The organism is Chryseobacterium sp. C-71, from assembly GCF_020911865.1.
In the GTDB taxonomy this organism is placed as follows: Bacteria; Bacteroidota; Bacteroidia; order Flavobacteriales; family Weeksellaceae; genus Chryseobacterium.
This window is the reverse complement of sequence record NZ_CP087131.1, coordinates 3,056,587-3,114,257: the sequence shown is the minus strand read 5'-3', so window position 1 is coordinate 3,114,257 and position 57,671 is coordinate 3,056,587. Positions and strand designations below refer to the sequence as shown.

At 34.6% G+C, this 57,671-nt stretch carries 64 protein-coding genes and 1 tRNA gene (2 of these 65 only partly in view); 15 read left to right on the top strand and 50 right to left on the bottom strand.

Going from position 1 to position 57,671, the window contains the following annotated elements:
* The 5 genes from sprA to LNP04_RS14365 all read right to left on the bottom strand — a co-directional run.
* A protein-coding gene (gene sprA / locus LNP04_RS14385) for a cell surface protein SprA (protein ID WP_229983617.1) crosses the window boundary here: on the bottom strand, positions 1-2,887 show its 5' portion. Its footprint begins 4,148 nt before the window's first position; the window shows 2,887 of its 7,035 coding nt (coding positions 1-2,887); its start codon is at positions 2,885-2,887; its stop codon lies beyond the left edge, outside the window.
* Positions 2,888-2,944: 57 nt separating this feature from the next.
* Positions 2,945-3,529 (bottom strand): Holliday junction branch migration protein RuvA, encoded by a 585-nt coding sequence (ruvA, locus tag LNP04_RS14380; RefSeq protein ID WP_229986308.1) that lies wholly within the window; start codon positions 3,527-3,529, stop codon positions 2,945-2,947.
* A 172-nt stretch (positions 3,530-3,701) separates the two neighbouring features.
* Positions 3,702-5,990: an NADP-dependent malic enzyme gene (locus LNP04_RS14375; RefSeq protein ID WP_229983616.1), complete on the bottom strand. Its 2,289-nt coding sequence runs from the start codon at positions 5,988-5,990 to the stop codon at positions 3,702-3,704.
* 16 nt (positions 5,991-6,006) lie between these two features.
* Complete coding sequence (locus LNP04_RS14370; protein WP_229983615.1) at positions 6,007-6,858, bottom strand: BadF/BadG/BcrA/BcrD ATPase family protein; 852 nt, start codon at positions 6,856-6,858, stop codon at positions 6,007-6,009.
* An 86-nt stretch (positions 6,859-6,944) separates the two neighbouring features.
* A complete protein-coding gene (locus tag LNP04_RS14365; protein WP_229983614.1) occupies positions 6,945-7,208 on the bottom strand; it encodes a hypothetical protein in 264 nt (87 codons plus the stop codon).
* Positions 7,209-7,440: 232 nt separating this feature from the next.
* Between LNP04_RS14365 and LNP04_RS14360 the strand changes: the two genes are divergently transcribed.
* The 4 genes from LNP04_RS14360 (at position 7,441) to LNP04_RS14345 (ending at position 11,168) form a co-directional block, all read left to right on the top strand.
* Positions 7,441-7,899 (top strand): GtrA family protein, encoded by a 459-nt coding sequence (locus tag LNP04_RS14360; protein ID WP_229983613.1) that lies wholly within the window; start codon positions 7,441-7,443, stop codon positions 7,897-7,899.
* Between the two features lie 3 nt (positions 7,900-7,902).
* The gene (locus tag LNP04_RS14355) at positions 7,903-8,628 is read left to right on the top strand and encodes a 1-acyl-sn-glycerol-3-phosphate acyltransferase (RefSeq protein WP_229983612.1); all 726 of its coding nucleotides are present in this window, start codon (positions 7,903-7,905) and stop codon (positions 8,626-8,628) included.
* 49 nt (positions 8,629-8,677) lie between these two features.
* Entirely contained in the window at positions 8,678-10,123 is a 1,446-nt protein-coding gene (locus LNP04_RS14350) for a sugar MFS transporter (RefSeq protein ID WP_229983611.1), read from the top strand.
* A 91-nt stretch (positions 10,124-10,214) separates the two neighbouring features.
* Positions 10,215-11,168 (top strand): DUF3810 domain-containing protein, encoded by a 954-nt coding sequence (locus LNP04_RS14345; RefSeq protein WP_229986307.1) that lies wholly within the window; start codon positions 10,215-10,217, stop codon positions 11,166-11,168.
* Between the two features lie 681 nt (positions 11,169-11,849).
* Here LNP04_RS14345 and LNP04_RS14340 read toward each other — a convergent pair.
* The 7 genes from LNP04_RS14340 to greA form a co-directional block, all read right to left on the bottom strand.
* Positions 11,850-11,923 (bottom strand) — tRNA-Met (locus tag LNP04_RS14340).
* Between the two features lie 44 nt (positions 11,924-11,967).
* Positions 11,968-13,251 (bottom strand): TlpA disulfide reductase family protein, encoded by a 1,284-nt coding sequence (locus tag LNP04_RS14335; RefSeq protein ID WP_229983610.1) that lies wholly within the window; start codon positions 13,249-13,251, stop codon positions 11,968-11,970.
* Between the two features lie 147 nt (positions 13,252-13,398).
* Positions 13,399-13,611, bottom strand: coding sequence for a signal peptidase (locus LNP04_RS14330; RefSeq protein WP_229983609.1), 213 nt, complete (start codon positions 13,609-13,611; stop codon positions 13,399-13,401).
* Between the two features lie 8 nt (positions 13,612-13,619).
* Positions 13,620-15,644: a T9SS type A sorting domain-containing protein gene (locus LNP04_RS14325; RefSeq protein ID WP_229983608.1), complete on the bottom strand. Its 2,025-nt coding sequence runs from the start codon at positions 15,642-15,644 to the stop codon at positions 13,620-13,622.
* A 74-nt stretch (positions 15,645-15,718) separates the two neighbouring features.
* A complete protein-coding gene (gene clpX / locus LNP04_RS14320) occupies positions 15,719-16,906 on the bottom strand; it encodes an ATP-dependent Clp protease ATP-binding subunit ClpX (RefSeq protein WP_229983607.1) in 1,188 nt (395 codons plus the stop codon).
* Between the two features lie 61 nt (positions 16,907-16,967).
* Positions 16,968-17,357: an HIT family protein gene (locus LNP04_RS14315; protein ID WP_229983606.1), complete on the bottom strand. Its 390-nt coding sequence runs from the start codon at positions 17,355-17,357 to the stop codon at positions 16,968-16,970.
* Positions 17,358-17,396: 39 nt separating this feature from the next.
* The gene (greA, locus tag LNP04_RS14310; RefSeq protein ID WP_229983605.1) at positions 17,397-17,867 is read right to left on the bottom strand and encodes a transcription elongation factor GreA; all 471 of its coding nucleotides are present in this window, start codon (positions 17,865-17,867) and stop codon (positions 17,397-17,399) included.
* A gap of 109 nt (positions 17,868-17,976) precedes the next feature.
* Between greA and LNP04_RS14305 the strand changes: the two genes are divergently transcribed.
* The 3 genes from LNP04_RS14305 to LNP04_RS14295 all read left to right on the top strand — a co-directional run bounded on the left by LNP04_RS14305 (position 17,977) and on the right by LNP04_RS14295 (position 20,032).
* Positions 17,977-18,435: a hypothetical protein gene (locus LNP04_RS14305; protein WP_229983604.1), complete on the top strand. Its 459-nt coding sequence runs from the start codon at positions 17,977-17,979 to the stop codon at positions 18,433-18,435.
* Positions 18,436-18,885: a D-aminoacyl-tRNA deacylase gene (gene dtd, locus LNP04_RS14300; protein WP_229983603.1), complete on the top strand. Its 450-nt coding sequence runs from the start codon at positions 18,436-18,438 to the stop codon at positions 18,883-18,885.
* A 226-nt stretch (positions 18,886-19,111) separates the two neighbouring features.
* Complete coding sequence (locus LNP04_RS14295) at positions 19,112-20,032, top strand: hypothetical protein (RefSeq protein ID WP_229983602.1); 921 nt, start codon at positions 19,112-19,114, stop codon at positions 20,030-20,032.
* 84 nt (positions 20,033-20,116) lie between these two features.
* On the opposite strand, the gene LNP04_RS14290 is transcribed toward LNP04_RS14295, so the two are convergent.
* From LNP04_RS14290 to LNP04_RS14240, 11 genes are all read right to left on the bottom strand, one after another.
* Positions 20,117-20,632 carry a hypothetical protein gene (locus LNP04_RS14290; protein WP_229983601.1) on the bottom strand — a complete coding sequence of 172 codons (516 nt, stop codon included), beginning with the start codon at positions 20,630-20,632 and terminating at the stop codon, positions 20,117-20,119.
* A 118-nt stretch (positions 20,633-20,750) separates the two neighbouring features.
* The gene (locus LNP04_RS14285; RefSeq protein ID WP_229983600.1) at positions 20,751-21,275 is read right to left on the bottom strand and encodes a hypothetical protein; all 525 of its coding nucleotides are present in this window, start codon (positions 21,273-21,275) and stop codon (positions 20,751-20,753) included.
* A 46-nt stretch (positions 21,276-21,321) separates the two neighbouring features.
* Complete coding sequence (locus LNP04_RS14280; protein WP_229983599.1) at positions 21,322-22,695, bottom strand: DUF4173 domain-containing protein; 1,374 nt, start codon at positions 22,693-22,695, stop codon at positions 21,322-21,324.
* A 42-nt stretch (positions 22,696-22,737) separates the two neighbouring features.
* The gene (locus tag LNP04_RS14275) at positions 22,738-23,223 is read right to left on the bottom strand and encodes a ubiquinone biosynthesis protein COQ4 (protein WP_229983598.1); all 486 of its coding nucleotides are present in this window, start codon (positions 23,221-23,223) and stop codon (positions 22,738-22,740) included.
* 10 nt (positions 23,224-23,233) lie between these two features.
* Positions 23,234-23,620, bottom strand: a complete 387-nt coding sequence (locus LNP04_RS14270; RefSeq protein WP_229983597.1) for a hypothetical protein — start codon at positions 23,618-23,620, stop codon at positions 23,234-23,236.
* Between the two features lie 11 nt (positions 23,621-23,631).
* Positions 23,632-23,931 carry a hypothetical protein gene (locus LNP04_RS14265; RefSeq protein WP_229983596.1) on the bottom strand — a complete coding sequence of 100 codons (300 nt, stop codon included), beginning with the start codon at positions 23,929-23,931 and terminating at the stop codon, positions 23,632-23,634.
* Positions 23,932-24,218: 287 nt separating this feature from the next.
* A complete protein-coding gene (locus LNP04_RS14260) occupies positions 24,219-25,067 on the bottom strand; it encodes a metallophosphoesterase (RefSeq protein WP_229983595.1) in 849 nt (282 codons plus the stop codon).
* 130 nt (positions 25,068-25,197) lie between these two features.
* Complete coding sequence (locus LNP04_RS14255) at positions 25,198-25,488, bottom strand: hypothetical protein (protein ID WP_229983594.1); 291 nt, start codon at positions 25,486-25,488, stop codon at positions 25,198-25,200.
* Between the two features lie 65 nt (positions 25,489-25,553).
* Positions 25,554-25,844, bottom strand: coding sequence for a transcriptional regulator (locus LNP04_RS14250; RefSeq protein ID WP_229983593.1), 291 nt, complete (start codon positions 25,842-25,844; stop codon positions 25,554-25,556).
* A gap of 4 nt (positions 25,845-25,848) precedes the next feature.
* Complete coding sequence (locus LNP04_RS14245) at positions 25,849-26,187, bottom strand: hypothetical protein (protein WP_229983592.1); 339 nt, start codon at positions 26,185-26,187, stop codon at positions 25,849-25,851.
* 7 nt (positions 26,188-26,194) lie between these two features.
* The gene (locus LNP04_RS14240) at positions 26,195-26,812 is read right to left on the bottom strand and encodes a hypothetical protein (protein WP_229983591.1); all 618 of its coding nucleotides are present in this window, start codon (positions 26,810-26,812) and stop codon (positions 26,195-26,197) included.
* 101 nt (positions 26,813-26,913) lie between these two features.
* Between LNP04_RS14240 and LNP04_RS14235 the strand changes: the two genes are divergently transcribed.
* A complete protein-coding gene (locus tag LNP04_RS14235) occupies positions 26,914-28,515 on the top strand; it encodes a class I SAM-dependent methyltransferase (protein ID WP_229983590.1) in 1,602 nt (533 codons plus the stop codon).
* A 146-nt stretch (positions 28,516-28,661) separates the two neighbouring features.
* Here the strand turns inward: LNP04_RS14235 and LNP04_RS14230 are convergent, their stop codons facing one another.
* Positions 28,662-29,393 carry a hypothetical protein gene (locus tag LNP04_RS14230; RefSeq protein ID WP_229983589.1) on the bottom strand — a complete coding sequence of 244 codons (732 nt, stop codon included), beginning with the start codon at positions 29,391-29,393 and terminating at the stop codon, positions 28,662-28,664.
* Positions 29,394-29,529: 136 nt separating this feature from the next.
* The gene (locus LNP04_RS14225) at positions 29,530-30,294 is read right to left on the bottom strand and encodes an enoyl-CoA hydratase/isomerase family protein (RefSeq protein WP_229983588.1); all 765 of its coding nucleotides are present in this window, start codon (positions 30,292-30,294) and stop codon (positions 29,530-29,532) included.
* Positions 30,295-30,517: 223 nt separating this feature from the next.
* Between LNP04_RS14225 and LNP04_RS14220 the strand changes: the two genes are divergently transcribed.
* The 7 genes from LNP04_RS14220 (at position 30,518) to LNP04_RS14190 (ending at position 35,579) form a co-directional block, all read left to right on the top strand.
* Complete coding sequence (locus LNP04_RS14220) at positions 30,518-31,246, top strand: hypothetical protein (protein WP_229983587.1); 729 nt, start codon at positions 30,518-30,520, stop codon at positions 31,244-31,246.
* A 20-nt stretch (positions 31,247-31,266) separates the two neighbouring features.
* Positions 31,267-31,902 (top strand): hypothetical protein, encoded by a 636-nt coding sequence (locus tag LNP04_RS14215; protein ID WP_229983586.1) that lies wholly within the window; start codon positions 31,267-31,269, stop codon positions 31,900-31,902.
* A gap of 75 nt (positions 31,903-31,977) precedes the next feature.
* Positions 31,978-32,703: a sensor histidine kinase gene (locus LNP04_RS14210; RefSeq protein ID WP_229983585.1), complete on the top strand. Its 726-nt coding sequence runs from the start codon at positions 31,978-31,980 to the stop codon at positions 32,701-32,703.
* The gene (locus tag LNP04_RS14205) at positions 32,693-33,367 is read left to right on the top strand and encodes a response regulator transcription factor (protein ID WP_229983584.1); all 675 of its coding nucleotides are present in this window, start codon (positions 32,693-32,695) and stop codon (positions 33,365-33,367) included. Before LNP04_RS14210 ends, LNP04_RS14205 begins: the two co-directional genes overlap by 11 nt.
* Before the next feature lie 238 nt (positions 33,368-33,605).
* Positions 33,606-34,136 carry a phage tail protein gene (locus LNP04_RS14200; RefSeq protein WP_229983583.1) on the top strand — a complete coding sequence of 177 codons (531 nt, stop codon included), beginning with the start codon at positions 33,606-33,608 and terminating at the stop codon, positions 34,134-34,136.
* A 44-nt stretch (positions 34,137-34,180) separates the two neighbouring features.
* Positions 34,181-34,726: a phage tail protein gene (locus LNP04_RS14195; RefSeq protein ID WP_229983582.1), complete on the top strand. Its 546-nt coding sequence runs from the start codon at positions 34,181-34,183 to the stop codon at positions 34,724-34,726.
* A 25-nt stretch (positions 34,727-34,751) separates the two neighbouring features.
* A complete protein-coding gene (locus LNP04_RS14190) occupies positions 34,752-35,579 on the top strand; it encodes a T9SS type A sorting domain-containing protein (RefSeq protein ID WP_229983581.1) in 828 nt (275 codons plus the stop codon).
* Positions 35,580-35,706: 127 nt separating this feature from the next.
* On the opposite strand, the gene LNP04_RS14185 is transcribed toward LNP04_RS14190, so the two are convergent.
* The 25 genes from LNP04_RS14185 to LNP04_RS14065 form a co-directional block, all read right to left on the bottom strand.
* Positions 35,707-36,471, bottom strand: a complete 765-nt coding sequence (locus tag LNP04_RS14185) for a methyltransferase domain-containing protein (protein WP_229983580.1) — start codon at positions 36,469-36,471, stop codon at positions 35,707-35,709.
* A gap of 106 nt (positions 36,472-36,577) precedes the next feature.
* A complete protein-coding gene (locus tag LNP04_RS14180; protein WP_229983579.1) occupies positions 36,578-37,282 on the bottom strand; it encodes an SMUG2 DNA glycosylase family protein in 705 nt (234 codons plus the stop codon).
* A gap of 1 nt (position 37,283) precedes the next feature.
* Positions 37,284-38,018, bottom strand: a complete 735-nt coding sequence (locus LNP04_RS14175; RefSeq protein ID WP_229983578.1) for a DUF4241 domain-containing protein — start codon at positions 38,016-38,018, stop codon at positions 37,284-37,286.
* 52 nt (positions 38,019-38,070) lie between these two features.
* Positions 38,071-38,598, bottom strand: coding sequence for an SMI1/KNR4 family protein (locus LNP04_RS14170; protein ID WP_229983577.1), 528 nt, complete (start codon positions 38,596-38,598; stop codon positions 38,071-38,073).
* 176 nt (positions 38,599-38,774) lie between these two features.
* The gene (locus tag LNP04_RS14165; RefSeq protein ID WP_229983576.1) at positions 38,775-39,482 is read right to left on the bottom strand and encodes an XAC2610-related protein; all 708 of its coding nucleotides are present in this window, start codon (positions 39,480-39,482) and stop codon (positions 38,775-38,777) included.
* Between the two features lie 70 nt (positions 39,483-39,552).
* Positions 39,553-42,048, bottom strand: coding sequence for a phenylacetic acid degradation bifunctional protein PaaZ (paaZ, locus tag LNP04_RS14160; RefSeq protein ID WP_229983575.1), 2,496 nt, complete (start codon positions 42,046-42,048; stop codon positions 39,553-39,555).
* Between the two features lie 79 nt (positions 42,049-42,127).
* Positions 42,128-42,955, bottom strand: a complete 828-nt coding sequence (locus tag LNP04_RS14155; RefSeq protein ID WP_229983574.1) for an alpha/beta hydrolase — start codon at positions 42,953-42,955, stop codon at positions 42,128-42,130.
* Between the two features lie 28 nt (positions 42,956-42,983).
* Complete coding sequence (locus LNP04_RS14150; protein ID WP_229983573.1) at positions 42,984-43,811, bottom strand: alpha/beta hydrolase; 828 nt, start codon at positions 43,809-43,811, stop codon at positions 42,984-42,986.
* Between the two features lie 99 nt (positions 43,812-43,910).
* Positions 43,911-44,489 carry a transposase gene (locus LNP04_RS14145; RefSeq protein WP_229983572.1) on the bottom strand — a complete coding sequence of 193 codons (579 nt, stop codon included), beginning with the start codon at positions 44,487-44,489 and terminating at the stop codon, positions 43,911-43,913.
* 88 nt (positions 44,490-44,577) lie between these two features.
* Entirely contained in the window at positions 44,578-45,171 is a 594-nt protein-coding gene (locus tag LNP04_RS14140; protein WP_229983571.1) for a transferase hexapeptide repeat family protein, read from the bottom strand.
* Between the two features lie 214 nt (positions 45,172-45,385).
* Positions 45,386-46,594: a 3-oxoadipyl-CoA thiolase gene (gene pcaF, locus LNP04_RS14135; protein ID WP_229983570.1), complete on the bottom strand. Its 1,209-nt coding sequence runs from the start codon at positions 46,592-46,594 to the stop codon at positions 45,386-45,388.
* 102 nt (positions 46,595-46,696) lie between these two features.
* On the bottom strand, positions 46,697-47,425 hold the full coding sequence (locus tag LNP04_RS14130; protein ID WP_229983569.1) for a DUF6624 domain-containing protein: 729 nt from the start codon (positions 47,423-47,425) through the stop codon (positions 46,697-46,699).
* A 10-nt stretch (positions 47,426-47,435) separates the two neighbouring features.
* On the bottom strand, positions 47,436-47,849 hold the full coding sequence (locus LNP04_RS14125; protein ID WP_229983568.1) for a PaaI family thioesterase: 414 nt from the start codon (positions 47,847-47,849) through the stop codon (positions 47,436-47,438).
* A 9-nt stretch (positions 47,850-47,858) separates the two neighbouring features.
* Positions 47,859-48,275, bottom strand: a complete 417-nt coding sequence (locus LNP04_RS14120; protein ID WP_229983567.1) for a hypothetical protein — start codon at positions 48,273-48,275, stop codon at positions 47,859-47,861.
* Entirely contained in the window at positions 48,276-49,409 is a 1,134-nt protein-coding gene (locus tag LNP04_RS14115; protein WP_229983566.1) for a 3-hydroxyacyl-CoA dehydrogenase NAD-binding domain-containing protein, read from the bottom strand.
* Positions 49,410-49,449: 40 nt separating this feature from the next.
* Positions 49,450-49,803 carry a four helix bundle protein gene (locus LNP04_RS14110; protein ID WP_229983565.1) on the bottom strand — a complete coding sequence of 118 codons (354 nt, stop codon included), beginning with the start codon at positions 49,801-49,803 and terminating at the stop codon, positions 49,450-49,452.
* Between the two features lie 66 nt (positions 49,804-49,869).
* Positions 49,870-50,670, bottom strand: a complete 801-nt coding sequence (locus LNP04_RS14105; RefSeq protein ID WP_229983564.1) for an enoyl-CoA hydratase/isomerase family protein — start codon at positions 50,668-50,670, stop codon at positions 49,870-49,872.
* A 94-nt stretch (positions 50,671-50,764) separates the two neighbouring features.
* Positions 50,765-51,229: a 1,2-phenylacetyl-CoA epoxidase subunit PaaD gene (gene paaD / locus LNP04_RS14100; protein WP_034679200.1), complete on the bottom strand. Its 465-nt coding sequence runs from the start codon at positions 51,227-51,229 to the stop codon at positions 50,765-50,767.
* Between the two features lie 97 nt (positions 51,230-51,326).
* Positions 51,327-52,076 carry a 1,2-phenylacetyl-CoA epoxidase subunit PaaC gene (gene paaC, locus LNP04_RS14095; protein WP_229983563.1) on the bottom strand — a complete coding sequence of 250 codons (750 nt, stop codon included), beginning with the start codon at positions 52,074-52,076 and terminating at the stop codon, positions 51,327-51,329.
* 134 nt (positions 52,077-52,210) lie between these two features.
* A complete protein-coding gene (gene paaB / locus LNP04_RS14090) occupies positions 52,211-52,492 on the bottom strand; it encodes a 1,2-phenylacetyl-CoA epoxidase subunit PaaB (RefSeq protein ID WP_034679196.1) in 282 nt (93 codons plus the stop codon).
* A gap of 192 nt (positions 52,493-52,684) precedes the next feature.
* Positions 52,685-53,623: a 1,2-phenylacetyl-CoA epoxidase subunit PaaA gene (gene paaA / locus LNP04_RS14085; RefSeq protein WP_229983562.1), complete on the bottom strand. Its 939-nt coding sequence runs from the start codon at positions 53,621-53,623 to the stop codon at positions 52,685-52,687.
* 120 nt (positions 53,624-53,743) lie between these two features.
* Positions 53,744-54,829 carry a 2Fe-2S iron-sulfur cluster-binding protein gene (locus LNP04_RS14080; RefSeq protein ID WP_229983561.1) on the bottom strand — a complete coding sequence of 362 codons (1,086 nt, stop codon included), beginning with the start codon at positions 54,827-54,829 and terminating at the stop codon, positions 53,744-53,746.
* Positions 54,826-56,145 (bottom strand): phenylacetate--CoA ligase family protein, encoded by a 1,320-nt coding sequence (locus LNP04_RS14075; RefSeq protein WP_229983560.1) that lies wholly within the window; start codon positions 56,143-56,145, stop codon positions 54,826-54,828. Before LNP04_RS14075 ends, LNP04_RS14080 begins: the two co-directional genes overlap by 4 nt.
* A 367-nt stretch (positions 56,146-56,512) precedes the next feature.
* On the bottom strand, positions 56,513-57,088 hold the full coding sequence (locus tag LNP04_RS14070; RefSeq protein ID WP_229983559.1) for a TetR/AcrR family transcriptional regulator: 576 nt from the start codon (positions 57,086-57,088) through the stop codon (positions 56,513-56,515).
* Between the two features lie 81 nt (positions 57,089-57,169).
* A protein-coding gene (locus LNP04_RS14065) for a hypothetical protein (protein ID WP_229983558.1) crosses the window boundary here: on the bottom strand, positions 57,170-57,671 show its final stretch. The gene runs 638 nt beyond the window's last position; only the last 502 of its 1,140 coding nucleotides appear in the window; its start codon lies off the right edge, out of view; it ends in the stop codon at positions 57,170-57,172.

The following is a 57,671-nucleotide window of genomic DNA, read 5'->3' as shown; positions in this document are numbered from 1 at the left end:
CTAAATTATTTCCGTCTGCATAAGGATCCATCATCCAGAATTCTACATATTCGATGTTTGAATTCACGAAGTTGGAAACCTGAATAGGTCTCATAATCCCTGCCCATCTTTGCTGCACAGTTTCCGAATTTGGATTGACATTATAAGGACCTTTTTCTGCAGGATAATATGAAATATCAAAAGTATTGGTAAACGTCTGCTCGCCCGCTACAAAATCTCTATTGTTAAAGATTTCTGAAAACTGCACCCTTCGTGAAGCGTGATTGGAAACCGACTGTGCCGTAATTCCTACCGGAGCTCTGCCTCCAACTCCCCAGAATCTCGGGTCAATATTATACCAAGATAGCAAACCTCTACCATAGCCATTGGTAACATTATCATTGGCTCCAGCTCCACTGAAAATCGGATAATTTTGATTTTTCTCAGGTTTTGAAGCCAAACTCCACGCTGCAGGTTCTTTTAATGAAATTTTTGAAGTTGTCTGTTCAAAATCATCAATATATGACTGATCGTTTGTTCCTTTATTGATTCCCGGAAGTAAATAGGCACCTTCCATTTTGAAGTTCAAATTAGACGGAGCTTCTGTGTTGATTCCAGGAATTTTATCTGTTAATCTTGTCAGGAAAGGAAGCTGATTATTGTACATCATGTTGATGCCCGCCATCGTATTGTTCACGGCTTCCTGACCGTAGTTTACTTTTTGAGTAAGCGGAGATTCAGAATAATTAACAACCGTTCCACCGAAGATAAAGTTTTCGCTGACTCTTCTTTCTAAATTTACCCCTAAAAATCTTTTTCTCTGAGTGTTGAAAGTCAATTGGTTTTCTAATGAAATATTGATTGCCTGACCAGACTGTTTTACGTTTTCGTTGATGATGGTTACTGTCCCAAGCATATAATCAACGGTAAAGTCAACACCCTCTGTCAGCTGTACCCCGTTTGCCGCAACTTTTACAGAACCCTGAGGCACGTTTACTGCGCCCAAAGAAATACCTTGTCCCTGAGCACCTTTGTAACGACCTTCCATCGTGTATCGCTGAGCAAGGTTGCTGGCAGTGGCAACTTGTTTTTGTTGATTATATAAATCACTAAACACATATTGCGGATTATTCCCCACAAGACCTGCCATATAACTTCCGAAAGGCTCTACTTTCGTATAAATAAGTTTTCCTAATTCCGGACGGATGGTGATTCCGTTGACAAAGTCAAAAACTCCATCACCGAGAACTCCATTACTATTCTGTAAATCGCCGTTGACATTCAGTCGATCCCAATTTAATAATTTCAATAAATTGGTATCCTGTACTGATGTATTTGGAAGATAATTTACTTTACCTCCGGTTTGTGCATCTCTGTAGTAAATATTTAAAATGAAACCATCCTGATCAACCTGACCTGCGTCCAACGCATAAATATTCTTCATCATCAATTTCCACATTGGTGATGTTGTTTTTACAGTGGTATTCGGTTTCAAAACTTTAGTTACCAAAACCGGACTTTCCTCAGAAAATTCTCCGACTTTATACACCTGGTTGGTTCCGTTTACGGTGTAAGAATAAGAAACTGCCAAAAGCTGATTATCATTCAGTCTTTGATTTAATGAAATATACCCTAACTGCGGATGAAAGGTAAATTCTGTACTCGTTAATCTTCTTGCTTTTCTGTTAAATATAAATTGTTCGCCATCTCCGTAAGCCTCAGTTCCACCTGTTGAATTGGGAAGAACCTGTCCGGCAATTGTATTGTAAGCAGAATTGGCATCACGCAAACCTGCTCCTAAACCGGTAACGGCAGAATAAATTCCGTTTTGAGAGTTATCCGGCAAGCCAGAAGCTCCGTCTCCCAAATCTCGGATTCCGACGATACTTTTCTGATAGGCTAAATTGGAGTTTGCTTGGTCTAAAACCCAGACTTCCATTCTACTGATGCTGATTCTTGAGTTGATCTGCGGATAATTCAGTAATGCATTGTCATAATTATTAAGGAAATAATGTCCGATGAAGTAATGCTGATTATCTTCGTAATCAATAGCATTTACTTTAAAGGTATTCATCACGCCACCGCCCTGTACGACAATGTTTCTAGCTTCACCCTGTTGTTGTGAAAGCACCACTGTTCCGTAAGTTTTTCCTAATTGAAATTCAGTTTTCACCCCGAAAAGTGATTCTGAACCACGAATTAAGCTTGTAGAAAGTGGCATATTAACGTTACCAAATTCAACTCTTTTGATGATTTTGTCTTCACCTCCTGCGCTCGGTTTGTTGACCTCTCCCAAACCTTTTGTCTGAAGATCTTTCCAACTTCCTTTTGCCTGCCAAACCAAATTCATTCGGTTCTCAAAAGCAAAACCGCTTTGTGTATCGTAATTGGCTTTTAGCTGAAGGTTTTCACCCACTTTCCCAATTAAACCCAACTGAATTCTTTGGTCAATATCAAAGGTAAAACTGGTTCTGTTTTGAGGTAAAATTAAAGGGTTATCTATTTTTTGATACAAACCTGCAAAGTCGAAAGAGGCATATCCTGAAGGAATAATTTCAATTTTATTACTCCCGAAAATGGCTTCAAAAAGCCTGTTATTGATTGTCAAAGAAGGAATCAAACCTTTTCTCTGAGCCTCGGAAGTATCTTTCCTGAAAAGCAGACTGTATCGTTCAGATTTATCTTTATAATAAGCTCTTGCCTGCTGAGCCTCCATAAATTCTTTGTAATCTTCCGGTGACATTGCAGTGGGTTGCCCCGTAATGGTATTTCCGATTTTAGGATATACATAGTACATCCCGGTTTTGATATCGTAGTAGCCTTCGTAATAGGTAGGATCACTTACTTTGTAATCTCTTTTTATCGAAAATGCTTCCGGATTTACCTGCCCAAATAGATTTATTGACAAGAATAAAAATGACAGGAACGAATATATCTTGAGAAACTTATTATTTTCCACCAAAAGTTAAATATTTTTTAAAATTTGTTTTACCAATTCTTCAACAGAAATCTCCGGATCCTGCTTGATGATACGATCAGCAATCTTCTCACTCATCCTCTTAGAAATCCCTAAAACTTCTAATGCAGATAACGCCTCATCCTTACTTTTATTATTTGCCAACACAGAATTATTTTCTTCTACACTGCCGAATTTCTGGACTTTATCTTTCAAATCTACAATGATTCTTTCCGCTGTTTTTGTCCCCAAACCTTTCGCTTTCTGAATAACGGCACTATTTTTGGAAAGTATAGCTGTAGCAATCTCAGAAAGGCTTAAAGTTGACAGTAAAATCAATGCTGATACAGCACCAACTCCGTTAACACTTATTAAGAGATTAAACATTTCTTTTTCAGAACGAGTCTTAAAACCGAAAAGTAAATGTGCGTCTTCGCGTATAATCTGTTGGATAAAAAGCATGGTTTCCTGATTCAAAGTCAGGGTTTGTGAAGTCATCAGACTGATACCAACATAGTACCCAACGCCATTGACATTGATTACGGTGTAAGTTGGTGTAAGCTCCTGAACAATTCCTTGTAAAGAAAATATCATCATTATTTTTTATAACTTCCAAATATAGTAATTTAAACTAAGTAATAAATTCATTTAACATAAGAATGATATTTAACTTTTATTGTCATTGCAAAGACAATGATTTAACTAAAAAAAACAAAAACTCCAAAATGAATTGGAGTTTCTCTATGTGTAAATAATTGATGATTTTCTACTTCTTGGCTTCTCTTCTCTGCGCATCCAAAACTGCAACCGTTGCCAAATTCACAATCTCGTCAACACTAGAACGCATCTGTAAAACGTGAACAGGCTGTTTCAGTCCCATCAAAATCGGTCCGATTACCTGCGCAACCTTCATTCCTCTGATGATTTTGTAAGATAGATTGGCTGATTCCAAATTTGGGAAAATGAATGTGTTTGCAGGAGTTGTTCCTAATTTTGAGAATGGGTAATCGCTCAAATGATCTGCATTCATTGCAAAATCAGGTTGAATTTCTCCATCAACAATCATTTTCGGGAATTTCTCGTGAAGAATTGTTACTGCTTTTGCAACCTTCTTCGAAGTCTCAGAAATCGCTGAGAAATTTTCAAAACCTAGCATCGCAATTCTTGGTTCGATCGCAAAAGATTTCACCGTATGTTCTGCCATTTTAGCAATATTCACCAAATCTTCAGCAGTAGGATTTTGATTGATCGAAGTATCTGCGAAGAAAATCGGTTTCTTTTCAGACAGAATCATCATCATTGCCGCCACTTTTTCAACTCCTTTTTCTTTTTCGATAACCTCTAAAACAGGTCTTAAAGTCGAAACATAATTTTTAGAAAAACCTACAATCAATCCGTCTGTATCCCCATGCTTCAGCATCAAAGGCCCGAAGTAGTCTCTCTGGCGAACATATCTTTTTGCCTTGTACTCGTTCATCCCTTTTCTCTGACGAAGTTTCCAAAGTGTTTCTCTGTATTTTTTTCTGTTTTCTTTCTGATCGTCATCACTTGGGTCGATAATCGGAACATCAATGTTAATTCCGAAACGCTCCATCTGTTCTTTGACGTATTTTTTATCTCCTAAAAGACTAGGGTAAGCAATTCCTTCTTCGTAAAGAATCTGAGCTGCTTTCAGAACGTTGTATTCCTCAGCGTTTCCTAAAGTAATTCTCTTAGGATTAGCTTTTGCACGGTTCTGCATCATTCTCACCAACTTCTCATCTCTTCCCATTCTGTCGAGAAGCTGAGTTTCGTATTCGTCGAAATCTGTGATGGTTTTTCTTGCAATTCCACTGTCAATTGCTGCTTTTGCAACAGCGCTTGAGACTTTGGTAATCAGTCTGTTATCAAATGGTTTCGGAATAAAATATTCTCTTCCGAACTGTAAATTCTGAACGTTATATGCTAAAATTACCGCTTCAGGAACCGGTTCTTTAGCCAAATCAGCAATCGCATGAACGGCTGCTAATTTCATTTCTTCATTAATACCTTTTGCCTGAACATCCAAAGCACCACGGAAAATATAAGGGAAACCAAGAACGTTGTTCACCTGATTAGGATAATCACTTCTTCCCGTTGCCATGATCACATCTTTTCTTGTAGCAAGTGCCAAATCATAAGCAATCTCAGGATCAGGATTTGATAATGCGAAAACAATCGGGTTTTCTGACATACTGCTCAGCATCTCCGGTGTCATCACATTTCCTTTAGATAAACCAATGAATACATCTGCCCCTTTACAAGCATCTTCTAAAGTTTCAATATCCGTCTGAGCAATAAAATCTATTTTTTCAGGCGTAAGGTTTTCTCTTTTATGATTGATAACTCCTTTGCTGTCGCACATTAAAATATTTTCTCTTTTCAAACCTAAAGAAATATAGAGATTGGCACAGGCAACAGCTGCCGCTCCTGCTCCGTTCACCACCATTTTTACTTCTTCGATATTTTTATTGGCAATCTGAAGCGAATTGATTAATGCCGCTGCAGAAATAATCGCTGTTCCATGCTGGTCATCGTGCATTAATGGAATATCTAATTCCTCTTTTAATCTTTGTTCGATATAGAATGCTTCCGGAGCTTTGATATCTTCAAGGTTGATTCCGCCAAAAGTTGGGGCAATACCTTTTACAATTTGTATAAATTTATCAGGATCTTTTTCGTCGATTTCAATATCAAAAACATTGATGTCTGCGAAGATTTTAAACAAAAGACCCTTTCCTTCCATTACAGGTTTTGACGCTTCGGCACCAATGTCACCCAAACCAAGAACTGCAGTTCCGTTTGAGATCACTGCAACCAAATTTCCTTTTCCTGTGTAATCATAAACCGTTTCAGGATTGTGGTGAATTTCCATACAAGGCACTGCAACTCCCGGAGAATATGCCAGTGACAAATCTCTCTGCGAAGAGTGTGGCTTTGAAGGAATGACTTCAATTTTCCCTTTCGGTTCTGCTTTATGATAATCTAGCGCGGCCTGATTGAAATTTTTTTCGTCGCGGTTAGTTTTATTCGACATAGAATTTTCTGTTTTTTTATAGTATATATTTAATATGGTAGTCGACTAAACTTTCGATAGGTTTTTGTACAACGTGCCCCACATTCAAATGAAGTTCTGAAGCTACAGAACGTAGAATATTTTCGTAATAATAAGCAATGGATCCGATAAAATTAATCTCGGATTCTTTTGACTCTTCGTAAGGAATCACCTGATATTCGAAGAAATTTCTCATCTCTTCAGAAACCATTTGGACAAAATAGGGATGATCTTTTCTCTCTACCACAAATTTATTAAAATCTGCCAAAAAAGCATTGGGTCTTGAGCCGTGATACATGTTTTTCAATGCCTCATCAATCGTCAAATGATAGGTGTTTTCAAATTCAGTATGAAGATCCTGAGGAAGTTTCTGCATAAAGAATCTGCGTACCAATTGTTTTCCAATGGCACTTCCGCTTCCTTCGTCACCAATAAGAATACCAAGTGAAGGAAGTTTTATTTTTAAATTTTCGCCGTCAAAATAACAAGAATTGGAACCTGTCCCCATAATACAAACGATTGCAGGCTTTCCGTTATAAGCAGCAAATGCAGCTGCGGCAAGATCTTCACGAACAGAAATTTTTGCATTGGTGAAAACTTTACCAACTTCTTCTTCTATTGTATCGCAGTTTTGCTTCACACCACACCCTGAACCATAGAAATAAATCTTGGTGATTGAGTTTTTTACCGATGTTAAGCTTTTATTTTTTTCAATTTCCGGAACAATAAGTTCTCTGCTGATAAAATTGGGGTTGAAGCCAATGGTTTCAGTTTTTAGGAATACATTTTTGAATTCGTCTAAAATTACCCAGTCTGATTTTGTAGAACCACTATCAACAATAGCAATCATAATTCTTATTTTAAGAGTGCTAAATTATGAATTTATCTTTAAATAGCCTTTAAAAACAGACAATGAAACCCTCTTAATGATTAAGCTCAGCTTTTGATTTCGTTTTTATTTTGGTTAAACTGTATGAGCCAGTCTTCTATCTCCTCTTCAAGATAAGAGGTCTGCATCACCATGGCGTTGATAAAGTCGTCGGGAATAGGTTCTCCTTCTTTATTTTCCATATTCCAAAGTTCATCTGACATATTTTCGTACTCTGAGTATACTCTTTTGAAACGAGTATTTTCTTTTTCTAAAGCTTCAATATTTTGTTGCTGAAGCTGAAATTTCCTGTATTTGTTTTGAGATTTCATACAAATATTTGATTGTTTTTTTAATGTGTAAAATTTGAGCAAACTGCCTCAATCACTTGGTACAAGATAGAAAAACCATCAACAGAATGAGTTGAAAATGAATTTAGTATCAGGTAGATTCTGTTCCTTTCTGAAAATTAAATTTAGAAATTATTTTGAAACGAAAAAAAAAAATTAACAACTTTTTTCACTGTTTAACATATAGTTATAAATTTGCACATTACTAAAATATATGAGAGAACTATTACTACGACACAAACAAGTCCTGTTTTTCATCATCGCCGGCGGACTGAGTGCCATTGTAGAAATTGGGAGTTTTAAGATTTTCAGCACTTACCTTCCGCAGATATTCTCTCAGGAACAGAATTTTCATGGGGTACATTATCCTTTAAGTAACATCTTCTCGACGAGTTGCGGAATTTTATCCAATTATTTCCTGAGCATCTGGTTTGTTTTTGAAAGAGGAAAACATTCTAAAAGAAGAGAGTTTGTTTATTTCATGGGAGTTTCATTCGTTTCTACATTATTAAGTTTATTTTTCTTCCAGATATTCTACAGCTTTATATTTAACGATAATATTGATTTAATTTTTTATACCTTGAGTCCGGAAATGATCAGTAAAATCGCAGCGATTCTATTGGTATCGATTCTGAACTATTCGGTGAAGAAAAAAGTAATTTTTAACGGTTGATTTGTGGTAAAGATTTTAAATTATCTCTGGAGGTTTTGGCTGGTTGTTTTGGCATTTTTGCTGACAATCTTATTAGGTTTACCCGTTTACTTATTTTCTCTCAACAAGAAAACCTACAAGTACGCTTACATTTTCATCAGAATCTGGTGTTACGGAGTTTTTTACGGAATGGGAATGAGATACGAGCTCATCAATCTTACTGATAAGAAAATCGATAAAAATACCCAGTATGTAGTCATCTCCAATCATACTTCGATTATGGATATCATGCTTCCGTGTATTTTATTTCCCAATCATCCGCTTTGTTATGTCGGGAAAATAGAACTGGTGAAAATTCCTATTTTCGGAACGATTTATAAAAGAATCTGTGTGATGGTAGACCGCAGCAGCCCAAGAAGCCGCGCCGATGTTTACCGAAGGTGTGCAGAAAAAATGGAAGAAAGCAACAGCATCGTACTTTTTCCGGAAGGTGGGGTTCCTGATGATACCTCCATAGTTTTAGACCAATTTAAAGATGGCGCATTCACCTTATCTTCAAAACATCATTCACCAATTGCTATTTTTACATTCATTGGCTTAAAAGAAATGTTTCCGTTTGATAACTCTAAAGGTTTCCCAGGAAAAGTGAAAGTTTACTTCAACGATATTCTCGAGCCAACCGAGTCTCCGAAAGATTTAAAAATGTCTTCATTCGAGACAATAAAAAAAACTTTAACTGATTACAGTTAATCAAAGAAAAAAATTATATTTGTTGATTAGATTTTACTAAAAAACAAATATGTCAAATTATTCTAAACAAACTAACTGGGGCCAATTTATCCCTCTAGTAACCGTATTTTTTTTCTGGGGATTTGTTGCAGCGAGCAACGATATTCTTATTCCTGTATTTAAAGAGGCATTCAACTTGTCTCAAACCGAGAGTATGCTTGTTCAAATATGCTTTTATGTAGCATATACCGTGGGATCATTGATTTACATGGCGGTTTCAAAAGGAATTAAACAAGATTTGGTTAACAAAATTGGTTACAAAAACGGACTTATTGTTGGTCTTTTAATTTCGGCTTCTGGTACCTTATTGTTTTATCCAGCTGCCAATATGGGCTCATTCCCTCTTATGATTTCGGGTCTGTTTATTGTAGGTTTAGGATTTTCTCTACAACAGATTGTTGCCAATCCTTTAGCTATTGAAGTTGGGCCATCAGAAACAGGCTCTCAAAGATTGACCATGGCGGGAGGAATCAACAATTTGGGAACAACCATCGGCCCGCTTATTGTTTCATTTGCAATTTTCGGATCTGCAACAGCAGCAAGTGATAAGATAAGTATTGAAAGTGTAAAAATTCCGTATTTAATTTTAGGTGCTGCCTTCGTTCTAGTGGCTATCATGCTTAGATTTTCTTCTCTTCCTGCTATTACTCCGACTATTTTGGAAGATGTAGAAGAAGAAACTGTAGGCTCACATAAAAAATCTGCTCTTCAATTTCCTCAACTTGTTTTAGGTATGATTGCCATCTTTGTTTATGTAGGGGTAGAAGTTTCTACAGCAAGTAACCTTCCCGCATATATGGAAAAAGATCTAGGGTTTTCCACCAAAGAAGTTGCCCCTTACATCTCGCTATATTGGGCATCAATGATGATTGGGCGTTGGACAGGAGCAGTAGATGCTTTTGACATCAAAGCCGGATTCAAAAAAATACTCAGATTCTTGGCTCCCTATTTAGCTTTCGCTGTTTTCTTGCTTGTCAATGCAGTAGCAAAACATGATTTAAGTCCGTTTTATGTGTATGGATTAATTATCATTGCAATGATTATCTGCGACGTTATGAGTAAAGGAAACCCCGCAAGGATGCTTCTTATCTTCTCTACTGCAGGAATTGCAGCTCTACTGATCGGAATGTTTACAACTGGCATGACTTCAGTTTACGCTTTTACAAGTGTCGGGCTTTTCTGTTCTACGCTTTGGCCTTGTATTTTTGCTTTAGCTATTAATGGATTAGGAAAGCATACCAATCAAGGTTCCGGGCTTTTAATTATGATGATTATGGGTGGTGGAATTGTAAGTCTTATACAGGGGTACGTTGCAGATTTAACGAATATTCACTTTAGTTATATTGTAGGTGTTATTTGCTTTGCTTATTTAGCGTTCTATGCACTCCGTGTAAGTAGTATTTTAAGATCTCAGGGAATTGATTTGGATAAAATCTCTAAAGGAAGTGGACATTAACAAGTCAAAAACATATCATAAAAAAAGATTTTGGGCAGCTATTTTAGTTGTCCAAATTCTTTTGTTCTTTATATTTTCAAAGTCGAGAGTGATGATTTCCGCCTTTGAAAGCTTATTTGAAATTCAAAAAAAAATACATCAGCTTATATTTTCTTGGATTCCGTTTTCAGTAGGAGACGTATTATATATCTTGTTGGGAGTTTTTCTTTTCTATTTTATCATTAAATGTTTTAAGAAGAAAAGTAGAAATGAATCACTTTTGAAAATACTGATTCTCCTGAATATCTTTTATTTTACATATCAGATTTTTTGGGGAATGCTTTACTTCCAAAAACCGATTATTACAAAACTTCCTGAGACAGAAATTACACTAGAAAAAAGAAAAAAATTAGCTCTAAAATACCTTGAAAAATGCAAACAGACAAGATCGCTTGTCAATGAAAATCAACAAGGAGTTTTCAATGCTTTAAATACCAAAAATATCCAGGTTGAAATTCTGAATCAGCAAAATAAACTTCCGTCTTTCATTTCTGATAAAAAGGCAGATAACATCAATTCTTTTAAACCAAGTTTATTTAAAAATATAATGAGTTTTACGGGCATCTTGGGATATTACAACCCTTTCACTGCAGAAGCTCAATATAACGCCGAATTACCGTCTTCTTACCTACTCTTTACTTTGGCTCATGAAAGTTCTCATCAGCTCGGATTTGCCCGTGAACAAGAAGCCAATTTTATTGGATATTTAATTGGTGTCAATTCCTCTAATCCTGAACTTAGATACAGCACCGAATATTTTACTTTAAAAAGTCTTTTAAACTCTATAGTTTATGAAGATGAAAATTTTGTCAATAATGTGCTTAAAAATTATTCTGCAGGAATGAAAAGAGACAGGGCTTACGAAAGAAAGTTCATCTTACAACACCAAGGTTGGCTCAATGATTTTTTCGGCTTTACAAACAATCTATTTTTAAAAAGTAATCAGCAGGAAGGTTCGGTTACTTATTCTTATTTCATTGATTTGTTAGTTCGTTACGAAAAGTGAAAACAAAAAAAAGAATCGTATCAGGCGATACGATTCTAAAAACACAAATGATGAAAAAAAATTTATTACCTTGACTTGTTCCCTCATTCAAGGCTTTGTAAAAATACGACAATAATTCATATTTCAAAATACCATCCCCCATTTTAATTAAACTTTAAGAAAACTTTATGATTTCTTAAATATACACTATTTATTAATCTCTTTTTAATGATTTACTTATTAATTATATTTCATTCTTATATTTGAAAATATATTAATAAAAAAAGAATATATTATTAATTTATCAATAAGAAACAAGTATCATTGTATTAAATTTACTCTACAAAATCACAATGTTTTTTTTATTGAAATTCTAAAAAAAATTCTTTTTTTAAATGAATTTTAAAATTATTGCGACATTTTGCAGCTAAAAAAACTGAAAAGAAAGTAAAATTTTCACCTAAAATATTAATTCATTGCTTCAGAATGAAAATTTAATGAAATTTTATAAAATTTTCCTTTAGAATCTTTAATTAGAAAAATGCAATCGTTTACTTAAATCAATAAATTTTAAACCAAAAATTAAGTTTCAGTATTATTATTCAATTGCAAAGAAATAATGACCTTTTTAGTATAAAAATCAAGAGACTTAGAAGAGAACATATATAAACGACAAAACCCCTATTACTAGGGGTTTTACTGTAGCGAAGACGGGAATTGAACCCGTGACCTCAGGGTTATGAATCCTGCGCTCTAACCGACTGAGCTACCTCGCCTTTTTGGTGGTGCAAATATATAAAATATTTGACATCTACCAAAATTATTTTAGATTTAAATATGATAAAACATCGCCTACATGATCTGGTTTGCTGATAATCTTATTGTTAGCATCCAAAATAAAATAGCTTGGTGTTGCATGTACATTGTAAGTTTCCGCATAAGAACTATTCCAACCTCTCAATTCTGAATCATTGATCCATGGGAAGGCTACAATTTTCTTCGTGTAAGAATCTTTGTCAGCATCTAAAGAAAGACCAATGATTTGAATGTTTTTGGCTTTCATATCATTATATTTTTCCAGAAGTTTCGGAAGTTCACTTTCACAATGAGAGCAGGTAGAAGACCAGAATACAATCACTTTTTTATCTGCCTTTACATCAGCAATCGACTTAGCAGTCGTATTAACCGCAGATTGAAATTTGTAATTAGGGAATATCGCCCCAATTTCTACATTAGCATTAGACTTTATAGTTGATGCCAATCTATCTGTAATGGTACATTTGAGGTTTTTTGCGAGTGTCAAATATTTATTTTTAAACTCAGTCATCTCATAGATATCAAAAATATCAATCAATTCTGATAAAACGGTTTGTCCACGTGGCGTTTCTACCTTTAACTTGTCTAATAACTTATCTACAGACTGCCCAACATTGGTATTTCCACCAGAGTTTAGAAAAGACACTAAAATAGGTCTTACTAGTGATGATGATTCAAGCATGTCATTTGACTTATCAAAGAAATCTATTACTTCATCCTGACTAACTTTCTTGGTAGGATCGTTTGATAAAAACTTTGCATAATTGGTATTGTAATAAGAGACAAAAGGATGTTTAGAAAAATCAGCGGTACTTGTTCCCGAAAGTCTTCCTATCTCTGACGTAAGTGCTTTACCAAAATCTGTATTGTCTTTATAATATTCTTTTATCTGAGTCAGAGCTGGAAGTATCATTTCCTTCTTTTGAGATGATTCCTGAATACTGTTCATCAATTCATTGGCTTCATCCTGATAAATAACGTTTTTAACTTTGTTATTAAGAGTTTCAAGCTTGATACTTACATTCTTATTTTCAGAAATAAAGCTGACACTGTTATTGGTACTGGGAAAGTAAACCTTCATCATCCCCGAATAGTTTTTGGGATATTTGAAAGTCCATGAATTATTCTTATTGAGTTCTTTTGTAACGATGATGTCTTTGGAACCATTGAGCGTATATAAAATAGCTTCCTGCTCTTTGAAATCTGCGGGTGCCTGAATGTTTACAGAAAACTGTGCCTGCAATGAGAATGCAGACAACATTCCTGATACTACGAATATCTTTTTCATATTTAGATATTAAATCTTTTTTTAAGGATTGTATAAAATTGTATATTCTTCATGAGTGCCTGTATTTTGCATCACCACAATTTTATTACGTAAAAATAAAAAAACTCTCTGACTAATCAGAGAGTTTCAAATATTTTAATAAAATTTTTATATTTTTTGCGCCTTGTATTTTTTAGCAAAATGTGCAATCATTAAAATGGCTGCGATTACTAAAACATAGACGTACATATCAATTGGTGCGGGCGGTTTTTCACAAGGATCACCTGGAAAACATGGAGTACCTGGTGTATTTTGTGCACTACCTAGACCATAGACTACCAAAAAAAGAAGAGGTAATATTTTTTTTACAAGAAATTTCATGTCTTAGTTTATTTTATTAATATTTTGCTATTTACTATAGTTCCGTCGTTACCTACTACTTTTACAACATAGAAAGCCTTAAGACTTGAATCTAATTTTATAACGTAGTCTGAATCTGTTTTCACAGACTTTTCAGAAATAACCAGCTTACCGCTTGCATCGAAGACTTCAATAGACGCAGATTTCCAATCTGAATCAAAACGAACTATGTAATGATCAATATTAGGGTTATAAGTAACTAATGTTCTTGACTTTTTAGTTAAATCACCCGTGTTTAAAGCTCCTTGTGTTTGTGGAGTTCCATAATAAAGACCGAAATTAGAAGCATTTACAGGAATAACTGCGCCTTGATATATTTGTGCAGCCTGACCGTTACCTACACTATAGTAAAACCCTGTACCACTAGATAAAGTATGAGTATTGTTAGGAATTAAAACAGTATCATCTCTAACTTCAAATTTAAGTGAAGCTACATTCTGACCAAATATGCTTAAATCAATTCTTTTACCTTTATAATTATTCTCATTAGCCTCATTAATGTATAATCTATATGCAGAAGAATAATTAGGATCTACTCCTCCATTCACACTTTCTTCAAATGTCTGAATCATTGCAGATGTAGTAGAAGTCATTGCTTGTACCGAACCAAGGCTAGGGTCAGTGATATTACCTGTAGTAAAGTGAGGTGCTACAACATAGAAAGTTTCACCTATCTGATTTCCTGCAGCATCAAGTGCCAATACACCTAACTGTTTTATACTGCCTGAGTTTGTATTCTTAGACGCCGTTACTGAATAAGGATTAGCAGCATCTTCCGTTCTTGCTGTAAATGCAAACCTTCTTAAGTTATCGAAGTCTAATGTATGAGCTGTAGCAGTTCTCAGTTTTATTTTAAAAGTATTCAAAGGCTTGATAACCAAACTAGGTAAATTACCCAGAGGTTTTCCAGATACATCAAAAGTAACCTTTTGAGTTTCTGCATATGTTGCAGTTCCACCTGTATTTGAATTCCAAGTAACATTTTGAGGATCAACAATAACCCCCCAAATATTTGATATGTTATTGTTATCAGTAGTTGCACCTGCCTCTACAAACCCTATCATAGATAAATCTATATTGGTAAGAAAAGGATTAGAGTATTGATACAAATATTTTCCAAATGTTGGTGCCGTCCATGCCGGAATAGGATCAAACGCATCACCTATGTAAGTATTATATTTCTCTTGATATACGTTTCTATTATTACCACCAATCCCAAAAGATGCCGGAATGGTAGAAGGAGTTAAATTTACAACATTGGTTCCAACAGCAACGCTACCCAAACCGTCTCCGTCTGCAAATGGTCTACCTTTCACAGTACTTAATGTAGTAGGAACATAAGTACCAGTTCCCACAGCATAATATGCCGTTCTATCTGCTAAAGTTGTTGTGGTGCTTAAACCAATTGTAATGCCTGCAACACTTGCGTTAGGAATTGGAGTGCTTGGAGGATTAGAACCATCAAATCTTAAGTTCGTATTACTCCATTTTAGAATTTCTCTACCATTCCATCTAATTTCATCAAATCCTCCACCTAACTCTGAGCTCAGAGAGGCAAAGGTTTTATTGAAAAACGGAACACCAAGTTGCTGATATGCACCATGCTTTGTAGCTGCATACTCTTTATCAACAGATCCTGTTATGTTATTCTGTGGAATCCCTTTAATGTAAAGCTGTCCATACGTCGAAGTAACCGGAGTACCTGGTGTGTTTATTCTAAGAATAACATTGGTAGGGTTGGGGGTAACTGATGTACCACCTGTTCCATCAGTAGGTATCCTTTTAATACCATCAGCAGTAGTACCTACAACCATCATGTTACCATGAAGGTCAATAACTCCACTGCCTCGAGATTGCAAGCCTCCACCGTTATAAACGAGAGTTCCTGCACTTACATACATTTTAGCAGCGTCATCTACATGTAGTAGAACATTCTGCGCCTGAACAGAATAACCAATCGCTAAAAGTCCTATAGCTAATAAATTTTTTTTCATTGTATATTATTTTTGTGTGTTAATACAATTTTCACCGACAAAGATATAACATTTTTTTAAAAAAAATATTAAATTCACTTATTAATCAAAATATTATCTTCTGTCAATATGATTTCTTCATCCTCACCTATTGAGAACATATAGTCTTCTAATACTTTTTCGGTAGTTCCTCTGAGCCCCCTTGCTCCAAGGCCTTTTTCCATCGTCTCTTCTACAATTTTGTCGATTGAGCTTTCTGTAAAGATCAGTTTAGTACCATCCATCTTGAATAGTTCAACAAATTGATTGGTAATAGAATTCTTAGGCTCAGTCATAATTCTTATCATCGTTTCTTTAGTCAACTTCTCTAAGTAAGTGATGATTGGAAACCTTCCCAAAAGCTCAGGAATTAATCCAAAAGAACGAAGATCAATAGCATTAAGATTTGTTAATATATAATCATCTTCTCCCACTTTGTTAATTTTTTCAGAGCTAAAACCAATGGCTTGCTTATTCATTCTTCTTTCGATGATCTCTTTGATCCCATCAAAAGCTCCACCTGCAATGAAAAGAATATTTTGGGTATTTACCTGAATGTATTTTTGATCCGGATGTTTTCTTCCTCCTTGTGGCGGAACGTTTACAATACTTCCTTCCAACAATTTCAATAAACCTTGCTGTACACCTTCTCCGGAAACATCTCTTGTGATGCTTGGATTATCAGATTTTCTTGCAATTTTATCAATTTCGTCTATGAAGACAATTCCTTTCTCCGCCTTTTCTACATCGTAGTCAGCTACCATTAGAAGTCTTGACAAAATACTTTCTACGTCTTCACCTACGTATCCTGCTTCTGTTAAAATCGTAGCATCTACAATACAAAAAGGGACATTTAGTTCTTTAGCAATAGTTTTTGCCAATAAAGTCTTACCCGTTCCTGTCTCACCAATCATGATGATGTTTGATTTCTCAAGCTCAACTTCTCTGTTTTCTTCTTTTGCGTGAAGCAATCTTTTATAATGATTATAAACAGCAATTGACAGCTGTTTTTTTGCCTGATCCTGCCCGATTACATACTGATCAAGAAACTCTTTTATCTGCTTTGGTTTTTTTAATTCATCAATTGTTTCTGCAGGAGAATATCCTGTAGGAGAAACACTTTCTTTTACGATAGAATGTGCCTGCTCGATGCAGTTTTCGCAAATAAATCCGTTTTGTCCTGAGACCAGCATTTGCACTTCATTTCTTTTCTTGCCACAGAAAGAACATTGGTTTGCATTCATTTTAATTTAAATATAAGAAAGAAAATCGCAAAAAATTACTTTTTCACGACCTCTTGTTTTGTTAAGAATTAATTATTGAATTTTGAATTTCTGTATATTCTTCTACAGATAATTTCAGTCGCTCGTTTTTAAAATTCATATCTTCTACTTTCTGTAAAGGTATCAGATGAATATGAGCATGAGGAACTTCAAGCCCTACCACAGCTACTCCAACTCTTACACATGGAACTGCATTTTTCAGTTTTTTTGCAACTTCCTGAGCAAATCCCCAAAGGTTTTTGTACTCATCACTTTCAAGGTCAAAAATCAAATCGACTTCCTTTTTAGGAACGACCAATGTGTGACCTTTCACCAAAGGCATTGCATCTAAAAAAGCAATAAAATTATCATTCTCTGCAATTTTGTAAGCAGGAATTTCGCCGTTGATGATTTTTGTGAATATTGAACTCATTGTAAAAATTATAAGTTAAGAGTTAATAATTTGAGTTTTCTAAAGTGTAATTTCTAATACCTCGAAAGACAGTTTGTTACCGTTTGGTAAAATAATTTCGGCAGTTTCGCCAATTACTTTTCCTAATAAACCTTTTGCAATAGGTGTATTGACAGAGATTTTACCTGACTTCAAATCACTTTCGTTATCCGGAACCAATTTAAAAATCTGTTCTTTTTTAGTATCATTATTCATCAATCTCACCGTCGTTAAGATTGAAACCTTGGAAGTATCAAGCTGAGTTTCGTCAATCACTTTAGAAGTCGTTACAATATCTTTTAGTTTAGAAATTCTCATTTCCAACATTCCTTGTGCTTCTTTGGCTGCATCATATTCTGCATTTTCAGACAAATCTCCTTTATCTCTTGCTTCTGCAATCTGTTGAGTAATTTTTGGTCTCTCTATTTTTTCCAATTGCTCAAGCTCGGCTTTCATTTTTTCTAGTCCTTCCTTAGTTACATAGCTCGCCATAATTTTAAAAATTTAGTTTTAGTATAAAAAAATAATCCGACATTTGTCGGACAATGTTTTTGCGTGTTAATCGTTATTGTTTTACAAATATATAAAAATTTATATTCTAATGAAAAAAACTTTCTCAATCATATCATTTTTCATCTTATTGACTTTCAGTTTATTAAACGTAAACTCATGCAGCAGCCGTGAAGATACGGTAAGCTGTTTTCCTAACTCTCCCATCAATGTAAATTTGAATTTAAATCTTGCTACATATAACAACCTCAACTTCGTAGGACAACCGATTTACATTGATGAACAGCAATCCGGAACACGCGGACTTATTGTTGTGAGAACTGCCGATTCCCCGGCATCGTTTAAAGTTTATGATCGAAATGCTCCACACATTTGCCCCGACAACAATACTACTTTAGAAATTAAAGACAACATCAGTATTGTTTGCCCGAAAGATAATGCGACCTGGATACTAATTTCAGGTCAGCCAACCGCCATCTCTTCGGTTCCTCCGAAGACTTATTTCTGGAATTATGACGCCGGAACCAAAAACTTAAATATTTATAATTAAATGAAAGCCGTCATCCAAAGAGTTTCTGAAGCGAGCGTAAAAGTAGATGGTAAAATCGTTGGAGAAATCGGGAAAGGACTGATGCTTCTCATTGGCATTGACGAGCAAGACGAAAAAACCGACGCCGATTGGTTGATTCAAAAAATCTTAAATCTCAGAATTTTCGGGGACGAAAATGAAAAACTCAATCTTTCTATAAAAGACATTTCTGGAGAAATTCTCTGCATCAGCCAATTTACATTGATTGCTGATTACAAAAAAGGCAACCGCCCCTCTTTTATCAAAGCTGCCAAGCCTGATAAAGCCATTCCTCTATTCGATTATTTCAAAGAAGAAATTGCAAAATCCGGGTTAAAAACCGAAAGCGGAATCTTTGGTGCAGATATGAAAGTTTCATTAACAAATGATGGTCCGGTTACCATCGTGATGGATTCTATTTCTAAAAACTAACTCCACACACATTTTTCAGGCTAAAACCACAATAATAATTCACTTATAGGGATTATTACGTACCACATTTATATCCCTCAAAATTGAATAGTAACAAAAAGTAACATTCGTAATTCATTAACATAAACGCAATTATGTGAAATTTTAATCAAAAAAACAAACTAATTTTTGCTTTATACATATTTTTTTAATTAAATTTAACAAACCAAAACAATACAAAAAAAATATGAAAAAGCATTATTTACTATCCTTCCTATTGATAATAGGATACGGAATTAACGCACAAGTGGGAATTAACACATCGGATCCCAAAGCAACATTAGACGTTCAAAGAGGAACAGACGCAACCAAAGCCGACGGAATTATTCCACCCAGAGTAACGGGTGACCAACTAAGATTGAATACCAGCAATTACGGACCTGATCAAGATGGTGCAATTGTTTATGTAACTACTCCTGTAACAGTCACAACAGAACCTAAAACAACGGGTGTTACAAGCCGGGGATTATATATTTATGATCACTTACAACCCAATTCAAACGGCACAGGACTTTGGCAGGTATTGCCAGATGGCCCAGCAGCTCCTGGAGGTGGAGTAGCAGGAGATGGAGCGTATGCAAGTAGAGTCAGAGGAACATTATCTTTATTAAATTTAGGAATAAATTTACTTGGCAGTAGTATACAAAATATTACTTTACCAACCACTACCACTCTTCCAGATACAAACGTAGATATTACTTCTGGACAAATCACAACAACCGCAACAGATTCATACTATACCGTTCCTTCAACAGGTATATATCAAATTAATTACAGCTACCGTACAGGTCAAGGCTTGAGGCTTGAGCTTCTAGGTGCAAACCGCCCCGGAATTATCATTACAAAAACAGCGTCGGGGGCAGCTGCAAATACCGCAACAGCTGTTGACTACAGGTATTTTGGAGGGATCAATTTAGTGGCTTTATCAGGACTTCCTGTACTTGGTGGGTTAACACTCGCTAATCTAGCATTAACGCAAGGACAAATCAGTCATATCTATCAATTCACGGCTGGAGACAGAGTGAGATTTGGAGTTGTTACAGGTGGTTTAGCAGCAGGTGTTTTAAGTGATTCTTCTGCAGAACTATCTATTTATAGAATTAAATAAAATTTAATAATAAACACTTCAACATAAAAAAATGCTTTCTCAAAATTCTGAGAAAGCATTTTATCTTTTTTAATTATTGATAATCTATCTTACTGGCACACTACTAAAATTCAATGCCACTTTCAGATTCATATCAGTAGACGTTTGGTTTTTTAGTTCGTAGACGGTTCTTACCGTAACGCCTGTGCTTTTTACGACCTCGTCCAAAAATCCTGTCTCGCTGTTTAAATCTAAATTTAAACTTGATGAACTTGAAGTTATATCAGATCTTGAAGCCACCAACCTTTCATTAGTCCCGGTAGATGAAATGTAAACCTTTATTGATTTTAAGGAACTCAAATTTCCACCTGTAGGAGAAACTACTGATATTTTGGCATCAGAAATCCTGACGTCTTTTATCTGGGCATTATTATTTCCGCCAAACCAAGTTTGAACATTGGTTGCTGTTGCTGTAGACGAGACTTCTTTGTTTGCAGGAACTCCCGTAGAAACTAAAACATTTGCCGTATAAGGAAATGTATTCTGAATAACCGACTGCACGGTTCCGCAACTTACCAAAGCCGTCGAAGCAATGATTGCTGCTGAAAATATGTTTTTCATAATAGATATTTATTTTAAGGTGTCATGCTGCCATCATTTGTATAAATACAATTTTGAAGCTGATGACTTCATAACAATTAAATTTTAGAAGTTTTGATTTGCAGAAATTATACCAAATCTATTCTACGTTCACAGAAAAACTGCCCGTGGTTTTACCGTCTGCCATATTATTTTTCCCGATAATCAACCACAATTCACCAGATGTAGGAACATTATAGGTAATTTCTCTCATAAATGGTCCATCCATTTTGCCGTCAGGAAGTTTGATTTGATTAAATCTGATATTAAAATCCTGCTGTTTTGTGGTAATTTTTGCTGCAATCTTAGACTTATTGAAATTAACAATCTTCAAAATCAGCTTATCATGTTTGTCGGTAAATTCTTCATCGATTTTAAAAGGATCGCTTCCGTCTTTCGTTATGATGATTACTTTATCTTTTTCCTCTCTTACCAATTCTTTATTGACAGAATCTTTTTTGATTAAAGAATCACCTTCAGGCATATTTACAGAATCTAATCTCGATTGAGGAGTTGGCAACTCATTGACAACCGAAGAATCTTTTTGTGCCATATCCGAAACTGCCGCTTCCTTTTTGCATGATAAAATCATTAAAGGAATTATGAATAAGATTGATTTTTTCATTTGAATATTTTTTTATGAAGAAACAATCCATTTCAATCACCTTACCTTATTCACGAATGGTTTCATAGTAAAGGATTTTCGAAAGAAATGTCTCTGATTTTTCAGTTTTAACTTTTTCTAGAATCTCTTTTTTCAACGGTGTGTTTTGTTTTTCTTCAGCATATTTCAACAAATATTTTTCACTGAAATTAATGGATTGTAAATGATAATTGATGGCAAAATCATCTCTCTTCATATTTTGAGAAGTAATCAATCCGCCCCAATTGATGTAACTGCAAGCTAAAACTGTTCCATAAAAATACCAGACCATTGAGTTGAAGAGATATGCGTTTGTTTTTTTTGTGTGGATTTTAATGAAAGTAAGAATCAAGCCAATCAACGACAATGTAAGAAAAGCATAAACGCCTATTTTTTTATAGGTCAAGCCCATGTCTACTATATATTCAGTATTTTTTATGAACGCTGAAATAATTAAAATCGCATTTAAAAAAATCCAGATTTTCGCTAATAATTTTAATGATTTTGCTTTTACATCGAAGTTGAAGCCACCTTTAAAATACAGCATAATTACTAAAATTGCCATGATGATCGATAAAATGACCGCATTTACCCGTTCGTGAGTTTCTTCTCCTAGCTGAATGGTTGTTTTTGGGATTTCTACGAATTGCTCGTAATTGAAAGTAAAAATAAACGCCAGCAATAAAATATTCAGGCAAAAAAATGAGATCACACCGCTCATTCTTTCAGAATTTAAATCTAAAAAAGAATATGTTGCTCTTTGAATTTTATCTTTAGCTTCAAATTCGTTTTCGAGAATATGGTTTTGTTTGTAAATCAATTTCTCCACAGAATAATTCCAATAATTGAAAGCTATAAAAAAACCTAAAATGGAAATACACAACAATTGCCAAAAATTAACATCCAACTCATAATCTGTAAAAATGCTTGCAAAATGATCGCTTCCCGCAGAGTAAATTCCAAAGAAAATCGAAATAAAAATAAGCGGAATTAAAACAAATGCTAAAACTTTCTGCCAAAGACCTGAAGCATTCCGTTTTGGAAGCCATTTATCTAAATTGAAAACTCTACAGATAAAAGTAAAGCAATTGACTACAAAAACCGGGATCAGTAAAAGAATTTTCATTCTCTTGTTTTGCGAACGGTAAGAAAGCAGCAAAAGTGAACTTACCACCGCCAAAAATGAAGCAAAATCTCCGTACCACGCAAAAGCAATACCCGAAAAAATACTGGTTACCAAAAGAATCATAAAGGTTCTCTTCCTATTTTTCTCAGGAGTTTTAAAAACAGTGAGTACAGAATATACAATCGCTAAAATCCCGAGATTGAGCCCGATATTTTCGTTGTAAAAAAGTGCTACAAAGATGGCGGTTGTAAGAAATATATAATGATGTGTTTTCATAAGGAATTTTTTTTGAGGTTAAGGATAAAGTTGAAGCCTAGTTTAATATAAAACCGGCGTTTCTTTTTGACGGATGAACTCTTTGAGATTATCGAAATTTTGCCAAAGAAGTTCTTCAAAATCCCAATGATGAAAAGCTTTCATGTTTTGTCCTTTACGGAAAGCCTTTAAATAAATTTTAAAATACTCTGGGAAAACAATGGTTCCTAAAGCAAGAACACCTAAAAGATAGGCACTTCGTTTTCCGTTGCCAAAAAGCAGATATTGCATCGCAATTTCATCCTGCACATTAGTACTGCAATCAGTAATTAAATGATAGACGTCATGGTTTTCCATTTTGGGAATCATTCTAAAACCGTGATTGTAGTAAAATTCTCCCAACGTTCTTCCCAATGAATCTTCACTGAAGCTCAACAGTTGTTTTTCGCTGAACTGCCATTGTCTTTTTTTCTTTTTAAAATATTTCCTGTACTGTTTCTGTGAATTTTCGTACATGAAAACGATAAATCGGATGCGTAGTTTTTTCATAGTTATTTATTTAATAAAATTCTAAAAAGTAGGAAATCAAAATCCCTAAAGGAGCTAAAAATGGCAGGGAAACCGAGATCCAAAAGCCCAGGTGAAAAAGATTTTTTCGAAATTTTTCGGTATTCTCTTTATTATAATTAAGATCGCAGGAAACACCCAAAGAATACAATAAATTGGCAATTAAAATCATGACCAGATAACCAATTCCCTGAGGCACAATAGTAAATAATGTTATTTCAAAATCATCGTCGTATGGCATAATGAGATTTACCCCGAGAATTACGTATAAAACAAAAGCAAGTATTCCCGAAACAACCAATCCTAAATTATAATTAGTTCTTTTCTCACTCCACCAATTTTTAATTTGTGATTCTGTAAGATTTAAAGTCTCTTTCATTTTTAAAATAATTATAAGTTTAGAAGTGATAATCCTATGTAGAAATACAGAACCGCAATAGGAATATTAATACAGATTATTAATGATGCTTTCATACAAATTTTGAGTTTAGGCTTCCTGAATAGACCATAAATCAGTAGACACAGAATAACAAATAAATTAATGGGTATCGCAAATTGTAAAAGCGTAAATCCAGAAGCGGCAAAAGCATCAACTTTCGTAATCAAGTATCCGAAAAGGCAGACATTTCCAAGAAGAAAAAACAATGTGAAAGTGTAGTTTCCTATATTTTTGATGATTGAATTTTTCATAAATTTTAATTTAAATGAGTGAAATAATGAAGTACAGAAATAAAAAATTGGAAAAATTGAAGAATAGTAAAACCGCTGAGTTCTTAAATTCTGTTTTATTTTCAGGAAATACATAATAAAAAACAAAGAGAAGTACTATTGAAAAAGTATTTACAATTGAATTCAATGCAGATAAAAAAAGTAGACTATATGCTAGATCATCCTGCGTTTTAAATACAATTAATAATATAATTACCAACCCAATCAACCAGCTGATGCAGAAATAAATTAATGCAACATTATTGAGTTCAAATTTTTTCATCTCGACAAAGTTTAAAAACCGTAATCTCTGGCCTCACCATAAACCTTACCTGAAAAGAATGGCCGATTGCACGGTTGATATAAAGCATCCTACCATCTTTCAAATCAATTTCTCCAGAAACATATTTTCTATTTTCCACGGGAAGAATCGGTGTAATCAATCCGGGAATTCTGCATTGTCCGCCGTGAGTATGACCGCTCAAAATCCAGCCTTGATAACCGTTCCATACGTCTTTATCGCAGACATCAGGATTATGACAAAGCACGAGATTCGCTTTTTCGGGATTGTAATTTTTCATCACTTTCATCGGATCAAAATTGGGTGACCATAAATCGTCGAAGCCGATAATGTTTAAACCGTGAGATTCTACTTGCTCGTTATTCAACATGGTAACACCATTGTTTTGAAGAATACAGCAAATCTCTTTTGAAGAACCGAGATCTTTCCAGGTTTTTCCATAATCGTGATTACCGAGAATCCCGAATGTTCCCAGTTTTCCATAAATTGCTTTTGCCATTACTTTTTTCAGGCTTTCATGATCTTCTGAAGTTCCGTGATTCACATAATCTCCGGTGTAGACCACAAAATCAGGACTGTAATTTTGGGCTTTTTGAAAAGATTCAATCAAAAAATTCCAATCGAAACGGTTTCCAACATGTAGATCTGAAATCTGCATTAATATTTTCCCTTCAAGATGTTCAGGTAAATTTTTTATGGGCAGTTTTCTTTCAACAAATTCTACCCAAAATGGTTCGATCTGCCATGAATAGAGAAAAGGCAAAGCTCCGACCGCAGAAAGCTGCATGAGTCTTTTTAGAAAATGTTTTCTGGTCATGATGTAAGGTTGATATGATTATTTTGCTTTAAACTCTCACAGATTATCCAGATTTCAACAGGATAAAAAATCTGCGGAATCAGCTTAATCTGCGAGAAAATTTTCATCTTTGATTATTGGGAAAAGTACATTAGCTTCCTGCGAACGGAGTTCCGAAAAGACCAACTGCCAATTCCATCCAAACCAAAATAAGAATCACAACAATTAAGAAACTAATTAAGATTTTGTAATTGCTGTTTTTAACGATAGCTCTCACCAAGCTGATTAAACCAGCCGTTCCGAAAAGCAGTATTGCCGCCAAGATAAAATCAAATCTTGACCAGTTCCAGCCTTCTATAAAAAGGTTTCCTAAAAATGCCGCCGCCATCAAGAGAGCCGGTACCGCAAAAATTGCCAGAGTTATTTGTTTTTGTGTAGTCATTTTATTTAATTTTAATCTATAAAGTACTTTGTATTTCAAAGTGAATTTTCAAAAAAATATAGAGTTTATCTGCCTATCAATTTTTCTAAGGCATCTAAATGTTCTGTAAAAGCAATTCTCCCGTTTTGAGTTACACGGTACGAAGTTTTTGGCTTTTTACCGACAAATTCTTTTTTAACTTCAATGTAATTGGCTTTTTCCAACGCATTGCTATGACTTGCCATATTCCCGTCTGTGATTTCCAGCAAACTTTTCATTTCAGAAAAATCAACCCAGTCGTTAACCATCAGAACGGACATAATGCCCAATCTTACGCGGCTTTCGAATTCTTTGTTGAGTTTTGAAATGTTAATCATTTATTTAATTATTTAATATAAAATAGAATGTGGAATCAACAATTGTATGTTTTGAATCTATCATGAAAATTTTGTTTTCTCTAATTGCTAACAAATTAGATTTTAATAATTTGTCAGAATTAACCGTGTCAATTGTAATAATTGAATCATTTTTCACATAATTTCCTCGACAATACCAATTTCCTAACGCTGAGCCATTTGTAAATTTATAAGTTTCATCTTTCCTAAACTCTAATTTGATATTATTTAAATCAAAATTTTGACCTGCCTCAAAAACAACTTCTGATGAATCTCTTATAATTAAATAAATATGAACACCTAATCCAACAGAGAAGATCTTCATAAACAATTTATTTATATTTCTTATGCATAATCAATCCATACACAATATGCAGCACACCAAAACCAATCGTCCAGGCAATCAGTCCCCAGCCTAAAAACAGGAAGGAAAGCAATCCTAAAACGATCTGGCAATATCCTAAATACTTAATATCTGTTAAGGTATATCTTTCCGCGCTTACCAAAGCCAATCCGTAGAAAATCAATGTTGCCGGAGCGACCAAGACAAATAAATGATGATACAGAAGCACCAAACAAAATAATCCACCCGTAACTAAAGGAACAGCAAATGTCACCAACAGTCTTCTGGTGGTTGCATCCCAGATTTTTAATCCTTTCTTCTTGCTTTTATTAGCTGTGAATATATATCCGCATGAAATGGCCACTACTAAAATGACTGCACCAATGACTACAAGCTCCCGGACCAATTCCTTTCCAAAAATATTTCTATCGCCGTCAAAGTAATCAATTCCTTCTCTTTGGAAAACAAAATACACATAAGCCGCCCCAATGATCGCTGCCAAACCGGCAACTACTCCAGATAAACCGCTTAGCGAAATAAAACGTGACGACCGCTCCATCATAGAACGGATGTGTGATAAGTCTTCGTGATAGTTTTTCGATTCCATATAAAAGAACTTTGAATTGCAAAGTTATATTTAATTTTTAAACAGCAAAACTTTTTCCAAATTATTTGTTTAATTTTTTTACTTTAGAAAAAACATATGGTATGGATAAAGACATTCTGCGCTCAGAAATTTTCAGACATCTGGATGGCGTTGTTACTGCGCCTATAGTTGCTTCACTCATGAAAAAGGAAATTATTAATTTCATTATTGACCGTGAAAAAATAATTTTGAGTGAACTTTCAGATGAGTTCAAAACCAATGAAGGCTATCTGAATGTAGCAATTCGGACATTGGCGTCACAAGGTTTTCTGAATTATGGTGTTGATAATGAGAAAGACAACATTATAATTTCTGCAAACAACAAAACTCAGTTTCTTCAAAAATATAGCTTGCTTTATCTAAAAGTGATTCCGTTTTTGAAACATTCTACCAATATTAAAAATCAAATCAACGAAAATTCATTTATTGAAGAATTTACACAGCTGAGTGATTCTATAAAAAATCATTTCGGGATTCAGCTTTCTGATGATGCAGAAGAAAAAAATATTCAGGAGCAAATTTTAAAACATATCGAAGGATGCATCATCGGTCCGGTCATCGTTTATCTCGGAATGACAGGGATGTTCCATAAATATTTTATGGAAACTTCTTTTCAGGCGGCAGAATTTCATAAAAACTCTGATAATTTTGAGGTGATTTTAGATTTTCTGACATTTTTGGGTTGGTTTAAAAAGACCGGCGACAATTATAAATTTACAGAAACCGGAATTTACTTTGCTAAAAGAGCTGCATCTTATGGTGTGACAGTTTCTTATCTTCCCTTGCTCAATAAGATGGATGAACTTTTATTCGGAAATGCTTCAAAAATAAGGGAAATCTCAGAGGGTGAAGATGAAATTCATGTAGACCGAGCAATGAACGTTTGGGGAAGCGGCGGTTCGCATTCCAACTATTTCAAAGTGGCGAATGATTTTATCATTCAGATTTTCAATCAGCCCATTCATTTGCAACCGAAGGGTGTTCTGGATATGGGTTGCGGAAACGGCGCATTTATTCAACATATTTTTGAAACCATCGAAAGATATACGCTTCGCGGGAAAATACTGGAAGAACATCCTTTATTTTTAGTGGGTGCAGATTACAACCAAGCCGCTTTGAAAGTGACCCGAGCTAACCTCATCAACAACGATATTTGGGCAAAAGTAATCTGGGGCGACATCGGAAATCCGAAACAATTGGCTGATGATTTAAAAGAAAATTATGAGATTGATCTTTCTGATTTACTGAATATCAGAACTTTTCTCGATCACAACAGAGTTTGGAAAGCTCCTGAGAAAAGTCAGCCGGAAAGAATCAGTACTTCAACAGGAGCATTTGCACATCGTGGAAAAAGATTATCCAATAATTTAGTTGAAGAAAGTCTGAAAGAACATCTTGAGCTTTGGCTACCATACATCCGCAAAAACGGACTTCTCATAATTGAGCTTCATGCTTTAGACTCAAAACTGACGGCAGAAAATTTAGGAAAAACTCCGGCAACCGCTTATGAGGCGACACATGGTTTTTCTGACCAATATATTTTGGAAGTGGAAGTTTTTAAGAAAATTTGCTTAGAAACGGGATTACAGATTGATAAAGAATTATTCAGGAAGTTTCCTAATTCTGAGTTGGTTACGGTTTCTATTAATTTGCTGAAAAGCTAGTAAAATTCAATACATCTAAATTCATCTCGCAGATATAGCTGATTGCGCAGATCCAATTTATTTAAAAATAAGAAGAAAACCATTCTGATAGTCAGAATGGTTTTTTGTTATTTGGTTGGTTTGGTTATAGTTTTTATGTATTTTCTTTAGTTCGGAAGTTTGGTTCCTGAAATTTCAAATGGGAAACTTACTCTTTGTCCGCCATCATCCAAATTTACCCATGTAGAGCTTGCAACTACAAACTGTTGCGCATTGTTTACTTTACCTGCATCATGAGGCAATTGTGGGTAGAAATGAGTTCCTGTGGAAGTTTTTGAGACCCATTTTATCCAATAAGTTCCTGCTGCCAAATTAAGATCAGGTGAATTAATTTTCATTTTATAAATTTTTCTGTTCGTATTATCCGGTTGCCCTTGCAATATTCTGTACCACTTAGTTTCTTCAGATGAGGCGTATCGGTTTGTGGTTATATCGCCATACACTTTCACAGCTCCTGCAACAGAGGGATCAGAAGAGTATATTTCAAAATAAAATTCACTTACAGGAAATGTAGTTCCTGAGAAACTTGTCTGGTACGAATAGAAATAGAAGTTCTGTATATTCCATTTTTCACCTGCGGGAACCTGAAAATCGTCTGAAAGCATACGGTCAGTAATAGTTCCGTTTAGCCCCCAAGTACTCTGAGGTGCTTTCACTTCGCTCCATGTATATCCTGTAGGTGCAGAAGTTCCTGCAACAGATGTATTTCCGGTGCTCATCCCCGTCACAGCACTGTAAGTAAACGCTTCCGGCTGTGGTACAACTTCGTCATCGTCATTCTTACAGCTTACAACTAAAGTGGCGATAGACATCAGGCATAAAAAAAATCTTGATTTCATAATAAAAAAGTTTTATAAATTATTTGATACAAAACTACTTTGCCCGACAGCCTCTTTATATAGGAAAACCACCCTTTTTACGGAGTGGTTTTCTTGTTTATTCAGTAATGATGGTTATTCTAGAACCATTTAAAATTTATTTCACTCTTAATCTTTCTTTGATTGCCTCGATATTTTTCTTGGCAGAATCTTCCAAAATAAGACTTGCACTCATATGAATTCTTGCAGGCATCAACTCATTAAAGTGTTCTGTACCTTCCCAAGAAACTTTCTTGATTAAAGCTAAAGCATCTTCGCTTCTTGAAGCTAAAGTATTTAAAAATTTCTCTAATCTCGAATCCATTTCTGCAATGGTTTCAGAAACCGAATGATAAATATTATGCTGCTCTGCCCAATCTGCCGATCTGAAGTCTGCATCTATTGCCATTGCCGCAAACTGAGATTTCCCTATTTTTCTTTCTACGTAAGGTCCGATGACGAAAGGTCCGATTCCTAAGTTGATTTCAGTTAATGCCAAAGCAGAATCTTTGGTTGCAAAACAGTAATCTGCACCACAAGCCAATCCTACTCCACCACCAGTGGTTTTTCCCTGAACTCTTACAACAACGATTTTACCGCAATTTCTCATCGCGTTTAAAACTTTGGCAAAACCTCCGAAGAATTTAGTAGAAGCTTCCAATTCTTCAATTGCTAAAAGCTCGTCAAAACTTGCACCGGCACAAAAAGCTTTTTCACCTTCGCTTTTTACAAGAATTGCTTTCACTTCTTTCTTTGCGCCTTCTTCTAAAATTGTTTCAGCTAATTTTTCAAGAATTGCTCCGGGAAGCGCATTACTTTTTGCAGTTCCGAATGTAATTTCGGCAATATTATTTTTAATTTCTGATGTTACAAAGTCACTCATTTCTTTTAAATATAGTTTGAGATTTAATAATCACAAAAATACTTTAATCTTGTTAAAATAATAAATAAACTTCTTTTTTTATTATTTAAATTACAATAAAACTATATATATAATATTACGACCCAATTTAACCAATAACACCCGCTATATTATCAAAAAAATTAAGGATAAATTATTGTTTTAAAAATTAAATTTATCTACTTTTATCGCTAAAACTAAACCTATGCAAAAAATGAATTATGAAGCTTATCTGTCAGCAATTAATGAATGGGACAATACCGTTTCAAACTTTGCTGAAATTGAAAGACTCATCCCTTTACCTTATGTTTTTGAACTTTCTGCAGAGCAGATTGAGAAACTGAACGAAGAAGATGAATATCCTAAAAATTTCCGTCTGGATATGGGAATTCTAAAAGATCAGGTTGTTCTTATTTTAGTACAGAGAGATTCTAAAGGAGAACTAAAAAAAACCGATTACAGTTATTCAGTTTTGGGAAGTCTTGAAAACGATATTGAATTGAAGGAAGTAAAGCAATATACTCTGGTTAACAGAAGTATTCTTTCGAAGGATCTTACAAAAACTTCTACAGATTCAGATATGAGCTTTCCAATTCTCAGCCAACCGGCTGCAGAACAGCAGGTAGCGGTAAAAGAAATTGAAGATTGGAGAGAAAGTGGTATGGAATGGTTCCAGAGAGAAGATAAGGATTTTGAAGGAAAAAGAGTTTTCAGACGTTTTTTCATTTCAAAAGATGATCTCCTGCATGATCAGAGCAGCACAACAAACATTATCTGCTCTTTTGCACTTAAGTTTTCAGATATTTACCAGAGAGTATTGGTAAGTCTTGTTTTCATTTCTTTTCAGAAAAATTTACTTGGGAGTGAAATCAGTTCCGACTTCAGCATATCAAACACTTACAATTATGCGAGGCCATGTCCTCCGGTTTGCTAAATAATGGGATTGTATAAATCATGAAGTATCTTTATTTCACTTCCTTATATATCTCTTATGGGCTGTTGGTTTTTGCATTCATATTCGGGTTTAAGAAATATCTTTTGTTGGGAAATAAAGAAAAATGGTATTTATACTATTGCGCTTTTTTGCTTTTAATAGAAATCGCAACGAATACATTGATTGAAGTGTTTGGTTTTAAAAACACTTCTTTCATGTATCCCATATTTATTGGTGGAGAGTTTTTTATACTGACCACTTTATACATTAAGAAATTGTCTCTGTCTGACTGGTGGTTACTACCGACAGCAATTTTAACAGCAGGGCTTTTGATTATTAACCAATGTATTACTCTGACCAATGATTATATAAAGGTAATCTCTAATATTATCATTATTTGTTTTGCAGGTTATACCTTACTGCAGGAAATAAAAAATGAGAAAAAGGTGAATCATTTTTTATCAGTTGATGCATTTATTTTTATGTATTATACGGTTTCTGTTTTTATATTTGTTCTTCAGAATCAGCTGACTTCATTATCTGAAAGTACTTATTTTATTATTTTGAGTACCAATAATATGTTGCTGATTGTATTTTATGCTTCTTTACTCTACACATTTTTACGTTTGAAAAAAAATCTATTAACCAAAACATAAATTATTAATTTTTAAACATTTACCATTAAAGAAATCACACTTAACATTAGCTTTTTCATCTATTTAATTATCGTCTTGGTAATTATTGTTACTTTTGTTTTGCTGGCTTATAAGTTCTTTATCGACAGAATTATAAAAGAGAAAAGCATCCAGCACAAAGCAGAAATTCAGCATCAGAAAAACCTTACTCTCGAAAGCACAAAAACTCAGGAGGAAGAAAGAAAAAGAATGGCAATTTTGATTCATGATGACATTGGCAACAGGCTTAATATTCTTTCGCTTTGGCTTCAAAATCTAAATGCCGAGAACAAAGAAACTTCTGAAAAGATAATTTCAAATCAAATTTCTGAGCTGATAGATTCGGCGAGAAGTATTTCACATTCACTTTACCCTGTCAATCTTGAAAAATTAGGACTCGTTTTGTATGTTGAAGAATTGATTACCAACCTCTCGAACAAGATTAAAATCACTCTGCATGTGGTTCAGGAATATCAGAAAAAAGATATTTTTACAGAAGTGCAGATTTACAGAATCATTCAGGAGTTTACAACCAATGTTATCAAGCATTCTAAAGCCGCCGAAATGAGTATCTATCTAAAGGATATCAAAGAAAACAGAATCGTAATTTTATCTGATAACGGAGAAAGCTTTGATTACGACAATGCAAGCAAAGGTATGGGCCTGAAAAACATAGAATCGAGAATAAAATCACTCAACGCCCGCTTCAAATGGAAGAATACAATAGGAGAAGGCAGCAGGCTGATTATCATAATTCCACAAAATAACGACCATGAAAATTAAAATAGCCTTAGTAGATGACGAGCAGCTTATTTTGGAAGGTGTAAAACTTTTGCTTTCTATTGAAAAAAGCATCTCTGTGACCATAACATCAAACAATGGCCCGGATTTTTTAGAAAATTTAGCAATTCTTAATTCTGAAGAGTTCCCGGATATTGCTCTTATTGACATTCAGATGAAACCAATGGACGGATTTGAACTTGTAGAAAATTTAAGACAAAAATATCCTGCACTCAAAATAATCATTCTCTCTTCTCATTACAAAAGCAGCATCTTGGGTTACATGGTAAAATTAGGTGTTTCTGCATTTTTGCCTAAAAACTCTGATAAAAAAGCTTTCATAGAAGCCATTACAGAAGTCCATACAAAAGGGTTATACTTCACCTCCGAAGATTACAAAATGCTTTTCTCGTACATGAATAATCCTCCGAAAACAAAATCATTGTTTGATCTGGAAGATGAACTTAGTGATCGTGAGAAAGAAGTCGTAAAACTGATCTGTGAAGAGATGACCAATCATGAGATTGCGGAAAAGCTTTTCCTTAGTCCCAGAACCATTGAAAGTCACAGACAGAGAATTTTAGATAAAATTGGTGCTAAAAATACAGTGGGCATCGTAATCTACGCTGTAATTAATGATATTTATTCACTTCCGGTAAAGCTTTAATCAATTTAAATTTTCACGAAATAGAGTTTTCGTGAGTACAAATGTAGGCCTTCAAAATATGAAGGTTTTTTTATATCCCCAATTCTGATTACGTATAAATACTGAATGGTTCATTTGGTAATTTATACTCTACCGTATTCCCTGCTTTCATCGTTACTTTGGGGTATAATTAAAACGAAAACACATCAAGTTTGTTTTAAAAAAACACATTAATATAAACCTAAAAACAAATATTATCATGGACGAAGAATTAATGGGAGTTATTAAAACTTTTGCGGGAAATTTCGCACCAAGAGGCTACATGCTATGTAACGGAGCTTTATTGAGTATTGCACAATATTCTGCCCTTTTCACTATTTTAGGAACAACTTACGGAGGTGACGGACAGAACACCTTTGCTTTGCCTAATCTAAATGGACGTGCCCCTATTGGCGCAGGAAATTCTTATGTTTTAGGGCAAATAGGTGGATCTCCACAAACAACTTTACTAAGTGCCAACCTGCCTAGCTTTGCAAGCCAACTGAAGATATCAAATACGAATGCTACCAGTGTAACCCCTTCTGCTGCTTCGTCTATTGCTATTACGGGACAACCTAATGGAAGACAGTTTGATGCAATCCCAAGTTTCGTAGATGACAATCCTACCTTGCCTATCAATGCAATGTCAGTAACTTTTGCAGGACAAAACTTACCAATCAGCACGATGCCTCCTTACCTTGGGCTTAATTATATTATCTGTGTGGAAGGTATATATCCATCCAGACCATAATTCAACCAAAATATTACTTTAATTAACCATCAAATACAATAATCATGGACGAAGAACTATTAGGAACCATTAAAATGTTTGCAGGAGATTTTGCTCCAAAAGGATATATGTTATGCAACGGTGCATTATTAAGTATCAATCAAAACACGGCACTTTTTTCACTGCTAGGAAATGTATATGGAGGTGACGGTAGAACGACATTTGCCTTGCCTAATCTTAACGGGCGTGCTCCGTTTGGTACCGGAAATTCAAGCACCGGAAAAAACATTGCTTTGGGCGAAGTTGCAGGAAGTCCTCAGACTACACTTTTACAGCAAAACCTTCCAAGCATTATCAGTCAGCTAAAAATATCAAATACTAATGCTACAAGTGTAACCCCTTCTGTGACATCATCTATTGCGATAACAGGTCAGCCGAACGGAAGGCAGTTCGATGCAATCCCCAGCTTTGTAGACAGTGCTCCTGATACAATGATTAATGCAAATTCAGTTTCTTTTACAGGACAGAATCTGCCGGTAAATACGATGCCTCCATATCTAGGTATGAATTACATCATTTGTGTTCAGGGTATATTCCCGTCAAGACCATAAATAACCAAATTAAATAATTAAAATCATGAAAAGATCTACTATTTTATTAATCTGTAGTCTGCTCATTTCTTTCTTCTCGAACGCACAGACCAGTACAGAACAGTTTGAAACCGAATCTGCCGGAAGCACAAGCTTTACTGACAACGGTGTAATTTTCAACATCACGTCCACTGTATCAAACTATGATATTTTTGTAGGTCAAGGATTTGGATGGAACGGTACTGCACCAGACAACAGATTTATTGACAATACAGGAACTGCTACATCACAATATGCCAACTCATCATTAGCTATAAAAACAACTTCCAATTTGTTTAAAGTTAATAGATTTTGGGTCTATCTGGTAGACAGACTTAATAATCTTGCTGCACCAGGAACGCTTACCATAACAGGAAAACTTTCTGGCGTAACCAAGTTTACACAGACAAAAAGTACAGGTTTTACAACTTCATTATCCACAACATCCGGATTTACTTTGATTGATCTGACTAATCTCAACGGCCAGAATTATTCTAATATTATTATTGACCAGCTTGTCATTACTGTTGGAGGAGATTTTCGCTATATGGCATTCGATGCTTTCACTTGGGTAAAAGATACCGGGATTGTTTTATCTACTGACGAATTAAAAAAATCAAAAAGCAATCTGTCTGTTTCCCCAAATCCTACGACAGGTGAGCTTTCTGTAGAAGTATCTGAAAATTCTAAGGCTCAGCTTTATGATCAATCCGGAAAAATACTGAAAGACTTTGAGCTTAAAAAGGGAGTCAATAAAGAAAACATATCAGAACTTCCATCAGGAACGTACTTGCTGAAAACAACTTCAGAATCTAAAAAAATCATTAAAAGATAGTCGTACTTATACCAAAAAACTAACCACCATGAGAACTCTTTTAGACTATAAATGATTTCATTCTTACGATTCTATCACACAATGAGCAAACCTTTGAAATATCTCAAAGGTTTTTGTTTTTTAGTCTTTATTTTTTTCCGTAAAGCAACAATCTTTTAAAAGCATACATTGCAGGAAAACTTTTGAAGTGGTTCTTAATTCTTTTTTTGTATTCTGAAATAAAATTCTCTCTAGATACCTCATCCAATCGCTCGACATACGGTATCAAAGCAGAACCCGAAATGAACTGATACAATTTTTCAGCATTGTCTGCGATAATCGGATAGACTTTTACTGAAATACTTAAATCTTTTAAACTATGAGCAAACATGATTTGAGCGTAGTCGTCAATACTCAAAACAGGTGAAAGCCTGTTCCAACCATCAAGTTGAGTACGAAAAGGTTCTTCCGAAGCGAGTTGGAATAATATTTTATTTAAAACATTCTCAGCCTGAATCGGCATTTGTATAGCGAACTGTCCGTTTTCACTTAATAATGAGATTAATTTTGGAAATAATGTTTGATGATCATCAGACCATTGTAATGCAGCGTTACTGAAAATCAAATCCCATTTCTTTTTTGAATTAATTAAATCTTCAACCGTCGTTTGCTTGAAATTCAATTTACCATTTTGAAACTGATTGGCTTCGGCAAGCATTTCTGCTGAAGAATCAATTCCCAGAAATTCTGCATGAGAAAATTTTTCTGAAAGAATATGAGTTTGCTCGCCCGTTCCACAACCGATGTCGATAGCTTTTTTCAGATTTTCAGATGAAATTAAATTCATCAAATCAAAAAATGGCTGATAACGGATGTTTTTAAACTGATTATAAATTTCAGGATTCCAAGGCATAATTTTTTGATTTTAAATTAATATTCGGTCCGTAGACTCCGTAATCATCGATTTGAAATTGCTACACAAATATTATTCCTACGGAATGCACCTTCGATAATCCGACTCAGGACTTAGCATTTATTTTTTTCAAGGACAAAATATACTTATCAATATACAAATCTTTTTCTTTCGATTTATACTGTTGAATATATCTGGGATGATCCAACACCGTCATTTGATCAAATAATTTTGCTTCAGCATTTAATTTTGAAATAAAATCTGCATTTTTCTTTCCTAAAACGAAAACTTCAGAAGTATCTAGACCTAAGCTGATATGTTTCTTTAAAGAATCGATCATAAAATCTTTCACATCATTGAAAAGTTCTTTGTCATCATAATAATTGGCATTAATCCAACTACCTTTTGATTTTCGTACGATTGCCAAAGGAAAAGGTGAATTGATGTAAAAATCTTTGTAAAATTCTTCTGCGCCGCCGTAAGCTGCAATCATGTCGTATATAAAAACGGAAGAGATTTCATGCGTATGAGAAGATTCCATTTTAATTCCGCAAACCGTTTCCAACCGCTTTGTATCAGTAAATGGAACTCCGGTAACTCCTGCGCCATGACGGCTGGGATTAATTCCAATCATAAATTTCCTTTGACTGGAATCATTATAATATTTCTGATAAAACTTTTGCATCACAGCCAGCGTTTCAGGGTTATCCAAATACGGATTCAGAACCTGAAAATCATTAGGAAGAATTCCAGTAAAATTTAATTTTTTATTAAATTCAACTACCTGATCTGCAAAAGTTTTACCAGACATTTTATTCTACATCTTCATCGTCTCCATCTTCACTCAAAGCCAATTCGACATCGATAAACTGAATGTATAATCCACAAATTTCACCATGAGTATCGTACGCAAAATATACAGGATAGCTCCCGTCACCAAACCCGCTCGCAAACATCGGAATCTGATAGTCTGTATTGGGAACCGTCCAATTGATCCAGTCTCCGGCATCTCTCTGATTGTCTGGATGATCTTTGTAACTCTGTGCAAAAATTTCAGCAAAATAATCATCGTACACATTGTCGAAATCTGTTGCAGCAATAAATTGATCTACAGAAGGAAGAACTTCAGCATCGGTAATACATCCTAAACCTGCATCTACACTGAAACCAAAAAAATCGTCTGCGGTTACATCTTCCAAGTCTTCAATTCCAATTAAAGCTTCACGATAAACGACAGGTTTTTCTTTGGTAAATTCAACTTTTACTACAGCATACCGGTCTCCCCAATCCTCAGATTTCACCACAGCAACCGTAACCGGGAAATTTCCTTTCGGAGCTTGAATGAAGTATGGTTTTTCATCAGAACTCAGATAAACAAGCGGATCTCTCACCACTATTTTTCCGGACGGTAGCGAAACATTGCCTATTTCGATCGTCTCCATTTTCTGTCCAAGAATTTCATTCGAGGTAAAATATGTTTCAAGGTCTGTAGGACAAACTAAAACATCTTTTACTTCTTCCCATTTTTTCAACCAGCTTTCGTTCATAATTGATGATGATTTAATTGTAATTTTTAAAATTCAGGATTTTTTATTCTACCTAAAATTCCTCTTCAACTTTCAAACCTTTTATAAAAGTTTCAAAATCTTTAGCCAAAAAAGTTTTCTTAAAATTATTTTCCTGATCTATATGCACTACTTCGGGCTCACCATCTTTACCACAGTTTGAATAATCAAATAAAATCATATCATGTCCTGCTGACGGACAGTCTGCAAAATACACTCCGATTGCAGGATAACCCCATTCATCAATCATAAACTGACTCCCCATTTCTCCGCAAAGCGAATAAATACGTTCTCGCCCAATTCCCATAATACCATTAATTGCCACATGATCATCTGCCCAAGAATTGGCTTCAGTAGTAGGGAAAACAGATTTGTTTGCCAAGCCACCGTTCTGTGTCTTCATCATCTGAATGTAAGAGCCGGGAAGTTTGTATCCCAATTCTTTTTCAACAGAATCAATCATCTCGTCATCAGCGATACTACCGATGTAGTCTCTTGCAGAGTAGCTGCATTCACTCCAAAAATTCTTAAAGTCGAAGTCTTTGAAAAATTCTGTTATCATAATATTTTTTTATTTAAAAAGCAGCTATAAAAAGCTCACCCCAAATATCCTTATTTTATTTGAAAAAATCAATCAAAAACGCGTAAAAGATGTGTGAATTATTTTAATCTTGAAAGTTTAATTATTATTAACATAATAAAAAAATAAATTTTTAAAACAAGATGGATGATTTTAAATCATTTTTCTAGCGGTTTATAATTGAAATACCCTAAGTAAAAATCACCATCATTTCCTTCAAATTTCTTTTCTTCAATAATTTTAAATTGACCTGATGAATCTCTTTCCTCCACCAATATCTTGTCTGAAACATCAACTCTGGCAAATTCAATTAAAGAATCTTGTTTTAATTTTAAAAAATGAGTCGTTACAGAACCTGTCAAAATAAGAGAATTGATACAATTTAATTTTGAGTTAAAACTCAGGTTAGGATAATCATCAGAGTTTTTTATATGCACAAAATCTTTATTTTTTGGATTATAAATGAATAACGTTTTGATTGTATTTCCTCCTCTTGCTGCGATTCCACTTTCATATATGAAGTCTTTATATCCGTCACTATTAAAATCGGAAATTTCAGCATCGATGCCAGTAACTCCATCTTTATCAAAGTAAAATCTATTGGTTTGTTTCCAGACATTTCCAATATTTTTTTGCTTTTTAAAATCCCAAATACTGTCTCGTTGATAAAAATTTAGAATAATAAGATTATCCTCTGTATTATCATTTCGAAATTTCTCAATCTCCACTTTTGTTTTTCCCCTCAAACCAACATTTAAACTGTCTGCGAACTTTTCTTCCGAAAAATAAGCGTTAATATTTTGTTCTTTACTTTTCGAACAAGAAGAAATTATAAATATTAAAATGGCAAACCTTAAAAATTTCATATTTAAATATACTAAAAATCCCTTCAGCCAAAAGCCAAAAGGAATTGTAATTTTATCGTTTAATTTTGAATTAAATCAATCCAAACTGCTCAAAATGATGCGTAAAATGCTTTCTCTGGAAAAGCTCCATCATCTCTTTATTCAAATGTCCGAATCTTGGATTATAATGTTCCGCAAAAGGATTTTCTTTGAAATAAACGGTAAACTCTTTCAAGGTTTCGATTAATTTCGCCTTTGCTTCGTCCAGATTTTTATTTTTATTCTGAGGAACTTCGCCTTCTTTCCATAAAGGATATTGTGCTCCTGGACGAATCTTTTTATCGGTGTATAACCAATCTTGAAGCAGTTCTAATTTTTCGGCAGGAATTTCAGGGAAATCTTCCGCTTTCAAATCACCGAAACCATTTCTCAAAACTTCTTCCAAATGCTCAACCATCAATTGCGGAGTAAAATCTCCAAAAACAGGTTGCGTATTTTCAGTCAGAGCATTTAATTTTTTCTGAATATTCTGAACTTTAAAATCAATAAACGGAGAATGTTTAGCCACTAAAGTTAAAATCGTCGCCACACAAACTACCTCATCTCTTTGATTCACAACCTCAACCAACCATTTTACAACTCCGGAAGGAATGTTTCTTCCTTTTACTCCACGGTTGATCTTTTCTTTTGCTGTTAAATAAACCGTAATCGTATCTCCCGCATAAACAGGCTTGAAGAAAGAACAGTTTTCTAATCCGTAATTGGCGATAACAGGACCTTTTTTCCCTGAAACAAATAATCCAGCCGCTGCAGAAAGGATGAAATATCCGTGAGCAACCGTTTTATCGAAAATAGTTCCCGACAAACTCGTAGCATCTGTATGAGCATAGAAATGATCCCACGAAACATTAGAGAAATTCACAATGTCTGCATCAGTCACTGTTCGTCCCGCAGTCTCCAGAGAATCGCCAACTTCAACTTCCTCAAAATATTTCTGAAAAGGATGTTTATCCGAATATTTTTTTTCAGCACCTTGTTGATATACTTTCGTAATTGCTGTTAAAATATCTGGCGAACCTTGAATTGCTGTTTTTTGAAGGAAGAAATGAAGACCGTTCAGTCCGCCCATTTCCTCGCCACCACCTGCTCTTCCGGGACCACCGTGCATCAAAGTCGGAAGCGGAGAACCGTGGCCTGTACTTTCTTTGGCATTGTCTCTGTTTAAAACGAAAATTCTTCCATGCTGAGAAGCCATTTTCCAAGACGTTTCAGCTACAAATTTCTCGTCATGAGAAATAATTGATCCAACTAAACTTCCTTTTCCTCTTTTTGCCAAAGCTGCGGCTTCCTCCGCATCTTTGTAAGGCATTAACGTAGAAACCGGACCGAAAGCTTCGACATCATGAGAGATATTTTTTGTAAATGGAGAATCATTTAAGAATAATTTCGGAGACATAAATGCGCCGTTTTCGTAATCAGCATCTACCAGTTCATGTTTTCCATCGTAAATTAATTCAGTTTCGGTTTTTAAGATATTTACTTTTCTTAAAACCTCATCGTACTGTTGTTTTCCAACCAAAGATCCCATTTTGGTTTCTCTGCTTAATGGATTTCCGATTTTTGTTTGGTCTAAAGCTTTTGATAAAGCATTTTGAACATCACCAATTAAGTTTTCAGGAACGATAATTCTTCTGATCGCCGTACACTTCTGTCCGGCTTTTGTTGTCATTTCTGTACGAACTTCTTTAATAAATAAATCAAATTCAGGAGTTCCCGGTTTTGCATCCAAACCAAGAATAGAACAGTTCAAAGAATCTGCTTCCATATTAAATCGAACAGAATTTCCTGAAACTGATGGTAAAGATTTTAGTTTTCTACCTGTCGTTGCAGAACCTGTGAAAAGAACAGAATCCCCATCCTGAACGTAATCCAAAATATTTCCAGGTTCACCACAAACCAATTGAAGTGCACCTTCTGGAAGAAAGCCACTTTCAATCATATCCTTAAAAACGGCATTCGTTAAATAAGAACCGTAAGGCGAAGGTTTCACAATTGAAGGAACACCCGCTAACAATGAGGTAGACAATTTTTCCAGCATTCCCCAAACCGGAAAGTTGTATGCATTGATTTGTACAGAAACCCCTTCACTTGGCGTTAAAATATGAGTTCCTAAGAAAGTTCCGTTCGCAGAAATTTTCTGAGTTTCTCCATCTACCCAAAAAGGTGTGTTCGGAAGCATTCTTTTTGCCAATCCTGAATAGGTGAAGAAAGTACCGAAACCTCCTTCAATATCTACCCATGAATCTGCGTGAGTTGCCCCTGTTTTATATGATAATTCGTAATATTTTTTCTTTCTTTCTAAAAGATAAAGTGCCACTTTTTTCAACATTTCTCCACGATCGTAGAACGTCATCGAAGAAAGATTTTTGTAACCAACTGTTCTTCCGAAATCAAGAGCCTGCTCAAAATTCAGTCCTTCAGTATCAGAAACAGCAACTTGCTCTCCTGTCACGGCATTGTACAAAGGAATTCCGTTTCCGGTACCTTCTACCCATTCTCCGTGAATATAGTTTTTTAACTTTTCCATATCGTATTTAATTTAGCAATGTACCAATTTAACAGTATACCGATAATTGATACATTTTTAGATTTATTTATTTTAAATATTAATTTTCTGAAGTTTTTATAAATTCCAAAGTCTCATCCAATCTTTTACTCCAAGGGAAAAAATATTGTATGACCATCGGAATATGTTTTTTATTAATGAAAATACGTTTTACGTTGGGTTGAAAAGGATGAAGTGCTTCCAAAAAATTTTCATTGGCAACTTTGATCGATGGATAGGTTTTTTCACCAACGTAAATTAAAAAAGGCGGTGTCTTTTCGTTGATAAAATAGATTGGTGACGCCTCTTTCCATTTCTGTGGATCTTTACTCCATGTAACATCATAATTACTTTCTGAAGTTGGCGGATTTTTTTCTAAGTAGTTCTTCATATCAATTCCTGCAGCATCAATTAAAATAATTCCCGAAACTGTATTTTCCGGAATCTGATACTTTGGATTCATTACTGCAGAAGCTGCCAACTGACCACCTGCTGAATGACCTGAAATAAAGATCTTTTCAGAATTTCCGTTATATTTTTGAGCGTTTTCTTTGGTAAATTGTATAGCTGCTGCAATCTCTTTTGTCATTTGATCGACATCAGCATTCGGACTCAATGTATAATCCGGAATAACTGCAATGATGTTTTTGCGGGCAAAGTTTTTACCCATCAGATTATAGGTGTTTTTATTTCCTGTATTCCAGTTTCCGCCGTGTACAAAGATCAAGACAGGATATTTTCTATCAGTCTTTTTTGGGGTGAAAACATTCAACTTAACCTCGTTTCCTGCATTGTTTTGAGTGAAAGGTATATCCTTATAAACAGCTGTTGGTTTACAGCCAATTAAAACAATTCCAATGATCAAAAAAACGCTGAAACTAAATTTCATCTTACAAATATTATTATGGTTGAACGCATTATTTAGGTTCTTGATATGGAAACAATTTCACCAAACCTTCATACAAACTTCTGTGAAGAATGGTTGCGTGATTATCTAGATCCATCATTTTATATTCTACCGTCCAGTTTTTCTTGTTTGATTTTTTCAGAATATCATATAAATCCTGCGCATCTTTTACCATCACTTTATGCTCGCCTTTTCCGACAGAAATGTACACAAATTTCTTGGTATCGGGAATTTTAGATAGTAATTGATTGGCTTGTTTTAAAAGACTTTCATCATCCCACCACAAACTCGGACTGATGATAAAATAGTTATTAAATAATTCAGGTTTTTTAAGTAAAATTTCTGTCGCTAAAAGTCCGCCAAGAGATTGACCGAACAAATAAGTATCAGTCGTTTTAAATTGACTTTGGATGTAAGGTTTTAATTCCTTTTCAAGAAAACTGATGAATTTATCCGAATGTCCGGTTGTAGGATAATCTTTCTGTAAATCTTTTAAATCGGTATGAAATGTAAAGTCTCTTTTTCTGTCAATATTCGCAATTCCAACCACGATCGTTTCCGGCATTGCATACATCTGATTAAAAAACTGCACCAACCCTGTTACGTGAATAAAATCTTCATTCATGCTTCCATCCAAAAGATAAATGATCGGATAGGATCTTGTTTTGTCTAAATTCTGCGGAAGATAGATATTTAAAGTTCTTTCTTCATTTAAGATTTCTGATTTGATTGTGCTGATTTTCCCAATCGTCAATGGTTTTACAGTTCCATTCTGGGCAGAAACCTTGAATTGGAATGCAAATAAAATGGTGGCGAAAATGAGGAGTTTTTTAATCATTTCTTATTTTGAAATTTAATTCTTTATTTATTAGGAACATTTTACTTAAACCTAACGGGTTTTAAAAACCCGTTAGGTTTGGATGCGGTTTATCAACAACTATTCTATATTCAAGAAATCATATTCAACATTTGAGTGATGATAATTTTTAAAGATTTCCAATGAATCGAAATATTGCATAATCTCGTTTCTATTCAATTTACTTGCTTTTATATTATTTAAATATGAATCATACGATGAGTACTTCCATAAATTAATTTTACTTGTGAACCCGTGATTTACCGGATTATTATGAATATAATGCAAAACTTTTAGTAAATATTTCTCATCTGTAATTTTCTTTCGTTTTACTGCATTAAGGAACAGCGCACCTTTTCGGTTATACTTTTTATTAAAAGCTTTTGCATAAGAATTAAGAAAATTACCAAAATTTTTCATTAAAAACTGATGCTCACCTTCGACATTTACATTTTCACCATTTTTAAATCGTAGCAGTAAATGAAAGTGATTCGGCAACAAACAGTATGCATATATATCTGCAATTTGAGTAATATATTTATCCAACTGCTTCAGAAAAAATTGATAGTTTGTCTCTTCACGGAAGATCAATTCTTTCCCATTCACATGAGAAAAAATGTGATACACAGAGTCAAATTCAAAATTTTCTGTATTAATCATTTTACCTATCCTAAAGTTAATCTCTATGAAAACCTAACGGGTTTTAGAAACCCGTTAGGTTTGGCTTTATAGATCTTTTTTCAATAAATCATTTCAAATCATCCCAAATGCTGTAATCCACAATTTTCGTAGGAATCTGCTGAACATATTCTGTAAAAGGTTCACAAGGTAAAATCGCATTTTTTCCTTCTCTTGCCAATTCCTGATACAATTTTGTTCCTTCTGTTTTCCATTTGATCATTTCATCAGAAACATCCCGGATGATTTTTGCAGGACTTCCGACAATCAATTTTCTCGCATCACACCTAAAGTTTGCAGGAACAAAAGCCAATGCACCGATGATACATTCGTCACCGATAACGGCTTTGTCCATCACCACAGCATTCATTCCAACCAAACAATTTTTCCCGATATGTCCGGAATGAATGATCGCTCCGTGACCGATGTGTGCAGATTCTTCCAAAATGGTTTCAATTCCCGGAAAAACGTGAAGCGTACAGTTTTCCTGAACATTTGCACCGTCTTTGATGATAATTTTACCCCAATCGCCACGAATTACCGCATTCGGACCGATATATACTTCTTCGCCTATTTCCACATTTCCGATAATTACCGCTTGAGGATGAATGTAAGCAGAAGGTTTGATGATGGGACGGATGCCATGATATGAGTAGATATTCATAAATTTTTAATTTGAAAATTTGAGAATGAGTTAATTTGAAAATTATTTTTGACACAAAGTTCGCAAAGCTTTCGTGAAATCTTCTTGCATACTTTTCGTTCGCAAGGGCGTTTCACTCAGCCAAGGCTAAACTTTAAATTTAACGAGCTAATCTGAAAATTGACTATGTATTCCAAATAACATTTTCAAATTCTCAAATTAGCACATTTTCAAATTAAACACGTTCAATCACCATTGCATAACCTTGTCCGACACCGATACAAAGCGTACACAATGCATATTTTTTATCCTGTTTTTGAAGTTCCATAGCCGCAGAACCAATGATTCTTGCTCCGGAAACTCCAAGTGGATGACCAATTGCGATAGCGCCTCCGTTTGGATTTACTCTTGAATCATCATCTTGTAATCCTAAACTTCTCGTCACCGCCAAAGATTGAGCAGCAAAAGCTTCATTTAATTCGATAAAGTCCATATCATCTAATGAAAGATTTAATCTTTTTAAAAGTTTCTGAGTTGCTTCAACAGGTCCGATTCCCATAATTCTTGGTTCAACACCAGCAACTGAAGATCCTAGGATCTTAGCTTTCGGTTGTAAACCATATTTTTTTACGGCTTCTTCGCTTGCTAAAATTAAAGCAGCTGCTCCGTCATTCATTCCGGAAGCATTTCCGGCAGTTACGGTTCCGCCTTCTTTTTTGAAAGCCGGACGCAGTTTTCCTAAACCTTCCATTGAAGACGTCGGCTTGATGAATTCGTCTTTATCGAAAATTTTTGGATCGCCTTTTCTTTGTGGAATTTCAACTTTTACAATCTCTTCTGCTAATCTTCCGCTTTCTTGAGCTATAGTAGCTTTTTGTTGTGACCAAAGAGCAAATTTATCCTGATCTTCACGGCTGATATTATGCATTTCTGCTAAATTTTCAGCGGTGTCGCCCATCGCATCAACGCCATACATTTCTTTCATTTTGGGATTTACAAATCTCCATCCGAAAGTAGTATCAAACATTTGGCTGTCTCTTCCAAAAGCTGTGCTTGGTTTTGACATTACATAAGGCGAACGCGTCATGTGTTCAACTCCACCTGCAATATAAATTTCACCTTCTCCTGAAGCGATTGAACGGAAAGCATTTGCCACCGCCGACATTCCAGAAGCACATAATCTATTTACCGTTTCACCTCCGATTTTATAAGGAAGTCCTGCCAGTAAAAGTCCCATTCTTGCAACATTTCGGTTATCTTCACCTGCCTGATTGGCGCATCCGAAAATAACGTCTTCAATTTCGTCAACAGGAACTTCAGGGTTTCTTGCTACAATTTCTTTAATAACAATGGCAGCCAAATCGTCGGCTCTTACTTCAGAAAGTCCTCCGCTTAATTTTGAAATGGGAGTTCTTATGTAATCTATGATGTATACGTTGTTCATTTTATTTAAATTTGAAAATGTGTTAATTTGAGAATTTGAAAATGAAAATAAAGACATTCAAAATAATTTTCAAATTGCCTGATTTCCAGATTTATAATTCTCTTATTTATCGTGTGTCTCGAAATCCTCAATTAGTTTAGCTTCTATCTTCTTGTTTTTAACATCATCTAAAGTATAAATTTTATATATAAAGTTCTCGCCATACAAATCCTTTGCATACTGTTGAATGGTTTGGCTAAAACCAGCTTTTTTTCGCCGTCTATTTACGGTTTTTGAATTCTTTATAGGCCAAATAATATCCTCTGTTTGATATCCTTTTCCGTCTTTTTCGTAAAAACTGCTATGACCTTGAGTTCCATAAATTTGCTCCTTTCCATTTTCCATCAAAAATCGATCTTCCATCATGGCAACATTTGTAAGAGGAAGCTCCCCCTTTTTTCCTGCTTTTTTCACTATTGGTAAATATTTTCCGATTTTGTTCGAATGTTGAATGACAAACCAAGCAGCTTTGTTAGTTGGTTCTCCAACCAGGGTTTTTCCGGGATAGCCATATTGAGAAATAATTTTCTCAATTTTCTGCATATTCAGACTGTCTTGTTTAATTACTAATTGCCATTGCTTTTCCTGAAACTCTTTCTCATCGATATTCAATTCTTTAAGAATTTTGCTTTTTTCCTCAGCTGTAACATTGTTTTCGAATAGCTTTCTGTAGGTTTGATCCAATCGAAGAATTTCATCTAATTCTTTCTTCAGGTTTTCATTAATCCCCTGCTGTTGCGCATTTACAAAACTTAGGAAAAATACTAAGACAAATGTTATTAAATATTTCATTCAATTTAACTTATAGTTCCATCACTTTTTTCCCGATTTTATAAACTGTTCCGACAAATTTTGCAACCAATTCTTCATTTTGATTGGTAATTTTGATGTCGTAGATCGCTGTTTTTCTGGTATTATTCACCAAAATGCTTTCGGCTTTGAAAATATCGCCTTCTTTTCCGGCTTTGGTAAAATTGATGATGCAGTTTAATGCAACGGCAGCGTCTCCGGAATTGTTGGACGAAAAAGCCAATGCAGAATCTGCAAATGCAAACGTAACGCCTCCGTGAACCGTTTTTAGCCCATTAATCATTTCTTTTTTGATGGGCATTTCTATTAAACAATAATTTTCTTTTACTTCAATCATTTTGATATTCATCCATTGGGAGAAATAATCCTGACTGAGCATATAATCTGCAACCTGTTTTGGTGTCATAATTCTTATTTAATAATCATCAGCAATCAAATAAAGGCTATTTTCATTTTTGATGACTGACTCACATATTTTTATTACTTCATTATATTCTTTTCCGAATAAGTTTTCATCAACATTACTTTTATTGCTTTTGAGATAAAAGTAAAAATCTTCTATATCAACAATTAATTCCTCTTTTCCTGAAGCCCATGCATTCTCTTTAAAATCTCTGGAATAGTTATATTTATAGATTGTACTTTCTGGTATTTGATTTAGATAATCATTGTTTAAATCCATTATTAAATCAAAAGCATTTGTAGCTAAAAGTAATTCAATAACGACATTATTATGAGAATTTTTTTCTCTTAATACAACTTCTCCCAAACCGAAAGCAAAATATTTCTGCCAATCAGATAGCAAATCTATTCTAAGAATTTCTTTATCCAACTAAATAAGTTTTCTCAATAAAGGGCTTTGTCTGTATCTTTCTTCCTGGTATTCTTCGTAAAGATTTTGCAGGGTTTGGGAAATTTTAGAATATCCGATTTCTTTTCCCCAAGCCAATAATCCTTTTGGATAATTTACGCCTTTCTGCATTGCAAGTTCGATATCTTCGTCATTCGCCACGCCTAATCTTTTTGCTTCTACTGCTTCGTTAATCAGCATGGAAATAATTCTCATGAATATTTGCTCATAAAGTGCATTGTCTTTCACAGGTTCCGGTTTAACGGCGCCTTCCGAATAATCGTAAAACCCTTTTCCTGTTTTTTTGCCGTGAAGTTTGGCTTCCGACATTCTTTGCTGTAGAAGAGACGGTTTGTATTTCTGATCGTAGAAATATTCGTTATAAACGGTTTTGGTTACCGAGAAATTTACGTCAACTCCTATTAAATCCATCAATTCAAAAGGTCCCATTTTAAAGTTACCTAAAGTTTTCATAGCATCATCAACCTGTTCTACCGTTGCGATGTTTTCCTCAACAATTCTTAACGCTTCGCCATAATACGGACGAGCGATTCTGTTGACGATAAATCCAGGAATGTCTTTAGCAATTACTGGAACTTTGCCCCAGTCTTTCATAAGACTGTACATTTTTTCGGCTAAAGATTTTTCTGTCAGTAAAGATGGAATAATTTCAACCAAAGGCATGAGAGGAGCCGGATTGAAAAAGTGAATTCCGATGAAACGCTCCGGTTTTCGTAATTCCGCACCAAGAGAGGTAATGGAAATAGATGAAGTGTTAGAAGCAATCACACAGTTTTCAGAAACATGACTTTCCAATTCTGTGAAAACTTTGGTCTTAATTTCTTTATTTTCGATGATGGCTTCGATGACGAGTTTGCAATCTTTGAAGTCCTTCAGTTCTGTAGCAATGGAAATATTAGATAAAATTTCAACCATTTTTTCTGATGAAATCTTCTGTTTATCAACCAATCTGGTTAATGTTTTTTCCAAACCTACAGTTGCCGTTTCTACCTGTTTTGCGTTGGCGTCGTAAACCCAGACTTTACATCCGTTGGTTGCGGCTACTTGTGCAATGCCGATCCCCATGGTACCGGCACCGATAATTCCTACATTCATATTATTAATTTGAAAATTTGAAAATGAGTTAATTTGAAAATTATTTGAGCTTTGAACTCGAAATAATTTTAGACAGAATCAATAAAATTTCCTTTAAATCAGAAATCAATTTTTCGTCTGGAGATTTGAGATGTGGAGATTTTAAACACAATAAAAGCCAATATTCTGTTTCATCAGCTTCTTTAATAGCAATTTTTAATTTATGAATAAAATCTGCTTTACTTTCTGCATTTTGAGCTTCTCTTACATTTGCTCCAATTGAAGTTCCTGATTTGAAAATTTGATTTGCCAAAGGAAATCTTTTAGCTTCATACAAATCTTCTGAAAATTCTATAATATCCAAAGCAAAATTAAAAGTTTTGGTTACAATAATATTCTCTTTGTCATTTCTCATTTGTAGATCATATTTTAAAATCGCAAAACAATTTTCAAATTCTCAAATTAGCTCATTTTCAAATTATTACTTTCCTTTATATTCAGGTTTTCTTTTTTCTAAAAATGCACTTACGCCTTCTTTAAAATCTTCTGTTTCGGCAGCTTCTTGTTGTAAATCGCCTTCCAACTCCAACTGTTCTTTCAATGTGTTGTTGTAAGAGTTTGCGAAAGCTTTTTTAGTTAATTTTAAACCAACGGTTGGCATATTAGAAACTTTTTCTAAAATTTCCATTGATTTTGAATTAAATTCTTCTTCAGTGAAAACTTCGGCCACTAAACCATAAGATTTTGATTCTTCGGCAGATAATTTTTTACCGGTAAATGCTAAATAGTTTGCCAATTGTCTTCCTAATAATTTAGGCAAGAAATAAGTTCCGCCTGTATCTGGAATCAATCCGATATTGGAAAATGCCTGAGCAAAATAAGCTTTATCATTTGCTAAAACGAAGTCGCAAATCAATGCCAACATCGCACCAGCACCAACTGCAGGGCCGTTGACTAAAGCAACAACAGGTTTTTTGCAATGGGTGATTTCCATTACCAAAGGATTGTAATAATCTGTCACAATTCTTCTGATAATGTCGTTATCGTGATGTTCATTACCTTGTACGAAAGCATCATCCAGATTTTGACCTGAGCAAAATGCTCTTCCTCTACCTGAAATCGCCACACATCTTACTGTTGGGTCATTACTGCATTCGTTTACAAAATCCTTAAGATCCCCCAAGGAAGGCTTGGTTAAAGCATTCATTGTATCAGGTTGATTGAGGTAGGCAATTTTTAATTTCCCCCCAAAATGAGATTCAATATCGAGTTGTGTATACATAATATTAATTTTTTAATTTGAAAATTAGTCAATTTGAAAATTCTGATTTCACTACTAATTTACTCATTTTCAAATTAGCACATTTTCAAATTTTTTAGTGGCATTTAAAATAATCAAATGGCTCTAAACAATCTAAACATTGATAAGATGCCTTACATAAAGTAGACCCGAATCTGCTGATTTGTTTAGAATTCATAGAGCCGCAGCGTGGACATTTTTTGGGTTTCCCGATGTGATGTTCGTCGGCTCCTTTTTCAGGAGGTGATATTCCGTAGACACGAAGTTTTTCTCTCGCTTCATCCGTCAACCAATCTGTCGTCCAGATCGGAAACATTTTGGTAACTACTTTCGCATCCCAACCGTTTTCCTTCATGATCTTCATGATGTCTTCCTCAATGGTAAACATAGCGGGACAGGCAGAATAAGTCGGGGTAATCGTTACTTCACAAGAATTCTCGCTGGTAACTTTCGCTTCTCTTACAATGCCCAATTCCACGATATTGATTACCGGAATTTCGGGATCGGGGACTAATTCTAATATTTCTAAAGGATTTTTCATAATTAATTTGAAAATTTGAAAATTTGGGTAATTTGAAAATTTAAAGCACTCCGCAATTTTCAAATTAGCACATTTTCAAATTAACTCATTGAAATTTTTACCAAGTACATCCCGGATACGCTCTCTGCATATACTGCAATTCACAAAGGATAAATCCGAAATATTCTGTGTGATAACCTGTTCGTGATTTTGGCTGCATAAAAGGATTTGTTGGATATTCTAAACCGAAATCTGCGAAATCTTTAGTCGTAATTGAAACAAAATCTTCATACAAAGCATCACCATTCGGAGCCATGTTTAAAGCTATTAAATCATCTTCTCCTTCTGTTTTTGCAAATAAACCTTTCGTGTATTCCCAGATATTTTCGATGCTTCTTTCAAGACGCATTTTACTTTCTTCTGTTCCCTGTCCGAAAATTTTCATCCAAGATGCAGCGTGAGTGTAGTGATACCTTACTTCTTTCAAAGATTTTTGAGCGATGGCCGAAAGTTCTTCGTCAGTTGAATTTGACAGAGTTTCGTACATCAATTTCTGATAGACAGCGAAAACATAAACTTTAAGAATCGTTTGTGCATAATCTTCATTCGGAAGTTCTGGCAAGTGTGCATTTACATATTCATGTTCGTATCTTAAAAACGCCAAATCATCTTCACTTTTTCCGTTATCCACAACTCTAGAAGCGTAAACATAAAAATTATTCGCCTGACCTAACTGATCTAAGGCAATATTGGTTAAAGCAATATCTTCTTCCAGATAAGGACCTTCACCGCACCACGCAGACAAACGCTGTCCCATAATGAAACTGTCGTCTGCTAGTTTTAATAAATAATTATATAATGGGTTCATTATTTTTTAATTTGAGAATTTGAAAATTAGTTAATTTGAAAATTGAGTGACTGTTTTAGTTTAAATTTGAGAATAATTAACGTCGTTGAGGTCATTTTCAAATTTTCAAATTAGCACATTTTCAAATTATTAATCTACATATTTTTCACATCGTTAGGAATATCATAGAATGTCGGGTGACGGTATAGTTTGTCATCTGCCGGATCAAAGAAAGCTTCTTTATCAATTCCTTCTGAAGTAACGATATATTTGCTTGGAACTACCCAAACAGAAGTTCCTTCTTTTCTTCTAGTATAAACGTCTCTTGCGTTCTGCAAAGCCATTTCTGCTGTTGGTGCCTGTACAATTCCAACGTGTTTGTGAGATAATCCCGGTTTAGTCTGAATAAACACTTCCCACATATCTAAATTTGCCATAGTCAAATTTTACTTTTTAAATTCTAAATTTTAGATTTTGAATTATTTTTTAAACTTTAATTTTTGAACCATTAAGGACAATTAAGTTGTTAAGAATATTAAGTTTAGCTTCGCTTTTAGATCTAAAATCAGAATGATTTATCTTAATTAAACTAAACTCCTAAACAAAATCTTAATGGTTTAAATTAAATATTATATTACTTCTTTTTGTTGTTTCTCCGCAAAAGCAATCGCCGCTTCTTTCACCCAAAGGTTTTCCTGCTGTGCTTTTACTTTTGTCTGTAATCTCTTTTTATTGCAAGGACCATTTCCTTTTAAGATTTCCATGAATTCACCCCAAGGAAGTTCTCCGAAATCGTAATGTTGTCTTTCCTCGTTCCATTTAAGATCTTTATCCGGAACTGTTAAGCCTAAAAATTCAGCCTGAGAAACCGTAACGTCGATAAATCGTTGACGAAGACTGTCGTTACTTTCTCTTTTCACTCTGTAATTCATAGAGATTTTTGAGTTTGGCGAGCTGTCGTCATTCGGACCAAACATCATCAAAGCAGGCCACCAGAAACGGTTTAAAGAAGCCTGAGCCATTTCTTTCTGCTGTTTTGTTCCACGGCAAAGGGCCATCAAAATCTCGTAACCTTGTCTTTGGTGAAAAGATTCTTCTTTACAGATTTTCACCATCGCTCTTGAGTAGGGACCATAAGAATTCCCCATCAACATTACTTGATTCATAATCGCTGCACCATCAACCAACCAACCGATTGCGCCAATATCTGCCCAGCTCAAAGTCGGATAATTGAAAATACTTGAGTATTTTGCTTTTCCTTCCAACATATCTTCATAAGTCGCATCTCTGTCGGCTCTGATCGTTCCGTTTCCTAAAGTTTCAGTTGCAGAATACAGGTATAGACCATGTCCTGCCTCATCCTGAACTTTAGCTAAAAGAGCCATTTTTCTTCTCAACGAAGGTGCTCTTGAAACCCAATTGGCTTCCGGTAACATCCCGACAATCTCAGAATGTGCATGCTGTGAAATCTGACGAACCAATAATTTTCTGTAATCATCGGGCATTACATCTTTCGGTTCTACTTTATTTTCGTCGTGTACGTATTGTACGAATTTTTCTAAGTCCATTTTTTTGAATTTGAAAATTAAATAATTTGAAAATTTGAGAATTGGGCAATTTGAAAATTAAAAATTAAAATACGATAAATGCATTTTCAAATTAGCACATTTCCTCATTTTCAAATTGTCTTAAACATCATAATTAAGCATCACCACATTTGTTGTCGGGTGACACTGGCAAGTCAGAACAAAACCTCTGGCTACTTCGTCTTCGGTAAGTGCGAAATTTTTCTCCATGAAAACTTCTCCTTCGAGAACTTCCGCTTTACACGTACAACAAACTCCACCCTTACATGCGAAAGGTACTGGAAGATTGTCTTTCAATGCTTTATCTAAGATACTCTCTTTTTTTGAATTCAAATGGAACGAATATTCATCATCATCAATAATTACTGTTACCATACTTTCAATATTGGCAATTGCTTTGAATTCATCGCTCATTTCCGCAGAATCTTCTTCATCGGGAGCAGAAAAGTATTCGAACAAAACCTGAATCGCCGGAACTTTCTTCTCTTTTTTCAAATAATCAGAAATCCCTTTGATCATATCAGAAGGCCCACAAATGAAATAAGTAGCTTCCTTAACGTCGATGTCTGTATATCTTTCAAATAAATGATCTAATTTTTCAGGAGAAATTCTTCCTTCAAAAATCGGGTCTTCGTGTTTTTCACGACTTACCAGATAAACCACTTTAAGTCTTCCGTTGAACTGCTCTACCAACTTATCGATCTCAGCTTTTTTCATCACATGATTCATGCTTCTGTTGCTGTAGAAAAGATATGCGTTTGAATTAGGTTCCTGATAAAGACTTTCCTTCAAATTAGAAAGAATCGGGCTGATTCCACTTCCTGCTGCTAATCCAACGTAAGTTTTTGTATTGCTTGGATGATAAGAAGTATTGAAACCGCCCATCGGAGGCATCACTTCCAAAACCTCATCCATGTGAAGATGCTCATTGAAATATCCTGAAACTTTACCGTTTTCCAAAAGCTTAACCAAAACTTCAAGCGTGTTGCTTTTTTCACTCGGTGCATTGCAGATGGAATAAGAACGGCGCTCTTCGTTACCGTTTACCATGAGTTTAAAATTCAGATATTGTCCTTGTTTGAATCTGAATTTATCTTTCAGTTCCTCAGGAATTTCCAATGCTACATTCACTGCATCATTGGTATCTTTCTGAACTTTTACAGTTTTTAATTTATAAAATGAATTCATTTTGTTTTTAGTATTCTATTAATTTTTCCACCTTCGCATTTCGGCAAACTGTCCTGAGCGTGAATTTTCACTTTCGTGGTAATTCCCACTCTCTTTTTTATTTCGTTTTCGATGCTTTTCCCAAAATTCCCTGCGAAATTAAGATATTCATCTGAATTTATTTTTAAATTTTCTGAGGCCACCAATTCATTATCAATTTCAACATCAATTTCGAGTGCAACACACATTTGTTCTTTTTCAAGCGGCGTCAGATAATAATTTGGAACTACTCCTTTCACATGAGAAAAAGCTTCTTCAATCTGACTTGGATAGACATTTACACCTCTTACAATCAGCATATCATCTGCTCTTCCGACAATAGGTTTCATTTTCACCATTGTTCTTTTGGCATTTTCGTCGTAATACAGACTTGTAATATCGTTGGTCCAATAACGTAAAAGCGGCATCGCTTTTTTGGTTAGCGTTGTGATCACCAAAACTCCTTCTTCTCCGAATGGAACGGGCTGTTTTGTAATCGGATCTAAAATTTCAGGATAAAAATGATCTTCCCAAATATAAGAACCTCCTTTTTCCTCAAAATCCTCCATCGAAACTCCTGGTCCGATAATTTCACTCAACCCATAAATATTGGTAGCGTGAACACCAAGTTTTTCTTCAATATGATGTCTTATCAATTCCGTCCACGGTTCTGAACCTAAAACAGCATATTTTAAACTTATTTCGTCTGCCGAGATTCCTCTTTTCGCAAATTCATCAGCGATTGTTAAAGCATAAGAAGGTGAGCAACAGATCACTTCAGGTTTAAAATCTATAATTAAATCAACCTGTCTCGCTGTCATTCCTCCCGAAATCGGAAGAACGCTCATTCCTAATTTTTCAGCCCCATAATGAAGTCCAAGCCCGCCTGTGAAAATTCCGTATCCATAGGCATTGTGTAACTGCATTCCCGATTTTGCTCCGGCTGCATTCAACGATCTTGCTACTACTTCACTGAAAAGATCAACGTCTTCTTTTGTATATCCTACCACCGTTGGTTTTCCCGTTGTTCCGCTTGAACAGTGAATTCTTTGCAATTCATTTTTTGGAACGGTAAATAATCCGAACGGATAATTATCTCTTAAATCTTGTTTGTAAGTAATCGGGAGTTTTGAAATATCTTCAATTTTCCTTATATCTTGATTTGATAATTCTAATTCATCAAATTTTCTTATATAAAAATTCGATTTCTCTTCAAGATATACAACCAAATTCTTCAATCTCTCAGACTGAAGAGTTCTCAATTGGTCAATTTCTAAATATTCAATATCAAACTTCATTACTAACTAACATTTGTTAGGCGTAAATTTAAAAAAGATTTTCTACCTGACCAAATTTTAGTGACTTTTGTCATATTTTGAATGATTCTAAATTGACCAATTGAGACAACCTTGCGTTGAGTTTGTTATTTTGAACAAAGCGAAAGTGTAGTGAAGAATTTATTTTTATACTAAAGAGTATAGTTTTTTTATTCATCGAAATGACAACCTCATGCATATTAGACATCTACAAAGTTTGTGCTTCAGAGCGGAACCTAACCATACTTGATAATTCGTATCAAGATTCCTCCGGAATGACAAACTAAATGTTTATTTTTGAATTAAATAATTGGAGATTCTTCTTCGTCAGAATGACGAAAGAAGTTTATTATTTGTGATTCCCCAAAAGCCCAAAAAGTATTTTATCTCTAATTTCCTCTTTGATGTCAACAGAAGATTCTGTATTTCTTTTGAACCAGAAATAAGAGTTGTTTAAAGTATGAAGGATAAATCTTGTCGTGAACGTTGGTGATTTGAGTTCCCAGTTTTCTGCTTTGTATATTTCAAGTAATAGCTGTTCGACTTCCAGCTGATAGTTTTTTCTCATTTCTACAAATTCAGGAAGACGACCATCCAAATGTTTCCACTCGTTTGAATAGATATGCGTTACATCACGGCTTTCGAGAACCACAGATAAATGCTTGTCGATAAACAGATTTAATTTTTCTTTTGGAGGAAGGTTTGTATTCTTGATTTCCTGAAGCTGAGCGAAGAATTCGTGAGCAATTCCGAAGCAAATCCATTCGAGAATTTCTTCTTTTGAACGAATGTGCGCATACAAAGAAGCAGCTTTTATGTTGAGTTTTGCAGCCAAATCTCTTACCGAGCTGCCCATATAGCCCTTCTCTTTGAAAAGTTCTACCGCAACGTCTAATATTTTCTTTTGTTTTTCTTTAAGTTCCATCTTTAATCGATTTACAAAAGTATACTTTTCTATCTGAAATATAATTTTCAATAGAAATGATTTAAAATAAAAGAAGTGAACTCAGGCTTTTTTTGTAAATATTTTATTGATATATCTGAAACAAATAATATAGAATATAATGATTGTTATAATATTTGGTGCAAGATATAAATCTGAAAAATTTAACTTAAAAATACTGATTACCGAATTATAAATATAGATAGGAAAGTTGAGCAAATCTCTCCATTGATAGACAATCTGAGTTATAATAAAGTATCCGAAAATCACGGTGTTGAAAATTCCATAAAGCAAAATAAAATATTCTTTCGGTGTACTTTGTGTGATTTTTTTTAAAGGTTTTGTAAGCCACATTTTTAATTCTGATTGTGACCGTTCATGCAAATTGGGAGTTGATGACAAGTCTGACAACAGCCAATATCCATCTGATCTTATAAATGGAATTAACTGAATATAACTGTACACAGCTAAGATAAAAGCCATCTGTAAAAAAAGACTATTATTTGTAAAATAATGTAAAACAATGAAAATCAGCATACTCAACATCTGCAAGTAAATGCCTGCC

Bases quoted from the DNA above. Each gene is read 5' to 3' on its own strand.
- ruvA (WP_229986308.1), bottom strand. From the start codon at position 3,529: ATGATATTTTCTTTACAAGGAATTGTTCAGGAGCTTACACCAACTTAC.
- LNP04_RS14375 (WP_229983616.1), bottom strand. From the start codon at position 5,990: ATGTCGAATAAAACTAACCGCGACGAAAAAAATTTCAATCAGGCCGCG.
- LNP04_RS14370 (WP_229983615.1), bottom strand. From the start codon at position 6,858: ATGATTGCTATTGTTGATAGTGGTTCTACAAAATCAGACTGGGTAATT.
- LNP04_RS14365 (WP_229983614.1), bottom strand. From the start codon at position 7,208: ATGAAATCTCAAAACAAATACAGGAAATTTCAGCTTCAGCAACAAAAT.
- LNP04_RS14360 (WP_229983613.1), top strand. From the start codon at position 7,441: ATGAGAGAACTATTACTACGACACAAACAAGTCCTGTTTTTCATCATC.
- LNP04_RS14350 (WP_229983611.1), top strand. From the start codon at position 8,678: ATGTCAAATTATTCTAAACAAACTAACTGGGGCCAATTTATCCCTCTA.
- LNP04_RS14345 (WP_229986307.1), top strand. From the start codon at position 10,215: ATGATTTCCGCCTTTGAAAGCTTATTTGAAATTCAAAAAAAAATACAT.
- LNP04_RS14335 (WP_229983610.1), bottom strand. From the start codon at position 13,251: ATGAAAAAGATATTCGTAGTATCAGGAATGTTGTCTGCATTCTCATTG.
- LNP04_RS14330 (WP_229983609.1), bottom strand. From the start codon at position 13,611: ATGAAATTTCTTGTAAAAAAAATATTACCTCTTCTTTTTTTGGTAGTC.
- LNP04_RS14325 (WP_229983608.1), bottom strand. From the start codon at position 15,644: ATGAAAAAAAATTTATTAGCTATAGGACTTTTAGCGATTGGTTATTCT.
- clpX (WP_229983607.1), bottom strand. From the start codon at position 16,906: ATGAATGCAAACCAATGTTCTTTCTGTGGCAAGAAAAGAAATGAAGTG.
- LNP04_RS14315 (WP_229983606.1), bottom strand. From the start codon at position 17,357: ATGAGTTCAATATTCACAAAAATCATCAACGGCGAAATTCCTGCTTAC.
- greA (WP_229983605.1), bottom strand. From the start codon at position 17,867: ATGGCGAGCTATGTAACTAAGGAAGGACTAGAAAAAATGAAAGCCGAG.
- LNP04_RS14305 (WP_229983604.1), top strand. From the start codon at position 17,977: ATGAAAAAAACTTTCTCAATCATATCATTTTTCATCTTATTGACTTTC.
- dtd (WP_229983603.1), top strand. From the start codon at position 18,436: ATGAAAGCCGTCATCCAAAGAGTTTCTGAAGCGAGCGTAAAAGTAGAT.
- LNP04_RS14295 (WP_229983602.1), top strand. From the start codon at position 19,112: ATGAAAAAGCATTATTTACTATCCTTCCTATTGATAATAGGATACGGA.
- LNP04_RS14290 (WP_229983601.1), bottom strand. From the start codon at position 20,632: ATGAAAAACATATTTTCAGCAGCAATCATTGCTTCGACGGCTTTGGTA.
- LNP04_RS14285 (WP_229983600.1), bottom strand. From the start codon at position 21,275: ATGAAAAAATCAATCTTATTCATAATTCCTTTAATGATTTTATCATGC.
- LNP04_RS14280 (WP_229983599.1), bottom strand. From the start codon at position 22,695: ATGAAAACACATCATTATATATTTCTTACAACCGCCATCTTTGTAGCA.
- LNP04_RS14275 (WP_229983598.1), bottom strand. From the start codon at position 23,223: ATGAAAAAACTACGCATCCGATTTATCGTTTTCATGTACGAAAATTCA.
- LNP04_RS14270 (WP_229983597.1), bottom strand. From the start codon at position 23,620: ATGAAAGAGACTTTAAATCTTACAGAATCACAAATTAAAAATTGGTGG.
- LNP04_RS14265 (WP_229983596.1), bottom strand. From the start codon at position 23,931: ATGAAAAATTCAATCATCAAAAATATAGGAAACTACACTTTCACATTG.
- LNP04_RS14260 (WP_229983595.1), bottom strand. From the start codon at position 25,067: ATGACCAGAAAACATTTTCTAAAAAGACTCATGCAGCTTTCTGCGGTC.
- LNP04_RS14255 (WP_229983594.1), bottom strand. From the start codon at position 25,488: ATGACTACACAAAAACAAATAACTCTGGCAATTTTTGCGGTACCGGCT.
- LNP04_RS14250 (WP_229983593.1), bottom strand. From the start codon at position 25,844: ATGATTAACATTTCAAAACTCAACAAAGAATTCGAAAGCCGCGTAAGA.
- LNP04_RS14245 (WP_229983592.1), bottom strand. From the start codon at position 26,187: ATGAAGATCTTCTCTGTTGGATTAGGTGTTCATATTTATTTAATTATA.
- LNP04_RS14240 (WP_229983591.1), bottom strand. From the start codon at position 26,812: ATGGAATCGAAAAACTATCACGAAGACTTATCACACATCCGTTCTATG.
- LNP04_RS14235 (WP_229983590.1), top strand. From the start codon at position 26,914: ATGGATAAAGACATTCTGCGCTCAGAAATTTTCAGACATCTGGATGGC.
- LNP04_RS14230 (WP_229983589.1), bottom strand. From the start codon at position 29,393: ATGAAATCAAGATTTTTTTTATGCCTGATGTCTATCGCCACTTTAGTT.
- LNP04_RS14225 (WP_229983588.1), bottom strand. From the start codon at position 30,294: ATGAGTGACTTTGTAACATCAGAAATTAAAAATAATATTGCCGAAATT.
- LNP04_RS14220 (WP_229983587.1), top strand. From the start codon at position 30,518: ATGCAAAAAATGAATTATGAAGCTTATCTGTCAGCAATTAATGAATGG.
- LNP04_RS14215 (WP_229983586.1), top strand. From the start codon at position 31,267: ATGAAGTATCTTTATTTCACTTCCTTATATATCTCTTATGGGCTGTTG.
- LNP04_RS14205 (WP_229983584.1), top strand. From the start codon at position 32,693: ATGAAAATTAAAATAGCCTTAGTAGATGACGAGCAGCTTATTTTGGAA.
- LNP04_RS14200 (WP_229983583.1), top strand. From the start codon at position 33,606: ATGGACGAAGAATTAATGGGAGTTATTAAAACTTTTGCGGGAAATTTC.
- LNP04_RS14195 (WP_229983582.1), top strand. From the start codon at position 34,181: ATGGACGAAGAACTATTAGGAACCATTAAAATGTTTGCAGGAGATTTT.
- LNP04_RS14190 (WP_229983581.1), top strand. From the start codon at position 34,752: ATGAAAAGATCTACTATTTTATTAATCTGTAGTCTGCTCATTTCTTTC.
- LNP04_RS14185 (WP_229983580.1), bottom strand. From the start codon at position 36,471: ATGCCTTGGAATCCTGAAATTTATAATCAGTTTAAAAACATCCGTTAT.
- LNP04_RS14180 (WP_229983579.1), bottom strand. From the start codon at position 37,282: ATGTCTGGTAAAACTTTTGCAGATCAGGTAGTTGAATTTAATAAAAAA.
- LNP04_RS14175 (WP_229983578.1), bottom strand. From the start codon at position 38,018: ATGAACGAAAGCTGGTTGAAAAAATGGGAAGAAGTAAAAGATGTTTTA.
- LNP04_RS14170 (WP_229983577.1), bottom strand. From the start codon at position 38,598: ATGATAACAGAATTTTTCAAAGACTTCGACTTTAAGAATTTTTGGAGT.
- LNP04_RS14165 (WP_229983576.1), bottom strand. From the start codon at position 39,482: ATGAAATTTTTAAGGTTTGCCATTTTAATATTTATAATTTCTTCTTGT.
- paaZ (WP_229983575.1), bottom strand. From the start codon at position 42,048: ATGGAAAAGTTAAAAAACTATATTCACGGAGAATGGGTAGAAGGTACC.
- LNP04_RS14155 (WP_229983574.1), bottom strand. From the start codon at position 42,955: ATGAAATTTAGTTTCAGCGTTTTTTTGATCATTGGAATTGTTTTAATT.
- LNP04_RS14150 (WP_229983573.1), bottom strand. From the start codon at position 43,811: ATGATTAAAAAACTCCTCATTTTCGCCACCATTTTATTTGCATTCCAA.
- LNP04_RS14145 (WP_229983572.1), bottom strand. From the start codon at position 44,489: ATGATTAATACAGAAAATTTTGAATTTGACTCTGTGTATCACATTTTT.
- LNP04_RS14140 (WP_229983571.1), bottom strand. From the start codon at position 45,171: ATGAATATCTACTCATATCATGGCATCCGTCCCATCATCAAACCTTCT.
- pcaF (WP_229983570.1), bottom strand. From the start codon at position 46,594: ATGAACAACGTATACATCATAGATTACATAAGAACTCCCATTTCAAAA.
- LNP04_RS14130 (WP_229983569.1), bottom strand. From the start codon at position 47,425: ATGAAATATTTAATAACATTTGTCTTAGTATTTTTCCTAAGTTTTGTA.
- LNP04_RS14125 (WP_229983568.1), bottom strand. From the start codon at position 47,849: ATGACACCAAAACAGGTTGCAGATTATATGCTCAGTCAGGATTATTTC.
- LNP04_RS14115 (WP_229983566.1), bottom strand. From the start codon at position 49,409: ATGAATGTAGGAATTATCGGTGCCGGTACCATGGGGATCGGCATTGCA.
- LNP04_RS14110 (WP_229983565.1), bottom strand. From the start codon at position 49,803: ATGAGAAATGACAAAGAGAATATTATTGTAACCAAAACTTTTAATTTT.
- LNP04_RS14105 (WP_229983564.1), bottom strand. From the start codon at position 50,670: ATGTATACACAACTCGATATTGAATCTCATTTTGGGGGGAAATTAAAA.
- paaD (WP_034679200.1), bottom strand. From the start codon at position 51,229: ATGAAAAATCCTTTAGAAATATTAGAATTAGTCCCCGATCCCGAAATT.
- paaC (WP_229983563.1), bottom strand. From the start codon at position 52,076: ATGAACCCATTATATAATTATTTATTAAAACTAGCAGACGACAGTTTC.
- paaB (WP_034679196.1), bottom strand. From the start codon at position 52,492: ATGGCAAATTTAGATATGTGGGAAGTGTTTATTCAGACTAAACCGGGA.
- paaA (WP_229983562.1), bottom strand. From the start codon at position 53,623: ATGGACTTAGAAAAATTCGTACAATACGTACACGACGAAAATAAAGTA.
- LNP04_RS14080 (WP_229983561.1), bottom strand. From the start codon at position 54,829: ATGAATTCATTTTATAAATTAAAAACTGTAAAAGTTCAGAAAGATACC.
- LNP04_RS14075 (WP_229983560.1), bottom strand. From the start codon at position 56,145: ATGAAGTTTGATATTGAATATTTAGAAATTGACCAATTGAGAACTCTT.
- LNP04_RS14070 (WP_229983559.1), bottom strand. From the start codon at position 57,088: ATGGAACTTAAAGAAAAACAAAAGAAAATATTAGACGTTGCGGTAGAA.